This window comes from Micromonospora sp. WMMD956 (genome assembly GCF_029626125.1).
Classification (GTDB): domain Bacteria; phylum Actinomycetota; class Actinomycetes; order Mycobacteriales; family Micromonosporaceae; genus Micromonospora; species Micromonospora carbonacea.
The window spans coordinates 1-57,671 of sequence record NZ_JARUBI010000005.1 but is presented as its reverse complement, the minus strand read 5'-3'; the positions used below and the strand labels follow the sequence as shown (position 1 = coordinate 57,671).

The following is a 57,671-nucleotide window of genomic DNA, read 5'->3' as shown; positions in this document are numbered from 1 at the left end:
GGGCCGGCGCGGCGCCGCGCGGGCGGCGACGTGGCCCACCGAGGCGGACACCGTCGCCCAGCTGGCCGCGCTCTACGCGGAGCTGGCCGGCGACACCAGCGGCCCGGCCGCCCCCGGCGCGGACGCCCCGTCGACGGGACGCCGGTGATGCTGCGCGCGCTGAGACCGGTGCTGCTGCGCCGGCTGCCGCCGCTCCTGCTCACCCTGCTGGTGGTGGTGCTGGGGGTGACCGCGCTCGCCGCCCGGCCCGCCACCGAGACGCCCCGGCGCACCGCCGACTTCGTGGTGCTCGTCGGCGTGGCCGGCCTGCGCTGGGACGACGTCGACGCGCAGACCACCCCGACGCTGTGGCGGATGGCCCAGCAGGGCTCGATCGGCTCCCTGTCGGTGCGGTCCGCCCACCGGCCCACCTGCCCCGTCGACGGCTGGCTGACCCTGGGCGCGGGCAACTTCGCCGCCTGGAACGGCAGCCGGGGCGGCAGTGTGTGCCCGCCGGCCGGGGTGACCGTCGAGCAGCCCGACGGCATCGGCGCGAACCTGCCCGACCAGGAGAGCGTCGTGCAGCACAACCAGCAGCGCCTGCCCTGGGGCGCGGTGCCCGGCGCGCTGGCGGAGTCGGTGCGCTGCTCCGTCGCCGTCGGTCCCGGCGCGGCGGTGGCCGCCGCCCGCCCCTTCGGCCGGGTCGACCGCTACGCCGCCGCGCTGCCCGACGACCCGGCCCCGCTGCTCGGCTCGTGCGTGCTGAGCATCGTCGACCTCGGCACCGTCACCGGCGAGGACCGGGCGGCCCGGGCCGAGCAGGCCCGCCGGGCCGACGCCGACCTGGCCCGGGTCCTCGCCGGCCGGCCCCCGCGTTCCCTGGTGCTGGTCGCCGGGATCTCCGACACCGATCTGCCGGCGCGTCTGCACGTCGCCGTCGCCGACGGGCCGGGCTGGGAACGGGGCTGGCTCACCTCGCCGACCACCGGCCGGGAGGGATACCTGCAACTGGTCGACCTCGCGCCGACCGCGCTCGCCGCGCTCGGGCGGCCGATGCCGGAACGGCTGTTCCTCGGCCGGCCCGCCCTCTCCGTCGGCGGCCGCCCGGCGGACCTGCCCGCCGCGATCGCCGCGCCGGCCGACGCCGACCGGGAGGCCGCCGCCCAGCGGCGGGTCGCCGGCTGGTTCTTCGCCCTGCTCGCCGGCGCGCAGGTGCTGCTGGCCGTGGCGGTGCTGCCGCTGTTGCGTCGCGCCCGCCGCCACGCCGGGCCCGTCGGCCCGGCGCCGGTGCCCCGGCGGGTGGTGGCGACGGTCGAGCTGCTGCTGATCGCCGCCGCCCTCGCGGTGCCGGCGGCCCTGCTCGCCGACGTGGTGCCGTGGTGGCGCGGCGACCACGCCGGCTGGTGGTTCGCGGCGACCACCGTGCTGCTGCTGGCCGGCGCGACCGCCGCCGTCCGGTTCGCCCCCGGGCACGACGCGACGCTCGGGCCGCTGGGCGCGGTCGCCGGCCTGGCCACCCTCGTGGTCGCCGCCGACGTGCTCACCGGCGCCCGGTTGCAGCTCAACGGGGTGACCGGCTATTCGGCGCTGGAGGGCGGCCGGTTCTCCGGCCTGGGCACCGTCGGGCTCGGCGTGTTCGCCGCCGGGTCGCTGCTGTGCGCCGGCTGGCTGGCCCAGCGGGTCCACCGCCGGTGGCGGCCCATGGTCGTCGTCGCCGTCGGCGGGGCCGCCGTGGTGGTGGTCGGCAGCCCCTACCTCGGCGCGGACTCCATCGGCGCGATCGCGCTGACGGCCGGAGTGAGCGTGGCCGCCGCGATCAGCACCGGCGGCTGGCTGACGGTCAGCCGGCTGGTCTGGGCGGGCATGGCGGGCCTGGCGGTCATGATCGGCTTCGCGGTGGTCGACCTGCGCCGGCCGGCGACCGAACGGGGCAGCCTCGGCCGCTTCCTGGCCGCCCTCGGCGACGGCACCGGCGGGCTGACCGTCCACCGGTCCAGCACGGCCAACTTCGAGACCCTGGTCAACAGCCCGCTCACGGTGCTGGCCCTGGCCGGCGCCCTGCTGGTCTGGTTCGCGCTGCTCCAGCCGTGGGGCGGGCTGATGCGCCTGTTCGGCATCTACCCCGCGATGCGGGCCGCGATGGCGGGCACGGGGGTGGCCGCCGGCCTCGGCGGGCTGCTCGGCGGCTCCGCGCTCGACGTGGCCGGCGCGGCCGGCGCGCTGGTGGTGCCGATGGCGGCGCTCGCCGCGCTGCGGGTGCTCGACCACTCCACCGACCGGACCCAGCCGGGCGACGGGGGCCCCGCCAACGGCCGGCTCGGCGTCGCCCCGCCGGGCGGCCCGGACCGCCCCGCCGCCGCGGACGACGACGGGGCCGGGGCAGGCGACGGGGCCGGGGCCGGAGCCGGGACCGCGTCGCCCGCCGAGCCGCCCCCGGCGTCGCCCACCGGGGCGGGCACGGACGGCGGCGGGGACGCGCCGGAGCAGGCGACCGGGCGGGCCGCCCGCGCATCGACGGGGGTCGCGACGGCCTGACCCGGCGCGCCGCCCCGGCCGGGCGACCTCGGGTGCGGCCTGCGGACCCGCCCCGGGGAGGTGTTACCGTGGAATCCCGTGGATCGCGTGATCACTTGTCCCGCAGCCGGCACCCCCGGTTTCTCGGCACTGATCGGCACGACGGTCTGCACGACCGCGACGGACGACACGGGAGCAGGCCTTGGCCCCTTCAGCACGGACGACCAGGCACATTTTCGTCACCGGGGGCGTCGCCTCCTCGTTGGGTAAGGGCCTCACCGCCTCCAGCCTCGGCAACCTCCTCTCGGCCCGCGGGCTGCGCGTGGTGATGCAGAAGCTGGACCCGTACCTCAACGTCGACCCGGGGACGATGAACCCGTTCCAGCACGGCGAGGTCTTCATCACCGAGGACGGCGCCGAGACCGACCTCGACGTCGGGCACTACGAGCGTTTCCTCGACCGGGACCTGTCCGGCAAGGCGAACGTCACCACCGGCCAGATCTACTCGGACGTGATCGCGAAGGAGCGGCGCGGTGAATACCTGGGCGACACCGTCCAGGTGATCCCGCACATCACCAACGAGATCAAGGCCCGCATCCTCGGCATGGCCGACCCGGACGCCGAGGGCCAGATCCCCGACGTGGTGATCACCGAGGTCGGCGGCACCGTCGGCGACATCGAGTCGCTGCCGTTCCTGGAGGCGATCCGTCAGGTCCGTCACGACCTCGGCCGGGACAACTGCTTCTACCTGCACGTCTCCCTGGTGCCCTACCTGGCCCCGTCAGGCGAGCTGAAGACGAAGCCCACCCAGCACTCGGTGGCGCAGCTGCGCAGCATCGGCATCCAGCCCGACGCGCTGGTGCTGCGCTGCGACCGGGAGATCCCGGAGAAGGTCAAGGTCAAGCTGTCGCTCTACTGCGACGTCGACACCGAGGCGGTCGTCGCCGCCCCGGACGCGCCGAGCATCTACGACATTCCGAAGGTGCTGCACCGCGAGGGCCTCGACGCGTACGTGGTGCGCCGGCTCGGCCTGTCCTTCCGCGACGTGGACTGGGCCAGCTGGGACGACCTGCTCGACCGGGTCCACCAGCCCCGGCACACCGTCACCGTGGCGGTGGTCGGCAAGTACGTCGACCTGCCCGACGCCTACCTGTCGGTCAGCGAGGCGATCCGGGCCGCCGGGTTCGGCCACCGGGCCCGGGTGCAGCTGCGCTGGGTGCCCAGCGACGACTGCGTCACCCCGGCCGGCGCGGCGGCGGCCCTGGCCGGCGTGGACGGCATCGTCATCCCCGGCGGCTTCGGCGTGCGCGGCATCGAGGGCAAGATCGGCGCCGCCCGGTACGCCCGGGAGAACGGCGTGCCGCTGCTCGGCCTCTGCCTGGGCCTGCAGTGCATGACCATCGAGGCGGCCCGGCACCTGGCCGGCCTGCACGGGGCCAACTCCCTGGAGTTCGACGAGGAGGCCACGCACCCGGTCATCGCCACCATGGCCGACCAGGAGGACATCGTCGCCGGCCGGGGCGACCTGGGCGGCACCATGCGGCTGGGCGCGTACCCGGCGAAGCTGACCGCGGGGTCGATCGTCGCCGAGGCGTACGGCACCACCGAGGTCAGCGAGCGGCACCGGCACCGCTACGAGGTGAACAACGCCTACCGCGACCAGCTCACCAAGGCGGGGCTGCACATCTCCGGCACGTCGCCGGACGGCCGGCTCGTCGAGTTCGTCGAGCTGGACCGCGACCTGCACCCGTTCTTCGTGGCCACCCAGGCGCACCCCGAGCTGAAGAGCCGCCCGACCCGGCCGCATCCGCTGTTCGCGGCGTTCGTGAAGGCCGCCGTCGCCTACTCCGAGGCCGACCAGCTCCCGGTCGACCTGGATGCCGTCGGCGCGGCGGAGGCGGCGGGCCGGGCCGGCCACAACGGCGGCGCGGCCGCCGGGCGCGAGACGGCGTCGGCGTCGTGAGCGCCGTCGAGCACCGCTACGAGGTGACCGGCCGCCGGGAACGCTACGCCGGGCGGATCTTCTCCGTGGTCACCGACGAGGTCACCATGCCCGGCGGGGGCACCGCCGTCCGCGACTACGTCCGGCACGTCGGCGCGGTCGCCGTCGTGGCCCTCGACGACGCCGGCCAGGTGGTGCTCATCCGGCAGTACCGGCACCCGGTCGGCCGGCACCTGTGGGAGCTGCCCGCCGGGCTGATCGACGTCTCCGGCGAGGACCTGGCCGACACGGCGGCCCGGGAGCTGGCCGAGGAGGCCGACCTCACCGCCGGCGCCATCGACGTGCTGGTCGACCTGCACAGCTCGCCGGGCTTCTCCAACGAGGTCATCCGGGTCTTCCTGGCCCGCGACCTCGCCGAGGTGCCCGCCGGGCAGCGCCACGAGCGCAGCGAGGAGGAGGCCGACCTCCAGGTCGTCCGGGTCGACCTCGACGAGGCGGTGCGGATGGTGCTGGCCGGGGAGATCACCAACGCCTCCGCCGTGGCGGGGCTGCTCGCCGCCGCCCGCGCCCGCGACGCAGGCTGGTCGGCGCTGCGCCGCCCGGACGCGCCGCTGCCGCGCTGAGCCGAGCCGGCGTCCCGGCGGCGGCTCGTGCGCCGGGTCGGGCCGGGCGTTCCGCAGGTCGGCGAGGCCCGCGTCGGCCAGGAGGGGAACGTGACGTGAGAAGGGGCCGTGCGGCGTGCCGCACGGCCCCTTCGAGACGAGGCGGAGATCAGTCGCGCAGCGGGCGACCCTGCCCGTCGACGCCGCCGTTGACCAGGATCAGGATCCCGTCGATGGTGCCCCAGAGGGCACCGAAGCCGCAGGTGACCAGGGTCACGACGAGCTGGAGCACGCCGGTCTTGGTGTCGCCCATGTAGAACCGCCCGACGCCGAAGCCGCCGAGGAGGATGCCGAGTACACCCGCGACGACCTTGCTCTTGTCGGAGACGCCCTGCGGGTACTGCTGGTAAGGAGTGGTCATGGGGCGAAACCATAGTGATCGACTCGCGTCCTGTCCGCAGCGGCACCCCACCGGTGGGACGATGGGAGGCCAACACTGGCGGAACGGCTGATCCGCTCTCCACCGCCGGCCCCATCGATGCCTGACACATCGTCAGCACCCCCGGGCACGGGATGGCACAGTGTCGGCGCCGCGAAACGGGCGGCCCGCCTAGACTGCCGCCGGCGGGACGGTGGACCGCGGCGGCAACGGAGCCCCGCGCACCGGGCGGTCGGGGCGGGACGGCCCCGGAGAGAGGTGTCTGCATCGTGAAGGTCGGAATCCCTCGCGAGGTCAAGAACCACGAATACCGCGTGGCCATCACGCCCGCGGGCGTCAACGAGTTCACCCGCAGCGGCCACCAGGTCTTCGTCGAGTCCGGCGCCGGCGTCGGGTCGAGCATCACCGACGAGGAGTTCGCTGCGGCCGGCGCGAAGATCCTGGCCACCGCCGACGAGGTGTGGGACACCGCCGAGCTGGTGCTCAAGGTCAAGGAGCCGGTCGCCGAGGAACACCACCGGATGCGCGCCGGGCAGGTGCTCTTCACCTACCTGCACCTGGCCGCGTCCCGGGCGTGCACCGACGCGCTGGTCGACCGGGGGGTCACCGGCATCGCGTACGAGACCGTGGAGCTGCCCGACCGGTCGCTGCCGCTGCTCGCCCCGATGTCCGAGGTGGCCGGCCGGCTCGCCCCGCAGGTCGGGGCGTACCACCTGCAACGGCAGGGCGGCGGGCGCGGCATCCTGATGGGCGGCGTCTCCGGCGTCTACGCGGCCAAGACCGTGGTCATCGGCGCGGGCGTGTCCGGCATGAACGCCGCCGCGATCGCGCTCGGCCTACAGGCCGAGGTGCTGCTGCTGGACAAGAACGTGGCCCGGCTGCGCCAGGCCGACGCCATCTACCGCGGCCACCTGCAGACGGTCGCCTCCAACGCGTACGAGATCGAGCGGGCCGTGCTCGACGCGGACCTCGTCATCGGCGCGGTCCTCGTCCCCGGGGCCAAGGCCCCCACGCTGATCTCCAACGAGCTGGTCTCCCGGATGAAGCCGGGCAGCGTGCTCGTCGACATCTCCATCGACCAGGGCGGCTGCTTCGAGGACTCCCGGCCCACCACGCACGCCGAGCCGACCTACCAGGTGCACGACTCCATCTTCTACTGCGTGGCGAACATGCCCGGCGCGGTGCCGCACACCAGCACCTACGCGCTGACCAACGTCACCCTGCCGTACGCCCTGGAACTGGCCAACCACGGCTGGCGCGAGGCGCTGCGCCGCGACCCGGCCCTGGCGCTGGGCCTGAACACCCACGACGGGCAGGTCGTCTACGGGCCGGTCGCCGAGGCGCACGGCATGCCGACCCGGCCGCTGGCCGAGGTGCTGGCCTGACCGGGCAGCGGCATCCCGGGGCACCGGAGGTGGCCGGCGCGGAACCCGCGCCGGCCCTGCGCCGGGCCCTGCGCGGCTACCTCGACCACCTCACCGTCGAGCGTGGCCTGTCCGCGAACACCCTCGCCTCGTACCGCCGGGACCTGGACCGCTACCTCGCCACCCTCGCCGCCGCAGGGATCGCCGACCTCGCCGCCGTCGGGCCCGGCGTCGTCGAGGCCCACCTGGCCCGGCTGCGCGCCGGCGGCGACGGCCACCCGCCCCTGGCGGTCTCCTCCGCCGCGCGGGCCGCGTCGGCCGTGCGCGGGCTGCACCGCTTCGCCGTGCGCGAGGGGCTGACCGGCGTTGACCCGAGCCGCGACGTCCGGCCGCCCGCCCCGCCCCGCCGGCTGCCCCGGGCGCTCCCCGTCGACGCCGTGGTGCGGCTGCTGGAGACCGCCGGCCCGGTGACCGCCACCGGCGACGGCGCGCCGCTGGCGCTGCGCGACCGGGCGCTGCTGGAGTTCCTGTACGGCACCGGCGCGCGGATCTCCGAGGCCGTCGGCGCGGCCGTCGACGACCTCGACGACCTCGACAGCGGCGAGGCGGCGGTGCTGCTGCGCGGCAAGGGCGGCCGGACCCGCCTCGTGCCGGTCGGCGGGTACGCCGTCGAGGCGCTGCGCGCCTGGCTGGTGCGCGGCCGGCCCGCCCTGGTCGCCGCCGGCCGGGGCACCCCGGCGGTGTTCGTCAACGCGCGCGGGGGCGCGCTGACCCGGCAGGGGGCGTGGACGATCCTGCGGCGGGCCGCCGAGCGGGCCGGGCTGCCGGTGGACGGGACGAACGCCGTCTCCCCGCACACCCTGCGCCACTCGTACGCCACCCACCTGCTCGACGGCGGGGCCGACGTGCGGGTGGTGCAGGAGCTGCTCGGCCACGCCTCGGTGACCACCACCCAGGTCTACACGCTGGTCACCGTGGAGCGGCTGCGCGAGGTGTACGCCACCGCCCACCCGCGCGCCCGCGGCTGACCGGGGGACGCGCCGGCCGGACCCGCCCGCCGGGACCGGCCGGTCGGGGCCGACACGCCGTACCGGTGCCGAACGCCCTGCTGACCGGTGGCGTACAGTCGGCATGGCGCGGACCTTGCGGGGCGACAGGACCGGGGTGCGCAGCGGCGCCGCGAGGGACGTCGGACGGCTCCGACGCCAGGTGGTCGTCGGGAGGGGGCAACGAGGACATGGCTGGCAACGGTGACCGTGCCGAGACCTGGACGACGGAGCTCCGCGAGCAGCAGGCCACGCTCGGCGCGGACCTCGGGCCGGCGGACCCGGCGGCCTACACGATGCGCAAGCCGATCCCCGAGCCGATGCCCACCGACCGGCACGGCCCGGCCCGGATCATCGCGATGGCCAACCAGAAGGGCGGCGTCGGCAAGACCACCACCACGATCAACCTGGGCGCGGCGCTCGCGGAATACGGCCGCAAGGTGCTGCTTGTCGACTTCGACCCGCAGGGCGCCCTCTCCGTGGGCCTCGGCGTCAACCCGCACAACCTCGACCTGTCGGTCTACAACCTGCTCATGCAGGACGACGTCACCGCCGAGGACGTCCTGATCAAGACGGACGTGGCGGGGCTGCACCTGCTGCCGGCCAACATCGACCTCTCCGCCGCCGAGATACAGCTCGTCAACGAGGTCGCCCGCGAGATGGCCCTGGCCCGGGTGCTCAGGTCCATCCGCAAGGAATACGACTACATCCTCATCGACTGCCAGCCCTCCCTCGGCCTGCTGGCGATCAACGCGCTGACCGTCGCGCACGGCGTGCTCATCCCCCTGGAGTGCGAGTTCTTCAGCCTGCGGGGCGTGGCCCTGCTGCTGGACACGATCGACAAGGTGCGCGAGCGGCTCAACTTCGACCTGGAGCTGGAGGGCATCCTCGCCACCATGTACGACAGCCGCACCACCCACTGCCGGCAGGTGCTCCAGCGAGTGGTCGAGGCGTTCGGCGACAAGGTCTACCAGACGGTGATCACCAAGACGGTGAAGTTCCCCGAGTCCACCGTGGCCGGTGCACCCATCACCACCCTCGACCCGGCGTCGTCGGGCGCCCGCAACTACCGGCAGCTCGCCCGCGAGGTGATCGCCGCGCAGGCGGAGCGGTAGGCCGGGTGGCCCGTCGTCGGCGCGCCCGCCCCTGGCCGGCGGCCCACCAGCGGTCGGCTGCCGCGCGCCGCCGGCGCGGCTTCGGCTTCGTCCGGGGTGACCTCGTCGTCGTCGGGGTCGGTCTCGTCGTCCGGGGCGGCCTTGTCGTCGCGGTGCCCGGGGCGTGGACTACGGTCGTCCGGTGACCGCGCCGCCCCTGGACCCGCCCGCCGCGCCGCTGCCCGTGGCCGGTTCTGGTGGCGTGGCCGGTGGCGGTGATGCTGGCGTGGCCGGTGGCGGCGGCCCGGCCGGCGACGGCGCGGGCGGGGAGTCCACCGGGTTCACCGTCCGGCTGGACAACTTCACCGGCCCGTTCGACCTGCTGCTCCAGCTCATCAGCAAGCACAAGCTGGACGTCACCGAGGTCGCCCTGCACCGGGTCACCGACGAGTTCATCGCCTACCTGCGGGCCATGGGCGACCAGTGGGACCTGGACGAGACCAGCGAGTTCCTGCTGGTCGCCGCCACCCTGCTGGACCTGAAGGCGGCCCGCCTGCTGCCCACCGCCGAGGTCGAGGACGAGGAGGACCTGGCGCTGCTGGAGGCGCGGGATCTGCTCTTCGCCCGGCTGCTGCAGTACAAGGCGTTCAAGGAGGCCGCCGCGCACATCGCCGAGCTGGAGGCGGTCGGCGGCCGGCGCTACCCCCGCGCCGTCACCCTGGAGGCCCGCTACGCCGAGGCGCTGCCCGACCTGGTGCTCGGCATCGGCCCCGAGCGGCTGCTGAAGCTGGCGGTCAGGGCGATGACGCCGAAGCCGGTGCCCGAGGTGTCCATCGCGCACGTGCACCTGGTCCGGGTCAGCGTCCGGGAGCACGCCGGGATCATCGCCGAGCGGCTGCGCCGGGCCGGCGTCGCCACGTTCTCCCTGCTCTGCGCCGACTGCGAGGCCACCCTGGAGGTGGTGGCCCGGTTCCTGGCGCTGCTGGAGCTGTATCGGGAGGGCCTCGTGTCCTTCGTGCAGGAACAGGCCCTGGAGGAGTTGACCGTCCGCTGGACCGGCCCCGCTGACGGCGGCACCGAGCTGCACGTCGACGAGTACGCCGGCGCCCCGCCCGAGCAGCCGGACGGCATCGGCGGGACCGCGGGTGGTGGCGGTGGCCCGGGCGATGGTGGCGGTGGTATGGACGGCGAGGAGCAGCGCGATGAGTGACGAGGAGCGCCGGGACTCCCTGGCCGACCAGGCCGCCGCCTGGGTCCCGCCCTGGAACCGCCCCCGTCCCCCCGCCCCACCGCCGGCCGACCAAGAAGATCTTGGAAACGAACGGCCCCCGGAGGGGCCGGATTCTTCCAAGATCTCCCTGGCGGGGGAGGCGGCGGAGGCCGCCGACCGGGCCGACGGTGGCCGGGCCGACGGTGGCCGGGCCGACGGTGGCCGGGCCGGGGACGGCGGCGCGTCGGGGGACGACGGCGCACCTGGAGATGGCGGGGCACCCGGAGACGACGGCGAGTCGGGGGACGAGGCGGCGAAGCCCGGCCAGGGGGAGCACGGGAGCGCCGGGGGGAGCGGGACTGCGGGGGAGCGGAAGCAGCGGGCCCCACGGCGGCGGGCCGCCCCCGCGCCGCCGCCGGCCCCCGAGCTCGACGACGCGGAACTGCGCGGGGCCCTGGAGGCCATCCTGCTGGTGGTGGACGAGCCCGTCAGCGAGCTGACCCTGGCCCAGGTCCTCGAACAGTCCCCGGAGCGCATCGGCCCGCTGCTCGACGACATCGCCGCCGGCTACACCGCCGCCGGACACGGCTTCGAGCTGCGCCGGGCCGCCGGCGGCTGGCGGCTCTACACCCGCCAGGAATACGCCACGTACGTCGAGCGGTTCGTGCTGGACGGGCAGTCGGTCCGGCTGACCCAGGCGGCGCTGGAGACCCTCGCCGTGGTCGCCTACCGGCAGCCGGTGACCCGTTCGCGCATCTCGGCCATCCGGGGTGTCAACTGCGACGGGGTGCTCCGTACGCTGGTCTCCCGCGGACTGGTCGAGGAGTGCGGCGCCGAACCGGACAGCGGCGCCTTCCTCTACCGCACCACCACCATGTTCCTGGAGAAGCTGGGGCTGAACTCGGTCGACGAGTTGCCCCCGCTCGCCCCGTTCCTCCCCGACGACGTAGAAGAGCTTGCCGATGCGACGCGATGACCGTGCCCCCAAGACCGACGCGCCCGTCTTCGAGGGGGCCGAACGCCTCCAGAAGGTGCTGGCCGCCGCCGGCGTGGGATCCCGCCGCGCCTGCGAAGACCTGATCTTCCGCCGCCGGGTCACCGTGAACGGGAAGGTGGCCCAGCTCGGCGACCGTGCCGACCCGACCCGCGACGTCATCTTCGTCGACGGCGAGCGCCTCCAGGCCGACACCCGGCTGGTCTACCTGGCCCTGAACAAGCCGCGCGGGGTCGTCTCCACGATGGCGGACGAGAGGGGCCGCACCGCCCTGTCCGACTTCGTCGGTCACCGGGTGGAGCAGCGGGTCTACCACGTCGGGCGGCTCGACGCCGACAGCGAGGGCCTGCTGCTGCTCACCAACGACGGCAACCTCGCCCACCGGCTCACCCACCCGTCGTACGGGGTGCCCAAGACCTACCTGTGCGAGGTGGCCGGGCCGATCCCGCGCAACCTCGGCAAGCGGCTGGCCGCCGGCATCGAGCTGGAGGACGGCCCCGTCACCGTCGACTCCTTCAAGGTGGTGGACACCCTGGGCAAGACCGCCCAGGTGGAGCTGACCCTGCACGAGGGGCGCAAACACATCGTCCGACGCCTGCTCGCCGAGGTCGGGCACCCGGTGGCGCGCCTCGTGCGTACCTCGATCGGGCCGATCCGCCTCGGCGACCTGCGCGCCGGGCGGACCCGGCGGCTCACCAACGCCGAGGTCGCCGCCCTGTTCAAGGCGGTGGGTGACTGACCCCGTAGGACGGGGTACCCCAACGGGTAGGCTTCCGTGACGTCCCGGACGGGACGCACGGTGGCGTGGGTCGCCACCGACGGCGTCGCACGCGGCCCCTCGACGGGCCGCGGGCATGATTGACGACGACGACAAACCGCTCGCGACGGGCCGCCGGGCCCCGCGAGGCACGGGCTGAGGAGGATCACGGTGGAGGAAAACGTACGGGCCGGGCGCTGCGTGGTCGCTGTGGACGGGCCGTCCGGTTCGGGTAAGTCCACCGTCTCCCGGCGGCTCGCCGTGGGCCTCGGCGCCCGCTACCTGGACACCGGGGCGATGTACCGGGCGATCACCTGGGCGGTGCTGCGCTCGGGGGTCGACCTGACCGACGCCGAGTCGGTGGGCAAGGTCGCCGCCGAGGTCGACCTGCGCATCGGCACCGACCCCGAGGGGTACGGCGTGACCGCCGACGGCGTGGGCGTCGACGCCGAGATCCGGGGCACCGAGGTCACCGGCGCGGTCTCCGCCGTGGCCGCCGTACCGTCGGTGCGGGCCCTGCTGGTGGCCCGGCAGCGGGAGATGATCGCGAAGGCCGGCCGGATCGTCGTCGAGGGCCGTGACATCGGCTCGGTCGTCGCCCCCGACGCCGACCTGAAGGTCTACCTGACCGCCTCCGAGGCCGCGCGCGCCCAGCGGCGCAGCGCCGAGGACGCCACCGACGTGGCCGCCACCGCCGCCGACCTGGCCCGCCGCGACCGGCTCGACTCGACCCGCAAGGCCGACCCGTTGCAGCAGGCCGCCGACGCGGTGGTGCTGGACACCACCGAGCTGGGCATCGACGAGGTCGTGGACCGGCTGCGCGCGCTGCTGACCGAGCGGGGCGTGGCGTGACCACGGACGAGGGCTGGGTGGAGCTGCGCGAGCCGGATGCCGACGTCGAGGAGCCGACCGGCCCGGTGCCGGTGGTGGCCGTCGTCGGCCGCCCCAACGTCGGCAAGTCCACCCTGGTCAACCGCATCATCGGCCGGCGGCAGGCCGTCGTCGAGGACATCCCCGGGGTGACCCGGGACCGGGTCCCCTACGACGCGCAGTGGTCCGGCCGGGCCTTCACGGTCGTCGACACGGGCGGCTGGGAGCCGGACGCGAAGGACCGGGCGGCCGCGATCGCCGCGCAGGCCGAGATCGCCGTCGCCACCGCCGACGTGGTGCTGTTCGTGGTCGACGCCATGGTCGGCTCCACCGACGTGGACGAGGCCGCCGTCAAGATGCTGCGGCGCAGCGCCAAGCCGGTCATCCTGGTGGCCAACAAGGCCGACAACGCCACCATCGAGATGGAGTCGACGTCGTTGTGGTCGCTCGGCCTCGGCGAGCCGTTCCCGATCTCGGCGTTGCACGGCCGGGGCTCCGGCGACCTGCTCGACAAGATCCTCCAGGCGCTGCCCGAGGCCCCGGAGATCGTGGAGAACCGCCCGCGCGGCCCGCGCCGGGTCGCGCTCGTCGGCCGGCCCAACGTCGGCAAGTCCAGCCTGCTCAACCGGTTCTCCGGCGAGGAACGGGCGGTCGTCGACTCGGTCGCCGGCACCACCGTCGACCCGGTGGACAGCCTCGTGGAGATCGGCGGGGAGACCTGGCAGCTGGTCGACACCGCCGGGCTGCGCAAGCGGGTCGGCAAGGCCAGCGGCACCGAATACTACGCCAGCCTGCGCACCGCCTCGGCGATCGAGGCCGCCGAGGTGGCCGTGGTGCTGCTCGACTCCAGCGAGCCGATCAGCGAGCAGGACCAGCGGATCCTGTCCATGGTCACCGAGGCGGGCCGGGCCCTGGTCATCGCCTTCAACAAGTGGGACCTGGTCGACGGCGACCGCCGGTACTACCTGGACAAGGAGATCGAGCGCGAGCTGCGCCGCATCCCCTGGGCACTGCGGATCAACCTGTCGGCGAAGACCGGCCGGGCGGTCGACAAGCTCGCCCCGTCGCTGCGCAAGGCCCTGGCGAGCTGGGAGACCCGGGTGCCCACGGCGCAGCTCAACTCCTGGCTGACCGCCCTGGTGCAGGCCACCCCGCACCCGGTGCGCGGCGGCCGGGCGCCGAAGATCCTCTTCGCCACCCAGGCCGGGGTCGCCCCGCCGCGGTTCGTGCTCTTCACCACCGCGCCGCTGGACGCCGGCTACCAGCGGTTCGTCGAGCGCAAGCTCCGCGAGGAGTTCGGCTTCGAGGGCAGCCCGGTGGAGATTTCGGTACGCCCGCGCAAGAAGCTCGGCCCCGGCGGCCGGGGCAAGGCGCACGGCTGACGTCGTCGCCCCGCCCACCCTGGCCGGGGCGGCGGGGCTCGTCGCCTCCTGCCTCTTCGGGCCGTGCGTCTCCTCGGTCCCTGGGCGCTGCGGTGGCCCGCCGACTGGCCCCGGCCGCCGTTGCCCCTGCCCCTGCTTCTGATCCGCTCGCCGCCCGGCCCCGCCCAGCGGGGCCGGGCGCGCGCTGTCTGCCCAGTCTCCAGTCGGCCGGGTGTGTCGTTCTGCGTCCCTCCGGCTGTGTGCCGTCTCCACATCTTCGTCCGGGTTGTGGCGTGAGCCCGGCAGCCCTTGGACCTGGCCCGCCGGCCGATCGCGTCGGCCGGCGGCCCCCTCCGAGCCCTCCACCGCCCTGATCCTGGACGGTTGGCGTCGCTGACGAACAACACTGTCCAGGTTCCGCAGGCCCGGCGACGCGGCAGGCGCGAGGGACCAACGGGCGGTGGTGGCGGAGCGCTGCTGGCAGGCGCATCGGGTGGTGACAGACTCCTGACGAGGCATGTTGCCCGCGGGGCTGGGCCACTCTGGCGGAGCGTGCCCGGGGCTCTCGCGGACCCGGCCGCCCACCACGCCACTGTCCGGCAAGCCGCCCCCTATCCTCCTAGGACGCCCTTGGGGTGCGGGGCCGGCAATCGGGGCGGGGCCAATGCGTGCAGGGGGAAGATCGTGCGTTAAGCTGTACCGGCTGTCGCAGGGAGCAAGTGCCTGACGGTGGCATCGGGACGTGGCGCAGCTTGGTAGCGCACTTGACTGGGGGTCAAGGGGTCGTCGGTTCGAATCCGGCCGTCCCGACACACGAAAAGCCCTGACCAGCGGAAACCCTGGTCAGGGCTTTTGCTTTCGTCTATGGAGTTTTGAACCGCCCCCCGAAAACCCCCCGATTACCCGGGGCGGCAACCAGGTTTGTCATCCATGGTCATCGTCGTGCCCCCTGGGCGTGGGGTGTCCGTTCCGGTCGGCGCCGAGGCGTTCGAGGACGTCGGAGACGTCCGGTGCTTGGACGGGCTTGGCGATGTAGTAGGTGGCGGTGATTTCCTCGCTGGAGTGCCCGAGCTGGGCTGCGGCGTTCTTGGTGTTGGTTTCTTCCTTGATGAGGGTGGCCACGGTCTTGCGGAAGGTGTGCGGGGTGACCCAGGCGAGGTCGGTGTCGGCGCGGGCCTGGCGCCACTGGCGGCGGACGTTGTTGGGTGACAGCCAGGTGCCGCGTCGGGACGCGAAGATCGCGTCGTGGGGGTTGTCGGCGGCGTCGAGCTTGCGGGCCAGGAGCATGCCGACGGCGAAGCGGGGCAGGACGACCATGCGGTAGCCGGCGTCGCTCTTGGTCCAGGGCTGTCGGAAGAAGCCCTGGCCTGTGACGAAGACCAGGGTGCCGCAGATCGTCAGGGTGGGGCGTTCGGTGGCGAGGTCCAGGTCCGCCCAGCGCAGTGCGAGGATCTCACCGATGCGGGCTCCGGTGGCGAGCATGAGGTCGACGATGTCGGCCAGGTCGCCGGTGTGCCGGGGTCCGGGCTTGCCGGGGACCGGTCGCTGCCAGTCGCGGATGGCGGTGCGGACGGCCTGGAGGTGTTCGTCGGAGAGGATGACGACTGCGCGGCGGGGTTTGCGCAGTCGGCCCGTGTCGCGTACGGGGTTGGTGGGGAGTGCGCCGTGGCGCACGGCGAGGGCGAACATCTGGCTCAGGACGACCTTTGCGCCTCTGGCGGCCGAGGGGCGGTCCTTGGCGATGTCGCGCAGGAACCGATCCAGTCGCCCGACGCTGGCCTCGCGGATCCGCAGGTTGCCGAGGGCGGGCAGGATCGCCGCGCGCACGCTGGTCGCGTATCGGTGGATGGTCTGTGGTGCGATCCGTTCCTCGGTGATGATCTCTTCGATCCATAGTTCGGCGAGTCTGCTGACGTGGGTCTCGCGGGTGATCTCGTCGTCGTTGGGGGTGGTGCGGTCACGTAGCTTGACTTTCAGCGCCCGTTCGGCGGCTGGGCCGGTGGTGTCGGTGGCCTCGATGTCGCGGGTCTTGCCGTCGTAGTCGCGGAACCGGGCTCGTGCGCGGAACCGGCGGGGTCCGAGTTTCTCGGTGCGGATCTTGCCCCAGGTTCCGATGGGCAGTTCAGGTCGGGACATGGCCTACCGCTCCGCGTCGGTGTGCTCATCGAGCCAGCGCTCGACCTCGCTGCGCCGGTAACGCAGCGTGTTGCCGACGCGGATCGCGCGGGGGCCCTTACCTCGGCTGTGCCAGGCGTAGAGGGTGTTCTTGGGCTTGCCCAGCCAGGCGGCGAGGTCATCGATGGTCAGCAGAGGGTCGGGCCGCCACTCGGGGGCGTTCGGGCCGTTCATCGCTGGCCCGGCGGATAGGCGGAACCAGGCTGCTGGCCCGGCGTGGCGTGGCCGGCCAGATGCCGGCGGCCGGTGGTGCCTGACGGCCCGGTGCCGGGGCGGGGTTGGGGGTGGGGCGGACATCGATCGGACTTCCTTTCATTGCAGCCTGACTGGGAAAGGGGGCCGGTGCCGCTGACACTGATGTGCATGGTCGCGGCATGTGTCGGCTGTGGGTGTCTATCCATTCGTTGCGGTCCTGAGGTGTCAAGCCTGCCGCTGATGTCCGTGGAGGTCCGCTCCGCCAGCTGTGGAATATCGAGCGGAGTCGCATCAGGCGTGAGTGAGCGTGCTGGGAAGGTTGGCCTCAGTCGACTCTTCAGGTGGAGATTGGGGGTTCGGTGGTTCTGATGCGTTCCCATAGTGGGGTGGCCTTTCGGAAGATTGGCAAAGTAGAGGTTCGGGTTGGTGCCGGTCTCGATGCGTAGCTCTTCGAGCGACGCGGTGTCGGCCAGTGCGCCGTGAGAAGCTGCCGAGACAGCGATGCGGTACGGGATGGAGCGCCGTGCGTTGCTGGCAGCCCTCGGGTCGGAGCGGTGAGCTGCCGCGTGCCGTGGCTCTTGTCCTTGCCGCGTAGGCCAAAACCTGGGTCGGCTCGGTGACTGCTGAATTGGAGGAGTGGACTACTGGTGGTTCCCCTCGCTGCGGGAACGTTTGAGTGTGGACAGGACGGCCGACGTGGTGCGGGCCTCAATGGCCCTGTGCTGAGTGCTGGCCGATCAGCTTTTGGCCATTGGATTCTCCTTCGGGCAGGCGGAGATAGCCCGACGTCCTCGCCATGAGGACTGGCTCGGTTGGCGAGCTGAGAAATGCAGAAAGCCCGCCGACTGCTCGACGGGCTTGGCGATATGGTGACCGGCTCGACGATGAGCCTGTACGTGCGGCTTCGTGCCTGGAGATGCGTCCGGGGCGGCGGGGCGCGTCCCTTCTCAGCTACCGCCTTCTGATCAGCGGCCGGACGAATCGCCTCGAACGAGCGGAAATCCCGCGCCCACCATGGAACTGAGCTGTGGTTTTCGGCTGCTTCCGGCGGTTGTTCAGCCGTCAGAGTGACCGGTGAGGCGGTGTAGCGCTGACCGGACGTTGGGGAAGGCCAGTTGCAGGGTGTTGCTGGTGAGGCGGATGCCCCACCAGGTGAGGGCGATGAGGTAGCCGGCGATGAGGGCGCTGTTGGTGTTGTAGGTGAAGACGAGGGCGTAGCCGATGGCCAGGCCGGGTGCGGTGATGGTGCGGGCCAGTCGGGTGCGGGTGGCGGTGAGGGCGGTGGCGGTGCCGAGGAGGGCTGCTCCGAGGCTGCCCACGAGGCCGGGCATGCCGGTGAGGTCGACGGGGGCGGTGATGGTGAGCGCGGCGCGCATGAGGAAGATGCCGGCGGTTGCGGTGACGGTGTGGGTGATGGCGGGGCGGGTCATGGCGAGCCATGTGGGTAGTGCGTCGGCGGGGATGCGGGGTGAGGTGGCGGCGATGAGGGTGGCGCAGAGCGCGAGGGGGAGGGCGGTGCCGAGAGCCCATTTCAGGTAGGGGGTGTAGTCGAGTCCGACGGCGGTGCCGGTGGCGAGGCCGTAGAGGGCAGCGGTGATGGTGCCGCCGACGGCGGCGGTGAGGTATCCGCGTCGGATGAGGCTGCCTGTGGTGGGTTCGGGCGTGGGTGTGGTGGGTGTTCCGGCGAGCCAGGTGGTGGGTGCCAGGTGTGCCACGGCGAACGCGGTGAGCATGGCGAGCGCGCCGGCGGTGCCGAGTTGCGGTAGTGAGATGCGGGCTTCGACCACCCTGGTGAAGAGGGTGGTGATGTCGGCGGTGAGGACGGCTTGCAGCAGCAGGGCCAGGGAGCATGCGCCGATGAGGAGGGCGCCGGTGAGGTCGCTGATACGCAGCCGGACGCGGGGGAGTTGGGCGGCAGCGGCCCGGGGTCCGGGTTGGTGGGTGGTGGTGAGGGTCAGGGCTCCGTCGGCGAGGGCGTGGGAGTGGTCGACGATGGTGGGGGTGACGCGGGTCGCTGCGGCGAGGCGGTCGGTCAGTGCGGGCACGCCGGGCGCCGGCCTCACGATGACAGCGGTGAGGTGTTCGGTGTCGACGTCGGCCGCGTCGAGGAGGTGGGCGACTGCGTCGGGCACCTGGTCGAGGAAGGGCTGGGTGGCGGTGGTGATGTCGTCGCGGGTGATGACCACCGGCTGGTGGGGTGTGGGGAGCATGACCGGCGCCCGCTCCTGCTGGACGAGTTGGTGCCGGGCGGTGCGGATGGACTCCCGGAGAGCGCCGTGGTCCTGCGCTGTGATCGTGTCGGTGTGGTCGACGACTGATCGGAGCGGGTCGTGGCCGGTGGTCGCGGTGGCGACGACGTGTCGTGCGATGAGATCGTCGAGGTCGTGCGGGCCGTGGAGTTGCTGTGTCGCCAGCTCGCGGTAGCCGTCGCTGACCGTCTGCAGGACGGTGAGGGTGGGTGGATGGTGGTCGGCCTGGCAGACGAGTACGCAGGAGTTCTCGGGTGTGGTGAGGCCGAGTGTCGTGGTGTAGGTGGCCAGGGCAGCGGGTGCGGTGACCAGGGCCGGCGGTGGTAGTCCCGCTCGGGCCGCTGCATCGCTGAGGTGTGTGCGGCGGCGTGGTCCCCAGGCCGGTGGGACGGTCACGGTGAGGTCGGTGATCGGCTGGCCGACCTGGTGGGTGGCGTGGTTGCCGACGTGCCGCAGGACCGCAGCGAGGACATCCACGGGATTGGGCTGTGCCGGATCGGGAGCCTGGGCAGGGCTGGCGAGGTGGTCGGCCGGGTGGTTGACGAACCGATGGTCTGCGGGCAGCGACCGCGCGGCGGCGGCGTCGACACCGACGTAGAGGTCACCGGCGGGGCCCACGGCGACGCCCGGCGGCATGACGAGCCGACCGTCGATGAGGATGGGAACCCGGGTGCCCTGCCGGCTGACCGTGGCGGCGATGGCCGAGGAGCTGAGGTCGATCGACAACCTGGCGTCCCCGTTGACCATGAGAGGCAGTCTCACCCGTGGTGGCGAGGCATTGTCAACCGTGATCCTCTCCCATGATCCCCGGTGCGCGAATGATGAGAATCCTTCCGGCTGGGATGGTCGGAAATGCTGATCCTCGTGTATGGGAAGAGATTGACGATCAGCCGCAGGGAGGGGCAGGTGCCGCAGATGTCCCCGGATCGAGGCGACAGACTGGCCGAATACGGTGCGCGGGCCACCGTCCATCCTCCCCACGACCCGCCCCGACGCCGTAGGTCGCTGTCCCGTTCCCTGACCAGCGCCGCCCGCGCCGTTATCGGTGCCGGATGCTTCCTGGCGGGAGTACCGGCGCTGTTGTGGGTCGTCGGCGGCAACCCGGTGCGACGGCTACCGGCGTGGTCGCAGATCCCGGACTGGTTCGAACGGTCCAGCGGACGGTTCACCCCGGACGTCCTCATCGGCGCGGCCTTCTGGGTGATGTGGCTGCTGTGGGGCGTCTTCGCGCTGCTCCTGCTCGCCGAGATCCTCGCCGGGCTGACCCGGTGGCGCGTTCCCGCGCTCAGACTGCCGGCCCCGCTGCACCGGCTCGTGTTCGGCCTGGCTGGCACCGCCGCGCTCGCCGTCACCTCCGCCGGCCCGCTCGGCCGCGTGGCAAACCCGGACCCGCCGTCCACGCCCGTTGCCGCAGCAGAGCGCGCCGATGTTCCCCGGCAGGCCGCCGCCCGTGGACCCGCCGTCATCCAGGTCGCCGAGCAGCGCTACCTGTACACGGTCGAGCGGCACGACACCCTGTCCAAGGTCGCCAAAGACTGGCTCGGCGACGCCAACCGGTGGCCGCAGATCTGCAGCCTGAACAAGCACCGCCACTTTCCCGGCGTCGGCGGCACACTGCGCGACTGCGACCTCATCTACCCCGGCTGGGAACTGCGCCTACCCGCCGACGCCCGCCCACCACACACCGCCACACCCGCCAGACCGCCCAAGCCGCCACCGGCGACGCCGTCCCGGCCTACGACGCCATCGGCATCGCCGAGCGCCGACCCGGACAGGCCGGACCCCACCGCACCACCACCGACCACCGAGGGACCAGCAGCCGTCCCCAGCGCCACACCCTCGGCCGCAGCGAGTACGTCCGCCTCAACGCCGACCACATCCTCGACGGCTGCCGACCTCACCTCGTCGCCGGTCGCGCCGACCAACCCCGACACCCACAACCCGGCGGTCACAACCGACCAGGACGGAGTGCAGCTGTCAGGGGGCGACTGGCTGCCCTGGTCGCTCGCTGTCGCGATCAGCGCCGCCGCCACACTGGTCTGGCTCCAGCGCCGGCGCCGCTACACCGGTGCACCCGACACCGATCCACCCGCCGAACTCCCGCCGCCCGTGGTGCAGGTACGCCGCGCCGTGGCTGCCCGCCACCCCGGACCCCCGAACCCGGACGCCGACGACAATGAGCGGTCGACGCTCGTACCCGAACTCGCGTCGCTACCGACCGGCGGAATCGGCATCGTCGGCGACGGCGCGCACGCTGCAGCCCGCGCCGCACTCGTCGCGGCCCTGGCCACCGGCACCCCAGACCACCCCCATGCCCGTGGTGAAGTCATCATCGACAGCGCCACCCTGGCCACCCTCCTGGGCCCCGACGCCATCGTTCTCGCACCATGGCCACGGATGCACACCACCGACGACCTCGACGACGCGCTCACCGCGGTCGAGGCCCAGCTCCTGCACCGCAGCCGCATCCTCGACGAGCGCACGCTGGCCGACCTGGACACCCCAGGCCACCAGGCCTCCGACGAGGAACCCCTGCCACCGGTCGTGCTCATCACCACGGCTCCGTCCACGGCCACCTCCACCCGGGCCGCGACCGCGCTCACCCTCGGTGGCAACCTGAACGTCTCCGCCGTGCTGCTCGGCGAATGGACGCCCGGCACCACCATCGACGTCACCTTAGACGGCCACACCACGCTCGCCTCCGGACCGGCGACCGAGCCGATCCAACCGCGCCTGCCCGTACTCGACACCCACACCGCCCTCGGAATCCTCACGACCCTGCGCGAGGCCCACACCGGCGAACCCACGGCATTCCCGTCGTCCGCTGGCCCAGGCCAGACGGTCCCACTACACGCCAGCCGAACCGAGACCACGTCTGCCGACCGTCCCGCACCGATAGCCGCAGCCGCCGAAACCGACACCACCGGCAAGGCGCGGCTGCGGGTCCTCGGACCGCCGCGGATCGACGACATCACCCACCCCGGCCGACCGCTGCGCGCCAAGGCGCTCGAACTCGCCGTGTTCCTGGCCTGCCATCCCGACGGAGTCACCACCCGCGAGATCGGCGAGTACCTCGAACCCGACGCCCGCATCAGCCAATCCGACCAACGCGTCCACACGAACGTCAGCAACCTCCGACACGTCCTCGCCCGCGCCGCCACCCCCGACGCGAAGAATGCGTACGTCGTCAAGAGCGCCGGACGCTACCGGCTCGACCCCACCACCGTCGACGTCGACGTCTGGACCCTGCGCGACCTGATGCGCACCGCCACCATCGCCACCGGCCCGCGCCGCCGCGAACTGCTCACCGCCGCCTGCGACCTCTACACCGCACCCCTGGCGGACAGCCAAGACTACGAATGGCTCCCACCCCACCGGGAAACCGTGCGCCGCTGGGCAACCGAGGCTCATTTCCTACTCGCGGACGACCTCATCGACACGGACCCACAGGCCGCATCCGACCTGCTCGACAAGGCCATCGCACTGGACCGGTACAACGAGGCCCTCTACACCCGCGCCATGCACGCCCGCCACGCACTCGGCGACACCGACGGCATCCGAATCCTCCTCCGCGCCCTGACCACAGCACTGGCCGACCTCGACGCCGAACCCCAGGAAGCCACCACCACCCTCGCCAATCAGCTCCGGAGCAATCCCGCTGACAAGTGAGCACCACCGACACCGCAACCAACCACGCAGAGGGCGCTGGCTAGGACAGGCGACATTGACCAACATCACGCGCCGCTCCGGCTATCTCACCCGCCCCGCAGAAGATTGGCGGTCCTGACTGCGTTGGAGGGCGACCCTACGGTGGTGCGTGACGCAAGAAGGTCGAGATGCCTCCGCGTATCCATTTCTGCTGATGAGCGCGAACCTGGTCAAGTGACCTGCCTGGCCTGGCTGGACCATCGGCGAGATATTGGGACTTCTCGCAGCTGCTGACTGTTCATCCTTCGGGGCTCGGGGGTGGATGACCGAGGAGGACGTATTGGCATTTGGGGCGGCCTATGCCGGCAGCCACCGCCGAGCGGCCAAACACGAGCCGACGACCGATGCCACCGAGAAATCACTGTCAGAGGGTGGTTCGGGAGGCTTTGTCCGATGCGGGTTTGACGGTTCGTTAGCGGCCCTGGTGGTGGGGGTTACGCGGACGCCGTCGGCGGGGCCAGGGTGAACAGTCCGGCCTCGGGTTCGGTGAGGATCTGGCGGGCGACGAGGCGTTTGAGCTTCGCGCGGAGATTCTCGGTGTCCTTCGCGGTGGTGCCGGCGGCGAGGGCCTGGCAGATGTCCTTGGCGCGCATCGGTGCGTTGGCGCCGTGGAACACGGCGAGGATCTGTTGGTAGGCGGGGCTGGCGACGGTCGGGTCAGCAGGTGCCGCCGGATCGAGTGGGCCGCCCAGGCTCAGGAGCGTCTTGCGGGTGATGGCGAGTTCGGCGACCTCGGTCTCGGCCGCGGTGAGCTGCTCGTCGAGGGAAGCGATCTGGGCGCGGAGCCGCTCGACGGCCAGGCCGGCGGCGTTCTCGCGTTCGGTGAGCAGGGCCAGCAGCGTCGGCTGCGTCACCGTTGGTCGCGCCAGGACGTGGTGGCGGTGCCGGTCAACCGGCGGATGAGGTTCGCCGTCGAGGCCCACCAGGTGCGTGACACCGCGGAGGCGGGTCGGCTCTCGTACTCGCGGACCAGACGGCGGTGCAGCATCAACGTGCCGTTGGTCTGCTCCACCACCCACCGGCGCTTCACCGGCACGAACCCGGCCGTCGTGTCGGACCGCAGGACCTGCTCGACATCGATACCTCGGACCGCGCCGTGGATCTGCACGTCGTCTTTGAACCCGGCATCGACCCACGCCTTGGTCACCGTCGGCGTGTGCGCGAGGACGTTGTCCAGCAGCCTCACACCGATCGCATTGTCGGTGACCGACGCCGCGGTGACCACCACCGCGATGATCAACCCCAGCGCGTCCACCGCCAGGCCCCGCTTACGGCCCGGCACCTTCTTCGCCGCGTCCTTGCCGGTCGTCGCCGCCGGGACGTGGTTGGCCGCCCGAATCGACTGAGTGTCCAGCACCACCGCGGTCGGATCCTCCCGACGGCCGGCCTTCTCCCGCGCCTGACACCGCAGCAGATCATGAATCACCTGGTCAGTGCCGTCGTCACGCCACTGGGCGAAGTAGTAATACGTCGCGGACTTCGGCGGCAGATCGTGCGGCAGGTACGCCCACTGACAACCCGTCCGGTTCTGGTAGAAGATCGAATTCACGATCTCCCGCAGCTCGTAGCGACCCTGATGCCCCGACACCGACGGATGCCGGTCCTTCCACGCCTGCAGGAACGGACCCACCACCGCCCACTGCTCATCGGTCAGGTCACTCGGATACGCCGCACGCTCACCCATGATCAGCCCAACGCCGGCCGGACCTACCGGTTACGACCACGGCTCACATTCACATGCCAGCCCAAACCCATATTGGACGAAAGCTACCGAACCACCCTCTCAGTGCACCACGGCGCTACCTTACTCTGGTGCCGGTATCGCCCAGCCTACGTCGGGGCGTTCGAGGATGAGGAGTACGGAAGCGTAAACTTGCTCCGCCTTAGTGAGGAACACTCGGAAATGGTCGATATCTGCAGAACCTTCCTCAGGAGCGTACAGCAACGCGAATAGGAGCAGTCGCATCACGTGCAGCAAATACGTGGTGGACGTGTGGTAGTTTGCCCGATCCGCAGCCTCCGGCTGACCAGACCAGCCCGCCATCGCCTCCCACATGGCATGATCGACGGTCACCGCCGTTATCGCGCGCTCGATCCGACGGCATGGTCGCTCTAAAATATCCAGTGCGTTCTCAGGATCGGATTCGGCCGATGCTAGCAACTCATCGATCTCGGAGAGGGCATGCCAGGCGTGGCGGACCAGGTATGCGAGCCGATCGAGAGGCGTAGACCCGTCCAGGTCGCTGCTGACTCGCTCCGGAGGCTGGCGCGGCTTAACGGCCTGCCTCGCCAACCACGACACGAACGCTTCGATCCTTAGCTGCTCCAGGCGCCCATCCGAGAGCCCAGCCCTGTATGCCTTCTGGGCTGCCCTCCTCCCGGTTCCCTCGCTACGACCGATCATTTCCCACGTCAGGCCACGCGCCCGCGCCTCGGCAACAAGATCCTGTCGAACGGCACGCATAACTTCTTCCAGATCGCGCGCCGCGCGGATGTAGCGTAGTACCGGATCAACATCGGACGGATCAAGGCCGGGCGGATTCACCCCGTCGCCGTACGTCCTGACCAGTTGGCCGATAGCGCGCCGTGCTTCGAACACGGCGATATCAGGGGAAAACGGCCACGCGTCTGAAGTGCACGGGGTGCCCCTCCAGGCAGGGCTCTGCCATTCGTCCAGGATATCCACGCACGCCACCATAGGGGGTCCACACCCCGACCGTCGGCTTTTCTTGTCCACTCGTGGTGGACAAGTTGCAGTAGGCCCGCAACCCCGGAAGGTGCTCCCATAGGCGACATGGCATGCAGCCCTCTAAGCCTCGCAGTGGCCGCACTGGTCACCACGACCGTGCTCACCGGAGTGATGACCCCCGTGGCCCGGGAGGTCCGCAACTGTCTCCTCCTGTGGCTCGCGCTGCGCGGCGCCGCGCCCGACGAGCGTCCTTGCATCATTAAGGCCCTCCCCACGCTCGAACCGCCGCCTCTGCCAGCCGCATCCAGGTCACGCGTCGCCAAGCCCTCGAACACCAGGCAGCGGGGGCGGTCGGTCGTATGATCCGGCGCACGCTCATGCCGCGAGCCGCGCATAAGGCGCCCCGTCACCACGGGTATTCACTCGGTGAAGGTACTCGACTGCCTTGCAACGGGGTTGCTTAGTCGGCCTATTGGTATGGAGGATCCGGCAGTCGAGCGCTGACGCCGGACCGTACCGGCTGCGGCCAGTCAGGTAGGGCGACATCCTCACCTGCGAGCAGGCGTGCTGTCGATGACGCGATGTCCTGTGCCGCTTGCAGAAAGCCCTCCGCCCACATCAAAGTAACTGAACGGCCGCCGTCGCTGCGGCGCACGTATAGCGTCATAGACAAGTTCGCTGCGTCGCTCGGATCGGCACCATGGGCAAGAAGGTGCCGAAGCCGGCGGGCATCGAGCAGGTAGTCCCGAAGGCTGGGGCCGGCGAGGTAAGTCCAGCGCCACCGCTTGTCACTGCCATGTTGGCCGGGAGCCACTCGCACCCGCGCTTTCCACGTTTTCGTCAGGTTGGGCACCGCAAGTCGCCGCTCGAAGGTCGATCTCAGTTTGTCTGTGGTCGGCGTCAATCCTTGGCTTGGTCCGCCATGTAATTCGATCAACCGGTTGAAGAAGCGCTCGAATGGCCCATAGGTAAGGAGAAATGCTCCGTAACGGATGCTCTGGTAGCGGCGGCTGCGACTTCGCGTGGGGTCGTCTCGGTGAACAGAGATCAAGTCAGCTGGAACCACTAGCCGGTCAGCCAACTCATCCAGCGCATACTGCACCCTGTCTGGATGGATAGAAGGCATTAGTCGGAACTCCTATAGGTCGGCAGAGCATCGGCGTATTGCAGAAGCATAAGCAACCGCTTCTGGTTGGCGGCTTCGGAGCCGTCTGGGCGCGCTGATCTGCCGCTGACAACGCGATCTGACTGCCGCTGCTGGCGAGGTATGCGATGAGGTATGACCGCTTTTGTAAAAGACTATCCCTATGTGGCTTCGGTTGCAGGATGAGACGGCGCTTCCAGCGCGTTCGTCGATTTGACGTGACCGCTTCCAGTGGCCAACGGCTCGCTGAGCCGGCGGATGGCGGCGATCTTGTCGAGCCACTTGCTGAGCTTGGTGATCTTCACGGTGTCGCCGGTCTTTGGGGCGTGGATGATGAGTTCTTCGCCGAGGTACATGCCGACGTGGCGTGGGTTGGTTCTGCTGCCTTGGCTGCCGGGGATGAAGATCAGGTCACCAGGAAGTAGAAGCGTCGGGTTGCCTACGGGCTTCCCAGCGTGGGCCTGGTCGGTCGTGGTGCGGGGGATCGGGACATCGGCTGCCTGGTAGGCACCCTGTATCAGGGAAGAGCAGTCACACTGCTTGGTGGGGTCTCCGGAGTGCGGGTCGGTGCAGGACCCACCGAAGTGGTACGGGGTGCCGAGCTGGTCGATGGCCCAGAGGATTGCGGTGGCGACGGTGGGTGGGGTGTCGGTAGAGAGCGCGAGCCCGTCCGGGAGGGTGGCGACCGCGTCAGCGGGGCAGGCGAGAGTGCTGGTCAGCTGATCGACTAGGACCGTCGCGTCGTCGGTCCACTTGCGTACGCGTCGGGGTAGGCCGAGATTTGGACCGCCTGGGCGGCCTGGGTGAGTGGCATCGACTCCCAGCCGGGGACGGTCAGGAGCTTGTCGAAGAACTTTTCCGCTTGGTAGCTGGGCTCGGAGAGTTGCGGGACGTCGCCCCAGCCCTGGCTCGGGCGTTGCTGGAACACTCCGATGGAGTCGTGGTCGTTACGGTTGCCGAGGTGGGGCAGGTTGCGCAGGCCTGACTCTTGCATGGCAGTGGCGACGGCGACGATCCAACCCCAACGGGGCAGGCCTTTGGCGAGGCCGACATCGATGATGGTCGCGGCGATCTCCAATTGTTCGGTGTCCCAGCTGCCGCTGCCGGCTGGGTGCCCGCTGGGGCGTGCGGCGGGTGCGGTGGCGACGCCACAGCCGCCGGAGCCGCCGCCGAGGACGGACGACAGCAGAAGCATGGGCAGTCCGAGGCAGACAACGATGACGACGGTGACGACGCCGATGAGGATCCTGGTCATGGCAGTGGCCCTTCGGTGGAGACGCAAGAAAGCCGGTCTGTGCGGCCGGCGAGGCAACAGAGGACGCGAGCTGCAGGCGGTGGACGAGTGGTAGCAGCCCGTACGTTCGTCGCCAAGAAGGTCGGCGACTTCGTTCAGTGGGGGCGGTACACCGCTGTCTCTTCGGGCCGTAGAACGCAGAAAGGACGGTGGGCCGCCCCTTCGGGCGGCCCACGGTGAGTGGCGGTGGGTTCAGGGGAGAGGTGCGGCGAGCACCTGGGCGACGTGGCGGAGCAGCTGCTCGATGAGCCGGCCGGCGTTGTGGAGGTCGGAGCGGGTGTCGATTTCTGCGGCGTTGCTCCAGTCCCAGGTGCCGTGGGTCATGGCGGGGACGTGCCAGAGGTCGCCGGCGAGGTCGAGGAAGAGCGTGCAGCCCCAGCGGTCGGCAAGCAGGGTGAGGGGTTGCGTGGCGCAGGTGATGGTGCAGGCGCAGTCGGGCTCGTCGTAGGTGGTGCGCGGCAGGTGGTGGTGGAGCAGGCAGCGACAGTCGCAGCTTCTCTGCCACGGTGGCGTGTACGTCATGGGGGCCCTCCGAGGGGTGCGTAGGCGTACGCCTCGGACGCCGCCGGCGGTGCACGGCGTCCGAGGCGTACGCGATGGGTGGGTGGATGTCGGGCCGTCGCTCAGGCCGGCGGCGGACGGCGGAGGTTCGGCCGGAGCCCGGGCGGACGGCTCGGTCGTCGGGGGCGTCCGCGTGTCGGTCGCCCGGTCAGGTGTCGCCGCCGTTGCTGGTGAGGCGGGTGTAGATGGCGACGCAGCGCAGGATCAGTTCGTGTGACGGCAGGGTCAGCAGCCGCTGGCGCTTGTCGTCGCGGAGGTGGTCCCAGACGAAGACGGTGACGTGGGCCGACCAGAGATCTACGAGGACTCCGTCGATCTTGGCGTGCTGCCGGTCGGCGACGATGCGTCGCAGGGTGTCGATGAGGGTGGGGTCGCCCGGTGGGTGGTTGGCGTCGTCGGGTCGGGTGGCCTCGGGCAGCAGGGTGTAGCAGTCCTCGCAGGTGTGGTCGATGCGTGGTGGGTGCTCGGTTTCCCACCTGCGGACGTCGGCGGCGGGCAGTCCGCACACCGTCTGCCGGGTGTCTCGGGGGTGGCGGATGTGGCCGCTCATCGGTTGTCCGCCCCGGCTTCGGTGCGCCTCGTCGTGCGCGGTGTCATGGGTGTCCCTTCGGAAATGGGGCCGGGGCGGCGGCACGGGTGGCCCGCCGTCCCGGCTGGGTGGGTGGGGAGTGGTCAGATCTTGAGCAGGTCGAAGGCGGTGACCTTGAGGTCGCCGACGTTGCCGGTGAGGACCCGGTTGGCGCGGGCGATGGCGTTCTTGGCGGGCTGGTAGTGGTCGAGGTACTCGGTGATGGCCTGGTAGCCGGCCCACCGGCTGCCGGTGATGGCCGCCTGGGTGTCGGACTCGCGGATGAGGTACTTGAGGGTGCCGAGGCGCTGCTTGGCGTTGTTGCGGGTTTGCTCGGACGCGTTGTCCTTGACCGGCCACACCTGGCCGACGATTTGTTCGAACTCGCGCATGGTCAGCTCGGTGTGGAGCATCCGCTCGGCGGCCTTCTCGAAGGTCTCCATGTACTTCCACATCAGGCCCAGTGCCTCGCGGGCCTGGCTGATCTGGGAGTTGACGTTGGAGGTGTGTCGGAACGTGTAGTGCCCGACGGAGTTGGCGAAGGCGGCGCGTTGGGTGTTGGCGCAGACCACGCGGATGGGGCTGGCGTCGACGCGCAGCGCGGCGGTGCCGTCGTGGGAGGTGGTGCCGATGAGGTAGAGGTCGAGGCGGTCCACGCCGGCGATCTCCATCGCGTCGGGCAGTTTCATGGTGACGAACACGCTCTTGCCTCGGCGGAGGCTGCCGGCGGTTTCGAAGTGGGCGCCGCCTACCTGGTCGACGAGGCGGTCGAGCATCTCGGCGCATTGCTCGTTCTGGACCACGGTGTAGTCGGTGCCGACGATGCCCAGGTACTCGGTGTCGCCGGTGACGGGGTTGCGGCGTACGGTCATCCGCTTGTCGTCGGCGGGGATCTGCACTTCGACGCCGTCGACGATGTCGATGCCGACGGTGCGGATGGTGCGGACGCCCCAGTCGCCGAGGCGGGCGGCGGCCATGATTTCTTCGGCGCGCATGGTGTCCTGGGTGACGGTGCCGAGCTGGTGCCAGGCCGACAGGCGGGCGCTGGCGAAGGCGGTGGTTCCGTCGGCGAGGGTTTCGAGTTCGTGTGGCACGGGGTTCTCCTTTCGATGTGCTGCGGGGGCCGGGCGCGCGGCTCGGCCCCCGCAGCGGGTCAGGGATGTGGTGTGCGGGTCAGGACGGGTCGGCCGGGCCGTCGGGGCCGTCGCCGGTCGGCGCGGGGTGGGCGAAGGTCAGCGGGGCGTCGGAGACCAGGAGGATCCGGCCGGCCGCGGCGGCTTTGGTGCAGTTGTTGCGTACGGCCCCGGAGCTGACCGTGCGGTGAAGCTGGCCGCTGATCGCGGTGGCGATGTCCTGCGGGGTCATCGCGTGGCCGGGGTGGGCGGCCAGGACGTCGAGGGTGAGCTTCTCCAGCTCGCCCCGGCCGAAGGGCTGGCTGCCGTCGGTGTTGACGGTCCCGTCGCCACGCCGGCCGGCACTGCGGGCGACGCCCGCCGTACGCGGGGGCGTGCGGGTGGGCAGGTCGACGACGTGGGTTTCCCCGTCCGGGGCGACGATGTGCAGCGTGCCGTCCGGCCGGATCAGCGACTGCACCGTCGCCGTGGCGTCCGGTGCGGTGGCCAGGCCACGGATGACCTGGTGGCACAGCGGGCAGCGGGGCGGCTCCGGGTTCGGGTCGACCTCGCTGGCCTTGGTCGGGCCCGGGATCCACCGCTGCGGCAGGCCGGGCAGCCGGCGGGCGGCGTCGGCCTGCTCCATCGCCGTCAGCAGCCGGGTCGCGGTGGCGTGTCCGATGCCGCTCTCGGCCACGATCACGTCGAGGGTCGCGCCGTCGTCGCCGTGGTCGGCCAGGACGCCCTTGATGGCCATGACCTTGCGGTCCCCCGGACGTGCCGGCTGCACGACGGCCGCCGCTGGTGCCTCCTCGTCCTCCCCGTCGCCGCCGGAACCTCCGTCGCCAGCGTCGGGCTGGCCGTCAAGGTCGGTCGGCTCGTCCGCGGCGGCACCGTCACCCTGGTTGGCCGGGTCGGTGTCCGGCTCCGTGCCGTCGGCGTCGCCGCCCTCGTCCTGGCCGGTCCCGCCGTCCTGGCCGATGTCGCCGTCCCCACCGTTGTCGACCGGCCCGTCGGGCGTCCCGGACGGCTCGCTGTCCGGCTCGCCGGTTTCGGCGTCCGGGCTGGGGTCGGCGTGCTCGGGGGCGTCCGTGCCGGCGGGGTGCTCGTCACCCTGGTCGGCATCCTGCGGGTCGGTGTCGGTGGCCTCGGCCGGGGTTGCCAGGGCCCACCGCGTGGGCGTGCCCTCGGCCGAATCGGCGTCGGTGTCCACCGCGACGATCAGTCCGGCCTCGGCCAGCGCCTTGATCGCCCGGTCGGTGGTCGAGCGGGCCTTGCCGGAGGTGTCGGCGAGTTCCTGGACGTTGCCCTGGCCGCGACTGGTCAGCGCGTCGAGGACGGCCTGCGTGGCAGGTGTCAGGGACTGGTGTTCCATCAGGGTTTCCCTCCTCAGGGAACATGGGTTTGCCGGGCACCGGGTGGTGCCGGGCGGTGGTGCGCCGGGTCGCGGCAGCAGCGGGCGCGGCAGGCGTGGAAACGCGCTGCCGTGCTGTGTGCTGTGCTGGGAGTGCGGCCCGGTGGACGTTGGCGGCGTGATGCCGCGCGGGGATCAGCGGCCGGCGGTGGCTGCGTCCGTGGTGGCCTGGAGGATGTAGAGGCGGTCCTCGGTCGGGTCGCGGTAGATGCCGGCGTCGGCGTGGGACAGCCGTAGTGGGTTGGTGCTGCCGGGCGGGCGGAGCCTGGCGTCGACCGTGCCGACCTTGATGTGGGCGCGGTGGCCGGCGAGGTGCTGTCTGCGGCAGGCGTCGGTGTGCGGCAGGACGACCAGGACGGTGTCGCCGGGGTTGACGTAGCGCCGTTGCACCATCCGGCCCGGGTGTGCCTGCGCGTAGGCGGCGCGTGCGGTGTCGCCGATGAGGGTGTCGACCCGGTCGCGGGCGTGGTGGTACTCGCGGGCCAGGTCGGTGATCGTCTCCAGCGTGCCGGTGACGGCGCTGACGGGCCCGGTGAGGTCGTCGGCGTTGATGAGCAGGGTCCGTAGCTGGTCCACCGTGAGCAGCAGCTCGGTGCGCAGGTGCCGCAGTGTGCTGGCGGCCTCGGGCAGGTGCGCGGCGGTGGGGAGGGGGTCGGCGGCGTGCTGGTCGAGGGTGCGGTCGGTGGTCGCGGCGATCCAGCGGCCGATCAGGTCGAGGTGTGGCATGAGGGTCCCCCGGTTCAGCTGGTGAGGTGGGCGAGTTCGGCGGGGGTGAGCTGGTCGGGGGTGCGGCTGCGCCAGGTGTCGGAGTGGCGCAGGTGCCACCAGCGCAGCAGCGACCGGCAGGCCGAGGCGAGGTCGTCGCAGACCGGCAGCGGGTACGTCATGCCGGCCGGCGTCGGGTGGTGCGGTGCGGCGGTGTAAGCGGTGGGTTTCCAGCCGGGCTCGGTTTCGGTGACCTCGCCGACGATGCGGTCGGGGTAGGGGATGTCGAAGGCGGTGGCGGCCTCGGCGTCGGGTATCACCAGCCAGGTGTGCGGTTCGCGTCGGCGCATGGTGGCCACGCCGCGCGTCGGGTCGCCGGCGTACAGGAGCAGGTGTCGCTCGTCGCTGTCGCCGGGCACGGGCCGGTGGTGGCGCCAGGCGCGGTAGACGGTGAGGAGCATGGCTCCGAGGGCGAGGTGCCGTTCGCGGGCGGTGAGGGCGTCGGTGAGCGCCTGGTGGTAGCCGGCGGCGTGCAGGTCGGCGCGGGCGGCCAGCCCCCGGCGGGTCGTGTCGGCGAGCACGCCCAGCCGGGCGAGGGCTCGGTCGAGAACGGTGGTGCTGTCGGTGAACTCGCGGGCGGTGGTGTGCAGGATCCGGGCGAGGTCGCCGAGCGGTTCGCGGGTGGCGGTGTCGTGGCGCCACAGGCGCTCGGGCAGGACGTCGTTGGTGTCGGCGGCGATGCGCCGCAGCGCGGGATCGGTCAGGAACACCGGGCTCTCCTCTGCTGGTGGGCGGGTTGCGGGCATGCCGAGGACCGGTCGCCGCGGGGGCGGCGACCGGTCCTCGGTGTGTTCGGGTGGTTAGGTGTCAGGCGATGGCGACGGCGCACACCCGCGCGTCCGGCCGCAGGTTGCGCAGGTAGCCGCATGCCTCGTTGAGGAAGCGGAACCGGTCGGCGACGGAGTCGCTGGCGGGGGAGAGGACCCGACCGTCGGTGGTGATGAGGGCGTCGCCGACGAGGGCGATGCGCCAGTGCAGGCCGACGTAGGTGGCTTCGCCGGCCTGGTAGACGGACAGCTCGTAGGGGTCGAAGGCGCTGGCGAGCATCGCCAGCACGCGGGGCTGCTGTTCGAAGCGGCGGCGGGCCTCGTTCAGGGTGATCTTCGTCGGGTCGGCGAGGTGCTGGGCGAGGAAGTCCTCCCAGGGCCGGGCGGGCTTGGTGGTGGCGGCGATGTGGGTGTTCCAGGCCCGCCAGCGCAGGCCGGCGTGGTGGGTGGCCTTCGCGGCGGTGCCGGTCAGGTCGAGGCGGCTCTTGCGGCCGCCGGCGGCCAGGGTGACCGCGCCGAAGCGGCGGGCGGCGTCGAGCAGGTAGTAGCCGAAGAACCGGGTCAGCCAGCCGATGAGCCGGCGGTGGCGGACGTGGTAGCGGCGGGCCGGGGTGCCGTGGGCGTGCAGGCGGGCGTGGACCTTCTCGGCGGCGGCGAACCAGTCGGCGTCGTCGCCGGCGGCGAAGCAGACGGTGACGACCTGAGCGGGCCAGGACGTGGGTGCGGGCATGGCGGGGTGCTCCCTTCGCGGCAGGACAGGGCTGGGCATGGCGGGGTGTGTCAGGTGGTGCCACCGGGGCGCGGCGTCTGGCCGGGGAACTGCCGGTGGAGGCGCGGGGCGTGGATCACAAGCCGACCGAAGGGGTGGGCTGTGGGGTGATCCCGCTGGCGCGGGCAGATCCGGAGGGGGGACAGACGGGCGGCGGTGCGAGCAGAGAGAAGAAGCTGCACCGTAGCGCCGTGACCTGACAGCGCCAGCGCGGTCAGGATCCGTGGCCATGCCTGTGACCTGCGCTGACAGGATCCGTCGCCGGCCTGCCAGGGGCTGTCAGGGAACGAGGACGCCGTCGTCGTCGAAGTTCGGGTTGTCCGCGACCGGCTGGCCGTGGTCGCTGGGCAGCTCGGCGAGGGTGACTCGGGCGGTGGCGCCGGCGGGGAGCCAGACCGCCTCGGCCGGGTCGGTGGTGTGGGTGGCGGTCGCGCACGGCACGTCGCCGGTCAGGAGCCGGTGGAGGTGCTCTTCGCGGTGTGCGCTGCCGAGCCAGAACAGCACCGGGTAGCGGGGGCCGCCACGGCGGGTCAGGTGCGCGTACCGGTCGAGTTTGGCCACGACCCGGCCCAGCGGTTCGGTGCCGGTGTCGGCCTCCAGGAAGAAACCGACCGTGGTGCCGGCGACGCTCCACAGGCCGTGGCCGTCGGCGGTGATGGTCCGGAACTGCCTGGCGGTCAGCGTCTCGGACCACCACCGCTGCAGCCGCGCCTCGGGGTGCCGGCGGGTGTGGGCGGTGAGCCGGACGAAGAACTCGTTGGCGGTGAGCAGGTGGGGCAGGTGCGGGTTGGCCGACAGCCGGTGCACCCGTTGGCGGGTCGCCCGCAGGGTGGGCTCGGGCCGCTGGTGGGCGGCGGCCTGGAACCGGTGCCCGTGGTGGCCGAGGGTCCAGTGCCACGGGTGGCTGCCGCCTCCGGCGCGGGCGAACCGGAACCGGTCCAGCAGACCCAGGCCGGCGAGTTCACCGAGTCGGATCTGGCAGGTGCGGCGCGCCTGGAACAGCATGCGGTGGATCTGGTCGGTGGTGAGGACCTGGTGGTCGTCGAGGAGTTGGAGCAGTAGCCGGTCCCGGTCGGTGATGTGCGGGTAGAGGGCGAGCAGGCCAGGGGAACGCGATGGCGGCATGGAGGGTCACCCCGTGGAGAGAGAGTCCCGTAGGGAGTCTGGATGAGTCGATCTTGCTGGCGGGCCTGTTGCGGGCCGGGTTGCGGCAGGTGGGGCACCTGACAGGACGGTGGCGGGGGCTCGTCTGGGGCCGCGTGTCGCGGACACCCCCAAACGAGCCCCCGATGCCGTATCCGGCCGAGCCCCCGCACGAGCAGCCCGCCGGTCAGCGGTCGCGGGAGTTCATCCGCCGTTTCATCGCGGTGCGGGCCAGCTGCTGCATCGGCGGTTCCCCGTCGGTGCGGCGGTGGGCGGCGGCGCATTCCTGCCGGATCGCGGTCGCCTCGCCCACCACCGGCACCGGCGGGTTGGTGGTGAAGGTGAACGCCGGCAGTTCCCGGTTGCCGACCAGCAGCCGGGCGGCGGCGGTGTAGACGTCGAGGTGGGCGAGGTCGTGCTCGTCCAGCTCGGGTCTGGTGTGCCGGGACAGCTCCCGCGCGTCGGCGGGGTCGACGGTGAAGAACAGCTTCGACCGGGCGTTGGCCGACACCGCCGCCGCCACGTCCCGGGGCAGCTGGGCGAGGTCCTGGTGCGCCAGGACGAGCCCGAGGCGGAACCCGCGCGCCTCGGCCAGCATGTCGCCGACGCTGCCGGGCAGCGTCAGGAAGTTCTGGCACTCGTCGACGTACAGGCTGGCGTCCCGGCGCTGGTCCTCGGCGATGCTGGCCCGGGCGATGGCGGCCTGCCACACCCGGGCCACGATCAGCGAGCCGAGGATCCGGCTGGTCTCCTCACCGAGGATCCCCTTGGGCAGCCGGCACAGCAGGACCCCGCCGTCGAGCACCGCGCCCATGTCGAACGAGCTGTGCGCGTTGCCGATCACGCTCTTGACGAAGTCGCGCAGCAGGAAGGCCCGTAGCCGGGCGAGGACGGGGGCGATGACCTGGCCCCGGAACTGGTCGTTGATGCCGTCGTACCAGAGCCAGAACCCGCCGAGGCCGTCCGGGTCGTCGAGGCCGTGGGTGAACCGGCCCCGGAACTCCCGGTCCTGCAACAGCGACGGCACCAGGCTCAGCGTCGGTTTCGCGTGCCGCATCAACGTCAGGCACGCCACCCGCATGGTGTCGTCCATGCGTGGTCCCCACTGGCCGGCGAAGATCTTCGCGAAGATGCCCACCAGGTTGTCGACCGCCAGGTGCGGATCGCCCTGGTCGTCGAGGGGGTTGAAGCAGCCCGGGTTCTCCTGGTCCGGGTCAATGATGACGATCTTTTTCGCGTACGGGGCGGGGAGCCGGTCGAGGATGTCGGTGATCAGGTCCCCGCGCGGGTCGATGACCACCGTGCCGCGGCCGGCTCGGATGTCACCGAGGATCATGTTCAGCAGCAGCGTGGACTTGCCGACGCCGGTCTTGCCGACGACGTGCACGTGCTGCCGGGCGTCGGTCACCCTCAGCCCGACGCTGTGGTGGCCGATCTGCGAGCGCCCCAGCACCTTCACGCTTCGCCCGCCGGAGGGCACCTGCACGGGTGCCGGCACGGCCTTTGCCCGTGCCCGGTCCAGGCCCGGCACCGCGAGGTCCTGGGGCAGGGCTGCCAGTGCCGCGAGTTCCGGCACGGTGGCCAGGAACCCGCGCCGCAACCGCCGGCCGGCGATCGTCGCCACCGGCCGCGGCATCTTCATGCGCCGCAGCCGGTTCGGCCCGGTGTACGCCGCAGCGGCCGAGGCGATCGTGTGCCCGAGGCCGACGAGACGCTTCCGGATCTGCGTGGCTCGTTCCTTGTCCGGTGAGGTCCGGTCCGCGTCGGTGGCCACGGCGAACCGGACGGCGATCTCGAAGTGTGGCACCCGCACCGCCTTGTCGACCATGGTGCGGGCGTCGGCGGTGGTCACCGGGTTCCGCTCGACCGCCCGGGCCGTCGCAGGCGGGGTGCGTGGCCGCGACGGTCCGGGCAGGAACGCGTCGAGCAGCCACAACAGGGGCTCGACGGCCAGCCGTGTCCCGGCCGACACCGTCCGGGCGGTGACGTCGGGCCTGCCGTGCGGATGGGTGGGCGTGGTCGCCGCCGCTTGTCTGGTTGCGCGGACGCGGCGGGCCGACGCCGGACGGGCGAGGACCTGAACGCACGCGTGCTCGCGGTGGCGTACCTCGGCCCCGGCGGCCAGCAGCGCCCGCAGCGGATCGGTGTCGTGTTCGGTGCGCAGCGGCAACCCGTCGGGGTGCTGCGGCCAGTGCGCCCCGCCCACCTCGTCGCCCACCTGGGCCGGGATCGGGGCGGCGGCGTCGCTGGCGACCGCCGTCGCGGCGGGCCAGGCCGCCCGGACGGCGGCTTCGACCGCGCCGGGCGGCACCGTGCCGGGCACCCACACCCGGATGGTCAGCGCCCGGCCGGTCCACGTGTACTCCCACCCGACGTGCGGGTAGCCGAACACGCGCCGCCGCCACACCGACGGTGTCAGCACACCGACGAGGGTGGTCCAGAACGCGGCGGCGGCCTCGGCGGTGACCTCCGGCGGCGCGGCGATGGTCAACCACCGGGCGCCGGCGGCGAATCGCCGGTGCCGCCAGGCGAGCATTCGGTCGTGGCCGAAAACGGCCGCGACGATCACGGCGGCGGCGAGAACACCGAGCCACGGCCGGGTGGTGACCCACTGCCATATCTCGGCAGGCCAGGTCGGCGGTGCGGCCGTCATTCGACCTCCCCGATCCCGGTGACGGCGATTGTGTGCTCCGCGGCCGATCCGACGCTGCGGAAGAGGATCCGGCTGCGCCCGGCGACGAGCAGGCCCTCGCCCCGGGGCGCGGACAGCAGCAGCCGGGCCTCGCCGGTGGTCAGGTTGAACGCCTCGGCGACGGCGTCGATGGACTGCGTGCTCTGCCGCATCAGCACCTGGGTGGCGGCGTTGGACACCACGGCGAGCCCGAGGTCGGTCGACAGCACGTCCGCCGCGTCCTGGGTGACGACGCACAGCCCGGCGGACCGCTTCCGGGCGGCCTTCGCCATCCGGAACAGGAACCGGCTGCCCTCGCCGTCGCGCATCAACAGCCAGGCCTCGTCGACCACGACGAGCCGCCGCCGACGGTGCGCGCCCGGGGCGGGTGTGTCGATGCCGGACCAGATCGCGTCGAGGGCCAGCAGCGTGCCCACGGTGCGCAGCTCGTCGGGCAGGTGCCGCAGCGACCACACCACGAGGTGGCCCTCGGGGCGGACCGACGTCGGCCCGTCGAACAGGCCGGCGAAGTTCCCCACGGTCCACGGGGCGAGCCGGGCGGCGAGCTGTCCGGCGGCCGGGTCGCCGTCGGCGGCGAGCACGTCGGCGAGGTCCCGCAGCCGCGGCGCGGGCCTGGTCCACGTGGCGGGGTCGCCGTTGATGCCGGCCCGGGCGTAGGTGGCGGTGATGGCCCGGTCGAGGGCGGCGCGTTCGGCCGGCGGCGGGGCCGCCCCGAGCAGCACCGAGACCAGGGTGTGCAGGTACAGGCCGCGCCGGGTCAGGGTGTCGGGTCGGTGATCGGTGGGCAGATCCAATGGGTTGACGCGGACGTCGGGTTGGCCGAGCTGCACGATGGTGCCGCCGACGTGCTCGGCCAGGGGCGCGTACTCGTCCTCGGGGTCGATCACCGCCACGGTCGTGCCCTGGTACAGGTTGCGCAGCACTTCGAGCTTGACGAAGTAGCTCTTGCCCGCGCCCGAGCGGGCCAGGACGACCGAGTTGTGGTTGTCCTGCGCCCACCGGTTCCAGATCAGCACGCCGTTGCTGGTCGTGTTGACCCCGTAGAGGACCCCGTCGGGCACGGCGACGGTGCCCGGCGCCGGGGCGGCGAGGTCGGTCGAGGCGAGCGGGAACGCCGCCGCCAGGGCGGTGGTGTCGAGGATGCGGCGCATCCGCAGCGCGTCCACGCCGACGGGGAGGGTGGACACCCAGCCCTGCTGGTGCCGGAACGTCGCCGGTTGCAGGTCCAGCAGCACGCTGGCGGCGGCCGACCTCACCCCCGCGACGGTTTCGTCCAGCTCGTCGAGGGTGCGGGCGTGGACGGTGACGTAGATGCCGACCTCGAACAGCTTCGCTGCCCCTCGGGCGACGCGTTCGGCGAGGTCCGCGGCGTCGGCAGCCGCCGCCTCCACCATCGGGTCACCCAGCCGGCCCTGGTCGGCGTCGAGCCGCCGGGACGATTCGAAGCGGGCCCGCTGCCGTTTGAGCATCGGTGCGGCCAGCTGCGGCGCGACGGGGTCGAGGTGCACCGCGACGTCGACCCGGCCGGGGTAGGACAGTAGCGGGTCCAACCACGCCGGCCCGACCTCGGCCGGGTAGCCGCACACCACGTACGTGGCGGCGTACCCGTCGCCGACCTGCACGTGCCGGGGCGCGACCGACAGGGCCGCCGGGGAGGGCATGCCGTCCCCGGCAGCGGCGCTTCTCATTCTGCTGGATTTTCTCAGGATCACGGTGTGCTCCGTAGGGTGATCGGGGTGCCGGGCACCGCGCGGGGGCCGGACAACGGCGGGGAGAACGGATCGGCCGCCTGCGCGAGGGCGGCGGCGACGGCCGGCCCGTCCAACGCGACCGCTTCGACCCCCACGCCGGACAGGGCACGCACGGCGGTATCGGCCGCGTACGCGCCGGTGACGACGGCGAGGACCTGCCGGCGCAGCGGATCGCGACGGCTGTCGAGGTCGAGCAGGAAGTCGGCGTAGTCGCCGGCGGCGGCCTGCAGCGCCGGATGTGGCAGGCGCGGCGCGTGGTCCACGGTCGCCTGTGCGTAGGCGGTCAGGTCGTGCCGCTGCGTGGCCACGACGAGCTGCGCCGGCCCGGTCAGCGAGTTGAGGAACCGGCCGAACCCGTCGAGCAACGCGGCCTGCTCGCCGCCGGTGCGCAGGTGGATGTTCGTGGTGCCGCAGGCGATCAGGACCTTGTCGCCGCCCTCGCTGGTCAGGACACCGGCCGGGGTGACGCTGGTGACCGCAGGGTGCAGCGGAGCCGGGACACGCGGCTCGTCGGCCACGACCGCGACCGCGCTGGCCCGCGTCGCGCCCGGAGCGAAGGTGCGCGGGCTGCGCGACAGCAGGAACCCGTGGCGCAGCCACACATCCAGGGGCAGGCCGTCGCGGCGGCCGAGCGCCACCACGACAGCGCCGGCGAACACGGCGACCCCGGCGACGATCCACGCCACCGGCGGCAGCAGATGCCCGAACCTGCGGTAGACACCGAACGCGACCAGGCCGACACCGCCGACGATGCCGAGCTGCCGGAACGTCAGCCCGAACGCGATGCGGTCCGGCTCGTTGACGTCTGCCGGGACGACCGCCCGGGGCGTCGTGTCATCCGTGCTGCTCATCTCGGCCTCCGTACCGGTAGGTGCCGGCCCAGGCCGCGGGTCATCCCCTGGAGAGCGACCGTGCGCACGACGAACCCGACGACGTTGGGGCCCCGGCCGCCCTGCTGCCCGACGAACCGGCGCATCAGAGTCGGGATCTTCACCGTGGTCCAGAGCACGACGACCACGAGCACGAGGTTGAGCGTGTCCGACCCGGGCAGCCCGAGCAGGATCGGCAGGTTCGACTCCGGGTCGATCAGCAGGTCGATGCCCGCCGAGAACACCACCGCCTGCAGGGTGGGGGTGGCCAGGCAGCCCAGGAGGCTGCGCCACCACAGCTCTGCGGCACCCTGCGTCCACGGAGTGGCATAGCAGGCCAGGGCCACCGGCCCGATCCCGGCCAGGACGACCAACACCCCGACGCGCGCGATCCAACCGCCGACGAGCATGAACATCAGCACGACGATGAGCAGCCCGATGACGGCGGTGAGGAGCGCGGTGCCCTGGTCGGTCATCGCCGAGGCGATACGGGCCTGGATGAAGGTCACCGCCACGGTGGTCGGCGCGGCCTCGCCGGCCATCGACACGGTCAGGGCGTTCGCGACGTCGATGAGCGCGCCGGTCAGCGGCACAGCGAACGCGGACAGGACGAACCCGACGACGAGCCGGGGCGCCAGTTGTTTGACGCTGTAGCGGGTCTCCACCGAGTCGCCGACCATCGTGGCGGCACCCGCGGCGACGATCGCGAGGACGAAGCAGGCGTTGACGACCAGCGACCCCTGCTCGGCGATCGACTGCACCTGCGGCAGGACCGTGACGTCCGGCGACACGAAGATGGACGAGGTCAGAAAGGCCAGCAGGCCGCCGAGAAGAGCAACGACCGTCTCGGCGAGCCAGCTGACCAGACCGTCCATCAGCACGTTGACCATCACAGGTGGCCGCCTCAGCCGCCGAGGATGCCCTGCAGCACCTGCAGGACCACCGGGGACAGCACGGCCAGGGCGTAGCCGATCAGAGCCGACTTGAAGTTGCCCTTGGCCTGCTCGACCTGGGCCGGGTCACCCCCGGCCGCCATGTACCGCAGACCACCGATGACCAGGAACATCGTCGCGACGAGCGCGATGATGCCCATGATCCAGTCGGTGATGTTGGAGATGACCTGGCTGATGCTGTTCGCCGCCAACGGCTGGGCTTCGGCGGCGAGGTCGGACAGGACAGCGAGAGTGGTGTGCATCGCGACCCTCCACAAGACTGCGCGGGCCGCCACGGTGGGGACCGGGCGAGGGGGGAGTGGTCCGGTGGGGGCGCTCCTCCCTTACCAGCGGTGAAGGGATAGCGGTGTCAGTACGCCGCGCCAGCCGTGCCGGACCACGGACCCCGCCGGAAGGAACGGTCCCCACCGGGCGGGCATGCCGTGGATGACATGCACCGCTCAGATCTCGACTGTCAGGCCGATCGAACCCCCGTTCTTCCTGTCAGCCTCTGACAGGACCGGTCATCGGTGCATGCGGTAGGAGGGCCGCCCACGTGCCCCTTACTGGCCTGCCCGCTCCGCGACAATGCTCGCTTTTGTTGGTAACCAGACTGAAGTCCCCGTTTGGGTATCCGCAGCCGTCTGGACGGGCTGAACTGCCAGTCTGGGTGACCCGACCGCCGAGATCGCCGTACTCGAGCGATTCGCCCGACAGAGACACGCCCCCGAGGCCACCCTGGCCCGGCTCCTCGAACGCCTCAGACAACGCCGGGCAACGGCCCACGGGTAACTACCACCACCGTCCATGACCCGTGATAACCCCGAGTGGTGACAAAGGACTTAGGGCCCCGACGTGACGACACGGTGCGCGAGTGCGGCTTTCAGCGGGTGAAGGCAGGATAGTCAGGAATCGGCGGGCGGTGACGCGCTCTCTACTGCCTGTCCCTGATAGATACCGCACACAGGATCTCGATGGGTGTCCGCCAATCAGCCGTTCGGCTAGTGACCTGCCGGCGGCCAGATGGATATATTGAAGGACTCGCCTCGAGGTGCGAGATCACCCGGACGTTGATCCGGGGACCGACCGATTCGTACCGGTGTGCATCTCGGGCATTCTCTCATGCTCCTCATGCCTGGCCTGCGCGCCCTCCGCTCGCTCCCAGGGGGACAGTGCATGCACCGACCTGAACCGGCTGGCGTTCGCAATGCGGCTGGGCCGATCGTCGCGGGTGACCTGCTCGACGGCCGCAAGATAACCGGATTTGCGTACGCGGTGCAGCCAACGCCGCCCACCGCGGCCAACGATCGGCTGCTCTTCGATGGCGACGACGCCCTGACCGAGGCGCCGGCTGCCGTTCTGCCGCAGACCGCGGCGGGCGCCGAACGTATCGGCATACCTGCGCTGGACAAGCTCAACGGTCACCAGCGAACGGCAGCATCACCCGGGCTGGCCGTGCAGGTAGAGGACATGCTGCGCCGGCCCGGAGCCCAGTGGCGGTCCGTCGCCCTGCCGCTCTTCGATGCGCTGTATGCGGCCGGTCACGAGGTCTGGATCGCCGGAGGCGCCGTCCGTGACCTGGTGACCGGCGAGCGCGAGGTAAACGACCTGGACCTGTCCGGTACGGCGCCGCCCGGCCGGTTCTGCGATGTGATCCTTCCCGTGCTGCGGGTCGAGAACCTGGCGGAGAGCGAGATTCTGGTGTGCAAAGACACGCTGGTGTGCTCGACGTCGCCGTTCGAGACGGCGGTGCTTGACGGCGCATACATCGAGTACCGTAGCCTCGCGCTGATTGGCCACCAGCTTCCCGGCACCAGCAGCGACTTCGCCGAGGACGCCGCCAAGCGTGACCTGAGCTTCAATACTCTGCACTACGACCGGCGCGGCGCCGAGGTGCTGGATCCTACCGGCCGTGGCCTGGCCGACCTGACCGCCGCGGCCCGGCGCTTCTTTCCCTGCCGCACAGCACGCGATGACCGGTCCACCGCCGCCGTCGTCCTCCGCGCGGTCAAGCAGGCCGCGCGATGGTCACGCGCGGGTGTCGCCGTTGACCTCACTGAGCTGAGCGCCTGGATCGCGGAGCTGGCTCCCGAGCCGTGGCGGGACGCCAGCGACGACACCTGGCGGGGTATCCGGGACGACCACGCCTACTATCTTGCGCCCGAGGCGACCCCCGCAGAGCAGCGGGCGCTCGCCGCTCGGCTGGGTGCCCGGGCGCAGGTTCTCGTGGCCCGCCTGCTTGAGGAGGCATCGTGACCAGCGTCCACCGCCCGATGAGCACCTGGGTCGCCCGGCTTGGCACTGCCGGGAGCGTCGGCCCGGTCAACGACGGCCACCGACGAGCGGACGCCCGCACCCTGCCGTGGTTCGAAACTACCTGGAGCCGGGTCCGGGCCGGGGAGCCGGCCGCGCTTGCGCTCATCGAGGAGGGCACTGGCACGGTCGTGGTCGAGCTGGACAACTACAGCGTCCCGATCCCGGTCAGCGAGGCCGGGCTGACTGTCGTCGTGCAGGCCGAGCGGGAGTGGCCCGCGATAACCGAAAGCTCCGACTGGTCGGCGCTGGCTTTCGAGCCGATCCAGCTGCGCTACCTGCTCTTGCGCCGGCTGAACGCGGAGGCCGGCGCACCGCCGCCGTGGCTGTTCCACATCCTAGACTGGCACCGCGTCGATGAGCTGGCCGCGCAGATCACCCGCCGTCTCACCGGTGGGGGCGACGAGCCGCTGATCGTGCTTCGACACCACTACAGCCCCGCCGTCCCGGGCCTCACCTCCGCGCTGGAACAGATCGACGCCGGCTACCGGGAAGGGAACGCGGAAGCCCGCTATCGGGGGTTGGCGGCCTTGCTGACGGCCGTCCGGGCCGGGGATGTCGACAGGCTTCCGCGCAGCACCCGGGCCGCCCTGCTGTCCATGCTGGCTGCAGTCGCCGCAGGCTCGCGGATGCTCGGCGTCGCCGTGCGCGAGACCGCGCGACAGCTCGCTGGCGACCCGTTCCGGACCTACCTCACCAGCGAACTGCTCGAACCGCTCTTCGAGGCGGCTGCGGCTGGCGAGGACCGCGAGCAGGAGACTACGCCGGTCGGCGAGCCTGGCTTTGCGCTGTCGGTCACTCGGTCCGTTCGCAGGCGGCTGCTCATCACCGCCAGGGTCGCCCCGGGCGGCGACGATCTGCCCTCCTTCCTGCACGTGAGGGTCATCGTCCCAGGCGCTCCCGGCGAGGACCGGCAGCTGTGGATCTCACTGCGGCCCGAAGGCGACGCGCTCACCGGTACGGTCGACATCCCGCTACCACCTGCCGCGTTCGAGGTGACCGTGGCTGACGTCCCGGTCACCGCGGCTGCGCTGCGCTTTACCGCCCCCGATGAACTGCTCGACTCGATCCGGGCTGCCGATTTCGCGTCCGCCGACGTGTGGCTCGACACCGGCGACGCGCTCCCCGATGGCCACCCGGTCAGGGAGGCCGCCCGCCGCTTCGAGGAGGAGCAGTGACCGGCACCACGACCCCCGCCGCGCAGCGGCTTCGCACCGCGTCTCTCGCCGAATTGGTGACGATTTCGCTGCCAGAGGCCGACCGTGGGTTACTGATCAGTGAAAAGCAGCCGCTGATTCGGGCTTTTCGAGAAGCGATCCGGGCGTGTGACGTTCCAACGCTGGAAGCTGTCTACGAAGGAAATGAGGCGCTGCACAGGAACATTCCGTCGTCGGCGAACGCACGCGTGGCAAGGGAATCGGCGTTCACCTCGGGCCTGCGGGCGCTGGCGGGGCTCGGGCTCGCGATCACGGTGGACGGCCTCGACCGGGCCCGGGCCTGCCTGCGCCGTGCCGAAAAGTGGCTGGACGCCTCGCGGCTCTGTCTGCCCGCCGCCGTCGCCGCAGCCGGCCCGGCGGAGGCCGCCGCAGTCGCCCGGCTGCTCCGGCGCAGCGGCTTGCGCCCCGCCGAGCGAGCGGCGCAACTGCTGGAACCGGAGACGTTGAGGGACCCGGTCCGGCTCACCGCCTGGATCTGGCTGCTCGACCTCGCGGACCGGCTGCCGGCCCGAAAGCCGGGACCGCACTGCGGGGTGCTCTTCGACCGTGGAGCAGACGGTGGGGTGGCGAAGCTGTCGTTCTCAACACTGCCCGCGCTGCCGCCACTCCTGGCACCGGACCCGGCGACGCTGCTGCTGTGCAGCGTCGACCGGTCGTTCCAGCAGATGCTCACGGACGTCTGGATGATCACCGCGCTGCACCCGGCCACCGTGCTGTGGTCCGTCGACCAACCTAGGGAGCAGACCGTCCGCATCACCGGACCGTCGCTCGGCGTCGCCTTCGCCGTGCTGCACCGCGACCTGCGGCGCTGGGCTCTGCTGCGGCACATCGCCGACCGGGATCGCACGATGATCGTCGGCGCGATCGACAGCACCGGCCAGGTGCTGTCGGTCCGCGGTTACCCCAGCAAGCTCGGCAAGATCAACGCTCGCGACCGGATCATCCTTCCGAGAAGCGACCACGTGGAGGTCAAGGAGATCACCGCCGCCGCCAATGTTCGCCCGGTGCTGCATCCGGTGAGGACAGTCAGCGGAGCCTCCTTCCTCAGCCGTCTGCCCGGATGGCGGCGAGTCGCGAGCACACTTATCACCGTCGCATTGCTGGCGGCCGCGACCGGCGGAGCGGCGGCTGTCTATCAATCCGTCGCGCGAGGGCGGACCGTCGCCGATCTGGGTCGCAGCGAGATCAGCAACGCGGCCAAGGCGCTGCAAGACCGGGCCACCCAGGTACGCGCGGCCGACCCGGTCGGGGCACTGCGGCTCAGCACCGCCGCCGTTGCCCTCGACGACACACCCGCAGTTCGTGCCAACCTCATCGACCTGCTCACCTCGACCCGCTACCGGGGCACGTTGCTTCCCGACGAGAACGCCGCCTACGTCAGCGGCCTCCAGCTCAACACGGACGGCACGGTCATGCTCGCGTCCGCCGAAAATGGCGCGCAGATCTGGACGAGCGAGGGTGCCCGCGCCTGGACCCCGCACACCATCCCCTCGGGCGGCGTGCTGAGTCCGGACGGCACGCTAGTCGCCGCTCCAGAAGGCGACGGGCATCGCCTGATCGACGTCACGGACCCAGCGAAACCGCGGCCGGCCGCGATGGTGCCCGCCGCCAGCCCGGTCACGTTCAGCCCGGACAGCCGGTCGTTGATCGCCGGTACGTACCCGCCGACCGTGTGGTCGTTGACGGACCCGGAGCAACCGGAACGCATCGGTCCGGCCGGGAATCCCGAGGACGGGGACCGTAGCGCAGGGGCGATCGCCATGTGTGGCACCACCACCGTCGCGGTCGGGCATCTCGGCGCGACCCGGCTCTATCGCCTGCGGGATAGCGCGGCGGCCGAGTTGCTCGCCGAGACCGACGGCAACCCAAACCGCGAGATCGGTGTGCTGGTCTGCACGGATGAGCTGCTGGTCGCCGCTGACCTTGGCCAAATCGGGGTCGGTGACCTGGACAGCTCGGTGACGGTCTGGGAGATCGACGAACCGGTCAAGCCGGTCCGCTACGCGACGCTCGGTGCACAGCAGGGAATCGCGACTGGGCTCGCGCTGCACGACCGTACGCTCGCTGTCACCGGCGACAGCGGCACCCGGATCGGTTTCCTCCCGTACAGCGAGGCCGGTGAGGGAAGGTTCGAAGACGTGGCCATGGTGGCGGGCATCGGCAGTGTCGCCTTCGGGTCCGGCGACGATATGTTGTTCACCGGCCGCCTCGACCGTGGTCCCGGCATCAGTTTGTGGGACATCACCGACGTGTCCGATGCAGACCTGATCTCGAACAACGACGCGGCCTTCGCGTGGTCGACCTCGCTCGCCGGTGATCTCCTCGCCGCCTCCGGCTCCGCCCCGAGCAGAATCGGCGAGGAGCAGGGCCCGGAGGTGACTCTGCTGCGCGCGACGGCAGACGGCCGTCTGGCGAGGCTCTCGTCGCTGAAGCTGCCGCCCGGCGGCACGGACTCCTACTACCCCGAGGTGGCACTCAGCCCGGATCGCCAACTGCTGGCGGCGTCGCTGCCCGGCGGTGCCCGGCTCTGGCACCTCGACGAGCACGGTCGGCCCACCCGGGCCGGCGACGTCGCGAACAGCGCGCCATTCACTGCGCTGAGCTTCACCCACGATCCGCGGGTGTTGATCGGCATCGACCAGCGTGGCAACGCCTCGGTATGGGACCTCACGGATCCGGCGCGACCACGTGCCGCAGGCACCCTGACCGGACCCGGAAACGGCACGGAAGCGGCATGGTCGTCGCTCTCCGCGGCCGTGGGCGCTCCGGTCATGGCGACCGCGAGTACCGACGGCAGCCGGGTGGTGCTGTGGCGGACCGACGATCCGCTCGCCCCAGTGCCGGCGAGCACGATCGTGCTGCCGCCGCTGCCCACGTCGACCGCGCTCACCCCTCGCGAATTTGAGCCGCTGATCGAGCTCGCCCCCAACGGGCGTCGCTTGATCACAACCGAGGGCACCTCCTCCCGGCTGAAACTCTGGGAACTCCACGATCTGACTAAGCCGGCTGGCATGAGTCTCCCCGAGCAGGTCGCCGGGCACGACGTGGCCTTCGGCCCGACTGGCAACCTGCTCGGCACGTTGGGTGGTGAGATGGCGACGGCTCACCTCTGGGACCTCACAGATGCGCGGCATCCGGTGCAACTGCGCCGTGTCATCAGCGGCCCGCAGGGACATTCGCAGGTGTCGAACGTGCAGTTCGGAGAAGCGATGTTCTACGTGGGCGAGACCATGCGTGGACTGCCGGTCGCAGAACAGGCACGGATGAGCGTGAATCCGCGCGCCTACGCCTGCGGCATCGTGGGACACGGGCCGAACCGCTCGGAGTGGGCGGCAGTCCTGCCCGGCCGCGAGTGGCAGGAAGCATGTCCGTGACCTCGCCGATCGCGCAGCGCCAGAACGGGCGGTACGCGCTGAATCTGCTGGCGGCCCAGCGGGCGCTCTACCGGGAGGTCCGAGTGCTCCGGCGGCTGCGTACCTCGATCGTCGTGGCCGGTGCTGCGGCGGGCTGTCTCGTCGCGCTCGTGCTGGCTCCCGACCCGGTCGCGGTCGGTGTGGTGACCGGCATCGGACTGCTGCTGGTCAGCCTGACCACCGGCGGGCGGGAGCGGCGCCGGCAGGGTGCCGCGGTCGCGGTGCAGGAGGAGTTCGACACCTACGTGTACGGGCTGCCGTGGAACCCCCTGTTGGCCGACCGGCCGAGCACCGAGCTAATCGCGGCGTACGCGGGGCGGCATCGGTCGCGGCACGGAGACGCGGGCCTCACCGACTGGTACTCGGTGCCCGACGGCGTCGACCGGTGGACCGCGGTACTGCTCTGCCAACGCACGAACGTTTCCTGGGACGCGCCGCTGCACCGGCGGTGGACCGTATTGCTGGGCATCGGCCTCGCCGTGCCGACCGCCGCCGTACTCACAGTGGCGGTCTTGGGCCTACTGAGCCCGGCCGAGCTGACAGCGGCGGTGCTTGCCCCACTGCTCGCGCCGGTGCACGCGCTCATTGAGTCCCTGCGCGGCAACGCCGAGCATGCCCGACGCGGCGCTCGGCTCGACGCCGAGATCGCCCGGCTGCTGCGGGACGGCGCGGGTCCGCACGACTACCGGCAAATCCAGAACCAGATCTTCGCGCTACGCGAGGCCGGGCCCCTCGTGCCCGACCTGCTCTACCGGCTGCGGCGGCCGTCGCTGCACCGGATCGTCCAAGGCCAGAACGACCACCTGACCACCCGAGCCGAAGGAAACCTGTCATGATCGTTCCTGTCCTCATCGGGCTCCTCGCCGCCACGGCGTCGCCTGCCCTGTCCGCACCGGTGGCGGTCGAGTTCTTCCGCACACTCACCGCCTCCACGGTCAGCGGCGACCCCGGAGCGCCCGCGGTCGCAATCTCCGTGCGGCAGGCAACCGCCTGCGACCTAACCACTGCCCTGGGGGAGCCAGTGCCGGGTGCCCGGCTGACCGTCGACGGCAAGGTCGTCTACGACGGAGAGGCCCCGCCGCCCGGGGCCGAGACGGAGCCAGACGAGGACGCGAGTGTCGTGTTGCGGGCCGACGTCGAAGCGCTGCTGGCGCTCGCGCCGTCGGATGCCCCGACCGGAGAGGTGACATTGTCCTGCAGGGACCGCGCCGGTTCCTGGGTTGATGTCGTGAACGAGCCGTGGCGCCATGGCGGCTTCGATGACCTGCCACTTGCCATGCCGGAAGCTGTGGCCGAGCAGGGACAGCCGCTGACGGTATATGACATCTGGGGCATATATCAGGCCGCCGATCCGGTCGTCTACCAGATGAAGATCGACGCGCAGCCCGCGACCATAACGACGGGCGAGAACGCCGGGGCCATGCAGGTGTCGCTGCCTGGGGAGCTACGACCCGGCCTACACGATGTGACGGTGCAGATGGGAGAAAAGGTGATGACCGTGCCGTTCATCCAGAAGGGGAATATCGTCGAGGCGCAGCCCTCCTCCTCGCCGAGCCTGCTTAAGTGGATTTACGCCGGCACCGGGCTCGCCGCAATCGTCGTGCTCATGATCGTGGTGCTCCTGCGTCAGCGCCGCCGAGGCCAATAGAGGCCGTACCGTGCCGGTGCCGACCCGATGATCCGGTGCCGCGCAGGAGACGGTGGCAGAGTGGGGGCGGGCGCTCAGCCGGTGATGAAGTGGATGAGGTGGTAGCGGTCCCACCAGTCGTCGCTGTGGTGCAGGTGGATGGTGCCGTTGGTGCGGGTCAGGAGGAGGCGGTTGCCGTCCTGGATGAGGGCGGCGTCCCCCTGCCGTCCGGCCAGGACCCTGGACACCGTGGCGATCATGTTGGGGATGGCTTTGTCGGCTAGATCGTCCGCGTGGGGGGAAAAGGTGACGTTGACGTACGCGTCGGGTTCCCATTCCCAGCGGGTGTCGTCGCTCTCGGCTTCGTAGTAGCCGTGGGTGCCGGCGCGGACGGTGATGGCGTAGCCGCGTTGGTCGTAGAGGCGGGCGGTGAACAGCCGCGGGTTCGCTGTCGGTCGCGGTATCTCGTCGGGGTGTGCGGCGGTGAGCGCGGCGATCTCGTCGACGGGTGGATTGCCGGCGAGGATCAGCCGGAACTCAACGCCCATGTCCGCCCGCCTCTACTCAGTTTCGCCGGATGATCTGTTGGATCGTACCGTCGGGTTGCACCACGGCCAGTTCCTTCAGCCCGTCGATGGGCCAGTCGTCGAACTGTCGTCGTAGCGCGCTGAGGTCACCTTCCCAGTCCTGGAGGTTCACCACGACCCGCTGGGTCTGCTCGTCGTCGATCTTCTCCCGGACCTGACTCCAGACGTTGCGCACGGAGGTGCGGGCGGCGGGGGAGTAGCAGTCGAAGACGTGGCCTTCGACGAGGTAGTCGGGGTCCTTGTCCGGGTTGCCGTGGTCGCCGGTGCGTTCGCGGGCGTCGCCGGTCTCGGCTGGGGTGGGGTTCTGGTGCACCCGGTAGCCCTTGGCGGCCAGACTGTCGGCGCATTCGTTCTCCAGTTCCAGGGCTCGTCGGGTGCTGTCGTCCACCTTGGGCCCGATTCTGGTACGCGGACCGGTCGGCGTGCCGCCGGGGACGCCGGTGGGTTGCCGGCTCCACGGCGGAAACACCTCACCCCCAACCCGGGCGTGACCGGGCTCGGCGGGAAAGGGATCGGCGCTGGCGGCGGGGGTGGGGCTGGCCGGTGGGTGCCGGTCAGCCCCGCTCAGTTTCCCGAGGCCCCGAGCTGCCGGGCCTGGCCGGTGGCGGCTTCGATGGCTTGCGCGGCGGTGCCGGCGCGGTGTACGAGTAGCACGAGGACCTGTTTGACGCCGTCGAGGGCCTGCAGGAGCGGGCCCGGTTGTCCGCCCTGCAGGACTGCGCTGACAAGGTTTCGGGTGTCGTCGAGGTGGCTGATCGTCGCGGTGGCGGACTCGCGGGCGGCGGTGATGCGTTGCTGCACCGGGGCGAGCGCGGCGATGGTCTCCTGCGTGGCGGCTTGCCGGGGAACCGCTGCGGCGGCCGCGGTCGCCTCCCCGACCGCAGCGGCAACACTGCCCAGCCCGCCCTGGACGGTGGAGACCGTCGCCCGTACCCGGGCGATGCCGGCAGCGACCCCGGCGAAGCCTGCGGCGGCGGCCCGTAGGGCGATTTCCTGGGCCTGCCGGTCGACCGCCGCCGTGAGACCCTGGGCCCGGTCGACGCCCGCCGTCAGCGCCCGCAACTCCCCGATGATCTGTTCCATGCTCGACACGCGTCAGCCACCCCGACCGAGAACGGACTCCGAACCCCGCAACGCAACCTACCCGGACGACCCGGCCCAGGGGCACCCGAACCGCCTGGAAACGTCGAGGACGCCGGACGTGTGATGCCGTCAGGCCGCCGTAGCGGCGGGTCGCTGGGCGGGCGGGCGCATCGCGCCGGAGAGGTCGCCTCGGGTGACGGCGGCGGCCACGACACGTTCGGCTCGCCTTCTGCGCATCCGCAGGACCGAGGCGGTCACGCCCTGCTCGGCGGCCAGTTGCTCGATCAGCGCGTCGCCGAACCGGGTTGCGCTGATCAGCTCGGCGGCCTCGGCGGTGATCAGGCCGGCGGCGGCTGCCCGGCCGAGCAGCAGGTCCGGGTGCCCGTAGGGCATGCGCGGTGACCGCGAGCCGGTGGGCAGGTCCAGCGGGAGTTCCTGTCCGTCGTCGGCCTTGACGACGGCCGCGCCTGCGCGCCACGCGGCCCAGCACAGCCGTAGCCACAGCCGGGGTGGGGCGGGGTCCGCCGTGCGTAGGGCGTGGAGGAACCCGGCCAGCACCTCGGAGTCCACGTCGTCGGCGTGCCGGGCGTGGCCGCGGCTGATCTTCGCCGCGAGGTGCGTCAGCGCGGGCAGGGCGACGCCGATCGCGCCGACGACCCAGGCCGGCCCCCAACCGCGGGTGTGGTGGGCGAGTTGCCGCCACACCGCGTCGGTGGTGTCACTGTCGTAGCGGTTGAACATGAGCAGGGTGCGTAGCTCGTCCAGCGGCATCGTCGTGTCCGGCAGGCCCGGAACCGGGCGGGCGTCGAACACCAGCGGCGCGGGTTCGCAGGTCAGCAGAGTGAACGCCTGCTCGGCGGTGCTCAGGGCCGTGACGGCCGTTCTGGTGCGGGTGGTCGTTGCCATCGTGAGTTCCCCTCGGCGGTAGCGCTTCGCCCGACTGCGAAGGCTTCGAGACCCCCGATTGGGACAGCTCCACCTGACACCAGAAGGAGTTGTCAGACCGGGACAGGCCGTGTCCGTCCCGGTCAGGTTCGCGGCGGTGCCGACCGTTCGCGTGCCCGTCCACCGGGCGGCGGTGCGTGTGACCTGACCGGTTCGGTCAGGTCGGGGGTGGGTTCGATCGACCTGACAGCCACGCACTGGGGATCGTCAGTACGTCCCGCCGGTCCGGGGGCCACCGCGCCTATGACCGACAGAAACCCGCACCAGGCACCGGTCCCCGTGGGGGACGTGGTGCCCGGCGACGCGCCCGTGCCGATCACCGTCTGGCCGGTCCCGGCCCCACCACAGGGCGAGACTATGTCCAACGCGATGGGCGTACGGCTGGTCCACAACCTCACCCACCCATCCGACCTGGTCATCGACCTGGCCGTGGGCCCGCAGTTGGCCCGCGCGGTCATCGCCGCCCATCGCCGCAGCCACCTGCAGTCGACCCGACTGCTCGGCTGGGGTCGGGAAGCGGCGACGCTGATCGTCACCGGCTGGCCCCCCGACGGCGGCGTCTCGGCGGTGGAGTTCTTCCTGCGCTGCCACGCGAGCCTCCTACCGGGCGGCTGCGTGGCCGTGCTGCTGCCGCACGGGGACCTGATCCTGCCGGTCGACGTGGTCATCGCCGCGAAGCGGGCCGGGCTGGCGTACCTGCAGCACGTCGTGGCGGCCGATCGGCCGCCACGACGTGGTCAGCGGGCGCAGCTGGACATCCACACCGATGTGCTGATCCTGACCCGCAGCGTGCCGCAGCCCGGAGGCGTCGATGGATGAGCCCATGCCGGTGACGTCGGTGTGGCTGACCTGCCAGCAACCGGCCCGGGACCAGCGGCGGGGCCGCTACGTGCCGGAGACCTCCAGCCATCCGGGAAAGATGCTGCCCCACCTGGCCGCGCACGCGATCAGCTCGTACACCGCGCCGGGGGATCTGGTGTTCGACCCGATGTGCGGCTCCGGGACCACTCTGGTCGAGGCGATGCACCTCGGCCGGCAGGGGATCGGGATCGACATCGAACCCCGGTTCACCGGGCTGGCCGCCTCCAACGTCGCCCTGGCCGCGTCGCAGGGCGCGACCGGGTCGGCGCAGGTGTTCACCGGCGACGCCACGGGTCTGCTCGACCTGGTGCCGGCGTCGGTGGTCGGCCGGGTGGGGCTGGTGCTCACCTCACCGCCGTACGGGCGAGGAACGCACGGCCTCGTGCGCGCGACGAGCGCCGGGGTCCGCAAGCGGTACCACGTGTACGGGGACCGGGAACGCGGCAACCTCGCCTACGGCGGATGGTTCCGCCTGTTCGACGGGTTCGCCGCGATCCTGGCCGCCAGCCACCGGCTGCTACGTCCCGGCGGGACCGTGGTGATCACCTGCCGCCCCGTACGCCGCCGGCGCGACGATCTCATCGACCTGCCCGGGCAACTGCTCGCGGTCGCCCGGTCGGTGGGGCTCGTGCCGGTGCAGCGGTGCGCGGCGATGCTCGCGGCCGTCCGCGACGGACAGATCGTGCACCGGGCGAACATGTTCGGGCTCCTGGCCGTCCGCCGTGCCAGGGACGAGGGCATCCCCGTGCACCTGATCGCCCACGAGGACGTGCTGGTCCTACGTCGCTGCTGAACGCCCGCAGGTTCAGCCCATCGGCTCAGATGAGGGACCGGAATCCTGGGCGTCCGTGAGAGTCAGCGGGCAGGAGCGGTCTCCGCGCGGGTCACCGCCAACGCCCGAGCGATTATCGGACACGAGGTTCACGGTCAGGCCGGTGTCCCCGGTGCCTGGACGATGACTGCGGCCTCGGGAACGCGGTCGTCGGCGATCAGAGCGGACAGCTCATCGAGTAGTCGTTCGAGATCGTCGCGGTTCTCAAGGTCGTAGTGCTTGTTGACCATCCTGTCGTCGGCGAGGCGGACTGTCGTCAGCTCCGCCTCGCCGGTGGCCCAGATGATGATCGCGGCGAGCCACGTCGTGGACTCGAACTCGCTGACCACGACCGCCTTGCCGTGGTTCGGCTGGATCGGGTGCGTGTGCCACCGCATCCCCAGCCTCGCCCACGTCTCTGCTCGGGCCTTGACGGTGACCGGCAGCGCCTCCAGGGGAAACGTCATGCCCGTGACTGTCGCACGGCCCCCCCACCGGCTGAATCGGCACCGGCCGCGGCGGTGCGTTCAGTCGAACCAGTTGAACAGCAGGTTTCCGAGCCGGTCCGGCCGGTGGTAGGCGGCATCGCGGCGTTCGTCCTCGGTGAGGAATCGCAGATCACTGTCGCCGAGTGGCTGGATCAGCTCTGCGGCCGTGGCGACCCGCAACCCCGCCTCGGAGAACAGGTTGCCGGCCGGCACGTTGACGAACGTCAGCGTCACCGCGTGGTGATCCTGCGGCTCGGCCGCAGCGACCAACAATGCCGCAGCGTTGAACAGCAGGCCCACCGCTACTCCATCGCGGAGCCTCACACCCACCCGGTAGCAGTTCCGGCCGGCGGCGGGCTCCTCGACCGGGGTGGTGACGGTCCCGCCGGAAGCACGCATGCTGGCGTGCACCGCAGCGAGCCACACGGCACGAGCAACCGGATCGTGGTGTGGCCTGGTCGCCCCTGCCTGCGCCACGTCCACGATCTCCACGGCTGAATTGTCCGTAGCCGGTGGCCCGGACGTCGAGTCCCGCACGGGAACAATCTGACAGATCGCGGCTTTCGGCGGGCTGACAGCCTCTGCCAGCCGTGCCGACCTGACAGCAGGGCCCGTGGGACTCTGGCCGAGGCTAACCTGAAGGCTCTCCTTCTTCTCGTGCCCCCTGATCTGGCCTCTTCTCGCGACGGCATCGCGCCCACCGGCTCCGGTCGGCCGCCGTCGCCCGCGTCTGATCCGGCCCCACACGGTCCACGACCCTCTGCCCATGCCACAAGGGCAAGGGCGATGTTCCCGTTCCGCCCGGCGGTCACCACCCAGTGGCCGCCTTCGTGCTGTCCGATGGAGGACGACATGCTCGTGCCCCGCTGGTACCTGACTACCCCCGACTGGTTCGCCGAGCTGCCCGACGCGATCCCCAGCGGCGACGACGGCAAGACCGTGACCAACCAGCACGTACGACTGCACCACGACGGGCCTCCCGCTGGCCCGGCGGAGAGCGACGCCGCGATGCGCGTGGCCCTGCTGGCCGTCGAGCAGCTCAGCGAGGCCATGACCCACGCCGCCGACTGCCACGACCTGACTGAACTGGCCCGGCTGCTGTGCGGCCTCAACCTCGTCCAGGCACATCTGACCCAGACGATCCAGCGCATCGCCGAGAACGTCCACGGCGGTGCCTTCAGCGGACTCGCCGCCGTGCCGGACACCGTCGTGCAGGCCCTCACCGACAGCCTCAGCACCGCTGGCACAAACGGCGAGATCCTCGCCGGTCACCTCAAGGACGCCCACCTGATCCTGCGCTCCGTCGCCGTCGCGTAGCCCCAGCCTTCACCGGCAGGCGTGATCCGGCACCGGACACGCAGCCGTCTCGACCCGCATCATCCGGCCGATGCCCGGCCGACCGCGCACACCCGCGCAACATCCGGGCACGGCCAGCAGGCGTGCCCGGATTCCATCCACCAACAGATGGAGGAATCCCGTGCCACACCACCTCTCGACACTCTCCGGCCCCCGCCGCCGGATCCAGCCGCACCACCTCAACGACAGCCCCACCGACACTCTTGCCGCGAACCTCGGCCGCCGTGCCGAGGCCATCCGCTGCTGGGAACTTCCCGCGCTGCGACGGATGCGCAACGCCCTCACCGGCCCGGTACCCGCCCCGGTGGTGCTCGCATGACCGCCCCCGAGATTCCCGCGGTGCCGGTACGCCTGGCCCGGCGGCCCGTCGTCGGAGGGCTGGTCGTCCCATGGATCACCGCCCGCACCCCCGACGGCCGGTACCGGTTCGGCACCGTCGACCACCATCGTCACGTCTGCGCACTGCAGGAACGGCTCTGCCAGACCTGCGGCGACGAACTCGACCCCGGGCGGATCGTCTTCGCGGTGCGCGACAGCGACCTGCGGCTGCTCGTCAGCCCCGAGCCGGGCATGCACCCCGTCTGCGCCGCCTACTCCGCCAGCGGCTGCCCCATGTTGGCCGGCCGGATGAGCCACTACCGCACGACACCACTGGCCGCGCAGCTGACCGAGGCTGGCGCGTCCTTCCACGGCGATCCCACCGGAATCCGCCCGGCGGCACCCGCCGAACGCTGGCACCTGCTCTGGACCACCGGCTACCGGGCCTTTACGAATCCGCTCACCGGCCAACCGGCCGCAATGGTGCTGCCGGAGCAGATTCTGCGCGTCCGCCCGATCGGCCCACCTCCGCCGCTGCGCCCCGCCGATCGCACCCCGGACAGCGAGCCCGGCCCCGCGTCCACCCCTGGCCCCGAACGGAGTCCGTCATGACCCTGCATGTCATCGCCGTCTACCACAACACCGAAAGCCGATTCCTCCCGTACGAGCCGGGCCACGCCCTCACCCAGGTCATCTCCTACTGGCGGCGTCTGCCCGCCTTCGCCAAAGCGGAGCGGACCGCCAGCTGGATCTACGGCCTGTTCAACGTCGACCTCGACCAGCTGCAGACCTGCCGCGAGACGCTGAGTGGAGAGGCCGACTTCCTCATCGCCTGTACCTACCGGCTGCTGCGCCTGCGTTCGATGTCCACCGGAGACGTCATCGCCATCACCGCCAACGAACGCACCACCTGGCTGGCCTGCGAGTTCGGCGGATGGAGGCGCATCGACCCGCCGAACAACATCACCGGGGAACCGTTCACCGCCGGCACCATCCACCAGCACCTGCGGCGAGACCGCCGTGCGTGAGCACCCCTGCCGCCACCACCCGCGGGGCCGGCACACCGATGCCTGCCTGACCGGCTCGTGCGGCTACTGCGGCACCAGCCTCCAACTCATTGCCTCCGGCGAATGCCGCTCCTGCCTGCTGATCGTCTGCGAGGCATGCGATGCCGGCTACCACCCCGACCTCGGCCCCATCTGCCGCTCCTGCGCCCAACCCGACGCCAGCCGCAAGACCCGCCCGGCCACCTGACCGTGCCCTGGGACCACCCCGTACGGCCACCCTCATCGCCCGCCGGCCCCGCCGAGCGGGCACGTCACCCTTCCCGGAGGTTCCGCATGACACCCAAACCATTTCCCGTCATCGCCGTCACCGGTAGCCGGCTGCTGCGCGCCGAGCTGCGCACCGTCGAACAGCAGGCCGGATACGAGTTCGAGTACGCCGACTCCGTTCCCCAGAGCCGCCGCTACGCCAGCCGCCGCCCGCTGATCGTCATCGGCTCCGACCTGGTCACCCGGTTCCGCAACCGGCTCGCCTGCCGCGGCATCGTCGTCGTGGCCTCGGTGAACCCGCCCGACGCGAGGGTCTGGGTGCACGCCGAGCGCGTCGGCGCAACTTACGTCATCGTCCTGCCCGCCGCCTCCTCCTGGCTGGTCCACCACCTCCTGCGCGACCTGCCGT

The 57,671-nt window shown here is 71.5% G+C and carries 55 protein-coding genes, 1 tRNA gene and 1 pseudogene (1 of these 57 running past the window's edge); 28 read left to right on the top strand and 29 right to left on the bottom strand.

What is annotated here, in order from left to right:
* The 4 genes from O7628_RS00535 to O7628_RS00520 all read left to right on the top strand — a co-directional run.
* On the top strand, window positions 1-148 hold the final stretch of the coding sequence (locus O7628_RS00535) for a glycosyltransferase family 4 protein (RefSeq protein WP_278127564.1). 1,019 nt of this gene lie to the left of the window's left edge; the window shows 148 of its 1,167 coding nt (coding positions 1,020-1,167); its start codon lies beyond the left edge, outside the window; its stop codon occupies window positions 146-148.
* A 23-nt stretch (window positions 149-171) separates the two neighbouring features.
* Window positions 172-2,514, top strand: coding sequence for a hypothetical protein (locus O7628_RS00530; RefSeq protein WP_278136165.1), 2,343 nt, complete (start codon window positions 172-174; stop codon window positions 2,512-2,514).
* Window positions 2,515-2,695: 181 nt separating this feature from the next.
* Window positions 2,696-4,456: a CTP synthase gene (locus tag O7628_RS00525; protein ID WP_278127563.1), complete on the top strand. Its 1,761-nt coding sequence runs from the start codon at window positions 2,696-2,698 to the stop codon at window positions 4,454-4,456.
* Window positions 4,453-5,058, top strand: coding sequence for an NUDIX hydrolase (locus O7628_RS00520; RefSeq protein ID WP_278127562.1), 606 nt, complete (start codon window positions 4,453-4,455; stop codon window positions 5,056-5,058). The genes O7628_RS00525 and O7628_RS00520 overlap by 4 nt, the downstream gene beginning before the upstream one ends.
* Window positions 5,059-5,206: 148 nt before the next feature.
* Here the strand turns inward: O7628_RS00520 and O7628_RS00515 are convergent, their stop codons facing one another.
* A complete protein-coding gene (locus O7628_RS00515; RefSeq protein ID WP_308102585.1) occupies window positions 5,207-5,509 on the bottom strand; it encodes a TM2 domain-containing protein in 303 nt (100 codons plus the stop codon).
* A 236-nt stretch (window positions 5,510-5,745) separates the two neighbouring features.
* On the opposite strand from O7628_RS00515, the gene ald reads away from it, so the two are divergent.
* From ald to O7628_RS00465, 10 genes are all read left to right on the top strand, one after another.
* The gene (gene ald, locus O7628_RS00510) at window positions 5,746-6,861 is read left to right on the top strand and encodes an alanine dehydrogenase (RefSeq protein WP_278127561.1); all 1,116 of its coding nucleotides are present in this window, start codon (window positions 5,746-5,748) and stop codon (window positions 6,859-6,861) included.
* A 29-nt stretch (window positions 6,862-6,890) separates the two neighbouring features.
* A complete protein-coding gene (locus tag O7628_RS00505; protein ID WP_278127560.1) occupies window positions 6,891-7,868 on the top strand; it encodes a tyrosine recombinase in 978 nt (325 codons plus the stop codon).
* Between the two features lie 209 nt (window positions 7,869-8,077).
* On the top strand, window positions 8,078-9,001 hold the full coding sequence (locus O7628_RS00500; RefSeq protein ID WP_043968099.1) for an AAA family ATPase: 924 nt from the start codon (window positions 8,078-8,080) through the stop codon (window positions 8,999-9,001).
* 5 nt (window positions 9,002-9,006) lie between these two features.
* Window positions 9,007-9,186 (top strand): hypothetical protein, encoded by a 180-nt coding sequence (locus tag O7628_RS00495; protein WP_278127559.1) that lies wholly within the window; start codon window positions 9,007-9,009, stop codon window positions 9,184-9,186.
* Window positions 9,165-10,190 carry a segregation/condensation protein A gene (locus O7628_RS00490; protein WP_278127558.1) on the top strand — a complete coding sequence of 342 codons (1,026 nt, stop codon included), beginning with the start codon at window positions 9,165-9,167 and terminating at the stop codon, window positions 10,188-10,190. Before O7628_RS00495 ends, O7628_RS00490 begins: the two co-directional genes overlap by 22 nt.
* Window positions 10,183-11,166 (top strand): SMC-Scp complex subunit ScpB, encoded by a 984-nt coding sequence (gene scpB, locus O7628_RS00485; RefSeq protein WP_278127557.1) that lies wholly within the window; start codon window positions 10,183-10,185, stop codon window positions 11,164-11,166. Before O7628_RS00490 ends, scpB begins: the two co-directional genes overlap by 8 nt.
* Entirely contained in the window at window positions 11,153-11,923 is a 771-nt protein-coding gene (locus O7628_RS00480; protein WP_178064803.1) for a pseudouridine synthase, read from the top strand. The genes scpB and O7628_RS00480 overlap by 14 nt, the downstream gene beginning before the upstream one ends.
* A gap of 189 nt (window positions 11,924-12,112) precedes the next feature.
* Window positions 12,113-12,793 (top strand): (d)CMP kinase, encoded by a 681-nt coding sequence (gene cmk, locus O7628_RS00475; protein WP_178064804.1) that lies wholly within the window; start codon window positions 12,113-12,115, stop codon window positions 12,791-12,793.
* Complete coding sequence (gene der, locus O7628_RS00470) at window positions 12,790-14,193, top strand: ribosome biogenesis GTPase Der (protein WP_278127556.1); 1,404 nt, start codon at window positions 12,790-12,792, stop codon at window positions 14,191-14,193. The genes cmk and der overlap by 4 nt, the downstream gene beginning before the upstream one ends.
* Window positions 14,194-14,908: 715 nt before the next feature.
* Window positions 14,909-14,982: transfer RNA gene (locus O7628_RS00465), tRNA-Pro, on the top strand.
* 114 nt (window positions 14,983-15,096) lie between these two features.
* Here O7628_RS00465 and O7628_RS00460 read toward each other — a convergent pair.
* The 3 genes from O7628_RS00460 to O7628_RS00450 all read right to left on the bottom strand — a co-directional run bounded on the left by O7628_RS00460 (window position 15,097) and on the right by O7628_RS00450 (window position 19,538).
* Window positions 15,097-16,308, bottom strand: coding sequence for a site-specific integrase (locus tag O7628_RS00460; RefSeq protein WP_278127555.1), 1,212 nt, complete (start codon window positions 16,306-16,308; stop codon window positions 15,097-15,099).
* Between the two features lie 3 nt (window positions 16,309-16,311).
* Window positions 16,312-16,521, bottom strand: a complete 210-nt coding sequence (locus O7628_RS00455) for a helix-turn-helix domain-containing protein (protein ID WP_074479352.1) — start codon at window positions 16,519-16,521, stop codon at window positions 16,312-16,314.
* 1,076 nt (window positions 16,522-17,597) lie between these two features.
* Complete coding sequence (locus tag O7628_RS00450; RefSeq protein WP_278127554.1) at window positions 17,598-19,538, bottom strand: Hsp70 family protein; 1,941 nt, start codon at window positions 19,536-19,538, stop codon at window positions 17,598-17,600.
* Window positions 19,539-19,643: 105 nt separating this feature from the next.
* Between O7628_RS00450 and O7628_RS00445 the strand changes: the two genes are divergently transcribed.
* Complete coding sequence (locus tag O7628_RS00445) at window positions 19,644-22,460, top strand: BTAD domain-containing putative transcriptional regulator (RefSeq protein WP_278127553.1); 2,817 nt, start codon at window positions 19,644-19,646, stop codon at window positions 22,458-22,460.
* A gap of 473 nt (window positions 22,461-22,933) precedes the next feature.
* Here O7628_RS00445 and O7628_RS00440 read toward each other — a convergent pair whose 3' ends face one another.
* From O7628_RS00440 to O7628_RS00350, 19 genes are all read right to left on the bottom strand, one after another.
* A complete protein-coding gene (locus tag O7628_RS00440) occupies window positions 22,934-23,353 on the bottom strand; it encodes a hypothetical protein (protein WP_278127552.1) in 420 nt (139 codons plus the stop codon).
* Window positions 23,350-24,183, bottom strand: a complete 834-nt coding sequence (locus O7628_RS00435) for an IS5 family transposase (RefSeq protein ID WP_278127551.1) — start codon at window positions 24,181-24,183, stop codon at window positions 23,350-23,352. Before O7628_RS00435 ends, O7628_RS00440 begins: the two co-directional genes overlap by 4 nt.
* Before the next feature lie 120 nt (window positions 24,184-24,303).
* Entirely contained in the window at window positions 24,304-25,185 is an 882-nt protein-coding gene (locus O7628_RS00430) for a hypothetical protein (protein ID WP_278127550.1), read from the bottom strand.
* A gap of 472 nt (window positions 25,186-25,657) precedes the next feature.
* On the bottom strand, window positions 25,658-26,290 hold the full coding sequence (locus O7628_RS00425; RefSeq protein ID WP_278127549.1) for a hypothetical protein: 633 nt from the start codon (window positions 26,288-26,290) through the stop codon (window positions 25,658-25,660).
* 203 nt (window positions 26,291-26,493) lie between these two features.
* The gene (locus O7628_RS00420) at window positions 26,494-26,943 is read right to left on the bottom strand and encodes a C40 family peptidase (protein WP_278136164.1); all 450 of its coding nucleotides are present in this window, start codon (window positions 26,941-26,943) and stop codon (window positions 26,494-26,496) included.
* Window positions 26,944-27,059: 116 nt separating this feature from the next.
* Window positions 27,060-27,587, bottom strand: coding sequence for a hypothetical protein (locus tag O7628_RS00415; RefSeq protein ID WP_278127548.1), 528 nt, complete (start codon window positions 27,585-27,587; stop codon window positions 27,060-27,062).
* 231 nt (window positions 27,588-27,818) lie between these two features.
* The gene (locus O7628_RS00410; RefSeq protein ID WP_278127547.1) at window positions 27,819-28,148 is read right to left on the bottom strand and encodes a hypothetical protein; all 330 of its coding nucleotides are present in this window, start codon (window positions 28,146-28,148) and stop codon (window positions 27,819-27,821) included.
* Between the two features lie 187 nt (window positions 28,149-28,335).
* Window positions 28,336-28,737, bottom strand: coding sequence for a hypothetical protein (locus tag O7628_RS00405; protein ID WP_278127546.1), 402 nt, complete (start codon window positions 28,735-28,737; stop codon window positions 28,336-28,338).
* A gap of 122 nt (window positions 28,738-28,859) precedes the next feature.
* A complete protein-coding gene (locus O7628_RS00400; RefSeq protein ID WP_278127545.1) occupies window positions 28,860-29,849 on the bottom strand; it encodes a DUF932 domain-containing protein in 990 nt (329 codons plus the stop codon).
* A gap of 79 nt (window positions 29,850-29,928) precedes the next feature.
* Window positions 29,929-31,242, bottom strand: coding sequence for a helix-turn-helix domain-containing protein (locus O7628_RS00395; RefSeq protein WP_278127544.1), 1,314 nt, complete (start codon window positions 31,240-31,242; stop codon window positions 29,929-29,931).
* Between the two features lie 174 nt (window positions 31,243-31,416).
* Complete coding sequence (locus O7628_RS00390; RefSeq protein WP_278127543.1) at window positions 31,417-32,007, bottom strand: hypothetical protein; 591 nt, start codon at window positions 32,005-32,007, stop codon at window positions 31,417-31,419.
* A gap of 14 nt (window positions 32,008-32,021) precedes the next feature.
* Window positions 32,022-32,756, bottom strand: a complete 735-nt coding sequence (locus O7628_RS00385; RefSeq protein ID WP_278127542.1) for a hypothetical protein — start codon at window positions 32,754-32,756, stop codon at window positions 32,022-32,024.
* 97 nt (window positions 32,757-32,853) lie between these two features.
* A complete protein-coding gene (locus O7628_RS00380; RefSeq protein WP_278127541.1) occupies window positions 32,854-33,543 on the bottom strand; it encodes a hypothetical protein in 690 nt (229 codons plus the stop codon).
* A gap of 318 nt (window positions 33,544-33,861) precedes the next feature.
* Window positions 33,862-34,707 carry a replication-relaxation family protein gene (locus O7628_RS00375; RefSeq protein WP_278127540.1) on the bottom strand — a complete coding sequence of 282 codons (846 nt, stop codon included), beginning with the start codon at window positions 34,705-34,707 and terminating at the stop codon, window positions 33,862-33,864.
* Between the two features lie 205 nt (window positions 34,708-34,912).
* Entirely contained in the window at window positions 34,913-37,378 is a 2,466-nt protein-coding gene (locus tag O7628_RS00370; RefSeq protein ID WP_278127539.1) for a DUF87 domain-containing protein, read from the bottom strand.
* A complete protein-coding gene (locus O7628_RS00365) occupies window positions 37,375-39,105 on the bottom strand; it encodes a DUF87 domain-containing protein (protein WP_278127538.1) in 1,731 nt (576 codons plus the stop codon). The genes O7628_RS00370 and O7628_RS00365 overlap by 4 nt, the downstream gene beginning before the upstream one ends.
* A 20-nt stretch (window positions 39,106-39,125) precedes the next feature.
* Window positions 39,126-40,019, bottom strand: a complete 894-nt coding sequence (locus O7628_RS00360; RefSeq protein WP_278127537.1) for a PrgI family protein — start codon at window positions 40,017-40,019, stop codon at window positions 39,126-39,128.
* A complete protein-coding gene (locus O7628_RS00355) occupies window positions 40,016-40,927 on the bottom strand; it encodes a conjugal transfer protein TrbL family protein (protein ID WP_278127536.1) in 912 nt (303 codons plus the stop codon). The genes O7628_RS00360 and O7628_RS00355 overlap by 4 nt, the downstream gene beginning before the upstream one ends.
* 14 nt (window positions 40,928-40,941) lie before the next feature.
* Entirely contained in the window at window positions 40,942-41,232 is a 291-nt protein-coding gene (locus tag O7628_RS00350) for a pilin (RefSeq protein WP_278127535.1), read from the bottom strand.
* 913 nt (window positions 41,233-42,145) lie between these two features.
* Between O7628_RS00350 and O7628_RS00345 the strand changes: the two genes are divergently transcribed.
* The 5 genes from O7628_RS00345 to O7628_RS00325 are packed head-to-tail and all read left to right on the top strand — an operon-like array spanning window position 42,146 to window position 49,560.
* Complete coding sequence (locus O7628_RS00345) at window positions 42,146-43,225, top strand: hypothetical protein (RefSeq protein WP_278127534.1); 1,080 nt, start codon at window positions 42,146-42,148, stop codon at window positions 43,223-43,225.
* The gene (locus O7628_RS00340; protein WP_278127533.1) at window positions 43,222-44,460 is read left to right on the top strand and encodes a hypothetical protein; all 1,239 of its coding nucleotides are present in this window, start codon (window positions 43,222-43,224) and stop codon (window positions 44,458-44,460) included. Before O7628_RS00345 ends, O7628_RS00340 begins: the two co-directional genes overlap by 4 nt.
* The gene (locus O7628_RS00335) at window positions 44,457-47,873 is read left to right on the top strand and encodes a WD40 repeat domain-containing protein (protein ID WP_278127532.1); all 3,417 of its coding nucleotides are present in this window, start codon (window positions 44,457-44,459) and stop codon (window positions 47,871-47,873) included. The genes O7628_RS00340 and O7628_RS00335 overlap by 4 nt, the downstream gene beginning before the upstream one ends.
* Entirely contained in the window at window positions 47,870-48,748 is an 879-nt protein-coding gene (locus tag O7628_RS00330; RefSeq protein WP_278127530.1) for an S-4TM family putative pore-forming effector, read from the top strand. Before O7628_RS00335 ends, O7628_RS00330 begins: the two co-directional genes overlap by 4 nt.
* Window positions 48,745-49,560 carry a hypothetical protein gene (locus O7628_RS00325; RefSeq protein ID WP_278127529.1) on the top strand — a complete coding sequence of 272 codons (816 nt, stop codon included), beginning with the start codon at window positions 48,745-48,747 and terminating at the stop codon, window positions 49,558-49,560. Before O7628_RS00330 ends, O7628_RS00325 begins: the two co-directional genes overlap by 4 nt.
* A gap of 74 nt (window positions 49,561-49,634) precedes the next feature.
* Here the strand turns inward: O7628_RS00325 and O7628_RS00320 are convergent, their stop codons facing one another.
* From O7628_RS00320 to O7628_RS00305, 4 genes are all read right to left on the bottom strand, one after another.
* Window positions 49,635-50,087, bottom strand: coding sequence for a SitI3 family protein (locus O7628_RS00320; protein ID WP_278127528.1), 453 nt, complete (start codon window positions 50,085-50,087; stop codon window positions 49,635-49,637).
* Window positions 50,088-50,103: 16 nt separating this feature from the next.
* Window positions 50,104-50,514: a hypothetical protein gene (locus tag O7628_RS00315; RefSeq protein ID WP_278127527.1), complete on the bottom strand. Its 411-nt coding sequence runs from the start codon at window positions 50,512-50,514 to the stop codon at window positions 50,104-50,106.
* Between the two features lie 176 nt (window positions 50,515-50,690).
* Window positions 50,691-51,218, bottom strand: a complete 528-nt coding sequence (locus O7628_RS00310; RefSeq protein WP_278127526.1) for a DUF6244 family protein — start codon at window positions 51,216-51,218, stop codon at window positions 50,691-50,693.
* A gap of 120 nt (window positions 51,219-51,338) precedes the next feature.
* Window positions 51,339-52,115, bottom strand: coding sequence for a hypothetical protein (locus O7628_RS00305; protein WP_278127525.1), 777 nt, complete (start codon window positions 52,113-52,115; stop codon window positions 51,339-51,341).
* A gap of 282 nt (window positions 52,116-52,397) precedes the next feature.
* Between O7628_RS00305 and O7628_RS00300 the strand changes: the two genes are divergently transcribed.
* Window positions 52,398-52,973, top strand: a complete 576-nt coding sequence (locus tag O7628_RS00300) for a hypothetical protein (protein WP_278127524.1) — start codon at window positions 52,398-52,400, stop codon at window positions 52,971-52,973.
* On the top strand, window positions 52,966-53,808 hold the full coding sequence (locus tag O7628_RS00295) for a DNA methyltransferase (RefSeq protein WP_278127523.1): 843 nt from the start codon (window positions 52,966-52,968) through the stop codon (window positions 53,806-53,808). The genes O7628_RS00300 and O7628_RS00295 overlap by 8 nt, the downstream gene beginning before the upstream one ends.
* Before the next feature lie 134 nt (window positions 53,809-53,942).
* Here O7628_RS00295 and O7628_RS00290 read toward each other — a convergent pair whose 3' ends face one another.
* Both O7628_RS00290 and O7628_RS00285 read right to left on the bottom strand, forming a co-directional pair.
* Window positions 53,943-54,293, bottom strand: coding sequence for a hypothetical protein (locus O7628_RS00290; protein ID WP_091284988.1), 351 nt, complete (start codon window positions 54,291-54,293; stop codon window positions 53,943-53,945).
* Window positions 54,294-54,353: 60 nt separating this feature from the next.
* Window positions 54,354-54,806: a hypothetical protein gene (locus O7628_RS00285; RefSeq protein WP_278127522.1), complete on the bottom strand. Its 453-nt coding sequence runs from the start codon at window positions 54,804-54,806 to the stop codon at window positions 54,354-54,356.
* Window positions 54,807-55,154: 348 nt separating this feature from the next.
* Here O7628_RS00285 and O7628_RS00280 point away from each other — a divergent pair, with 348 nt between their 5' ends.
* The 6 genes and pseudogenes from O7628_RS00280 to O7628_RS00255 form a co-directional block, all read left to right on the top strand.
* Entirely contained in the window at window positions 55,155-55,631 is a 477-nt protein-coding gene (locus tag O7628_RS00280; protein ID WP_278127521.1) for a hypothetical protein, read from the top strand.
* A gap of 160 nt (window positions 55,632-55,791) precedes the next feature.
* Window positions 55,792-55,989, top strand: a complete 198-nt coding sequence (locus tag O7628_RS00275) for a hypothetical protein (protein WP_091284998.1) — start codon at window positions 55,792-55,794, stop codon at window positions 55,987-55,989.
* Window positions 55,986-56,600, top strand: a complete 615-nt coding sequence (locus O7628_RS00270; RefSeq protein ID WP_091285002.1) for a hypothetical protein — start codon at window positions 55,986-55,988, stop codon at window positions 56,598-56,600. Before O7628_RS00275 ends, O7628_RS00270 begins: the two co-directional genes overlap by 4 nt.
* Window positions 56,597-57,016 (top strand): hypothetical protein, encoded by a 420-nt coding sequence (locus O7628_RS00265; protein WP_074472906.1) that lies wholly within the window; start codon window positions 56,597-56,599, stop codon window positions 57,014-57,016. The genes O7628_RS00270 and O7628_RS00265 overlap by 4 nt, the downstream gene beginning before the upstream one ends.
* The gene (locus O7628_RS00260) at window positions 57,009-57,242 is read left to right on the top strand and encodes a hypothetical protein (protein ID WP_278127520.1); all 234 of its coding nucleotides are present in this window, start codon (window positions 57,009-57,011) and stop codon (window positions 57,240-57,242) included. Before O7628_RS00265 ends, O7628_RS00260 begins: the two co-directional genes overlap by 8 nt.
* Window positions 57,243-57,328: 86 nt before the next feature.
* Window positions 57,329-57,671, top strand: a pseudogene (locus O7628_RS00255) (hypothetical protein); the annotation flags it as partial.

Coding starts and splice junctions, on each gene's coding strand:
- O7628_RS00500 (WP_043968099.1), top strand. CDS start 8,078: ATGGCTGGCAACGGTGACCGTGCCGAGACCTGGACGACGGAGCTCCGC.
- scpB (WP_278127557.1), top strand. CDS start 10,183: ATGAGTGACGAGGAGCGCCGGGACTCCCTGGCCGACCAGGCCGCCGCC.
- O7628_RS00480 (WP_178064803.1), top strand. CDS start 11,153: ATGCGACGCGATGACCGTGCCCCCAAGACCGACGCGCCCGTCTTCGAG.
- O7628_RS00460 (WP_278127555.1), bottom strand. CDS start 16,308: ATGTCCCGACCTGAACTGCCCATCGGAACCTGGGGCAAGATCCGCACC.
- O7628_RS00455 (WP_074479352.1), bottom strand. CDS start 16,521: ATGAACGGCCCGAACGCCCCCGAGTGGCGGCCCGACCCTCTGCTGACC.
- O7628_RS00450 (WP_278127554.1), bottom strand. CDS start 19,538: ATGGTCAACGGGGACGCCAGGTTGTCGATCGACCTCAGCTCCTCGGCC.
- O7628_RS00445 (WP_278127553.1), top strand. CDS start 19,644: ATGCTGATCCTCGTGTATGGGAAGAGATTGACGATCAGCCGCAGGGAG.
- O7628_RS00435 (WP_278127551.1), bottom strand. CDS start 24,183: ATGGGTGAGCGTGCGGCGTATCCGAGTGACCTGACCGATGAGCAGTGG.
- O7628_RS00415 (WP_278127548.1), bottom strand. CDS start 27,587: ATGACCAGGATCCTCATCGGCGTCGTCACCGTCGTCATCGTTGTCTGC.
- O7628_RS00410 (WP_278127547.1), bottom strand. CDS start 28,148: ATGACGTACACGCCACCGTGGCAGAGAAGCTGCGACTGTCGCTGCCTG.
- O7628_RS00405 (WP_278127546.1), bottom strand. CDS start 28,737: ATGAGCGGCCACATCCGCCACCCCCGAGACACCCGGCAGACGGTGTGC.
- O7628_RS00395 (WP_278127544.1), bottom strand. CDS start 31,242: ATGGAACACCAGTCCCTGACACCTGCCACGCAGGCCGTCCTCGACGCG.
- O7628_RS00390 (WP_278127543.1), bottom strand. CDS start 32,007: ATGCCACACCTCGACCTGATCGGCCGCTGGATCGCCGCGACCACCGAC.
- O7628_RS00380 (WP_278127541.1), bottom strand. CDS start 33,543: ATGCCCGCACCCACGTCCTGGCCCGCTCAGGTCGTCACCGTCTGCTTC.
- O7628_RS00375 (WP_278127540.1), bottom strand. CDS start 34,707: ATGCCGCCATCGCGTTCCCCTGGCCTGCTCGCCCTCTACCCGCACATC.
- O7628_RS00370 (WP_278127539.1), bottom strand. CDS start 37,378: ATGACGGCCGCACCGCCGACCTGGCCTGCCGAGATATGGCAGTGGGTC.
- O7628_RS00365 (WP_278127538.1), bottom strand. CDS start 39,105: ATGAGAAGCGCCGCTGCCGGGGACGGCATGCCCTCCCCGGCGGCCCTG.
- O7628_RS00360 (WP_278127537.1), bottom strand. CDS start 40,019: ATGAGCAGCACGGATGACACGACGCCCCGGGCGGTCGTCCCGGCAGAC.
- O7628_RS00355 (WP_278127536.1), bottom strand. CDS start 40,927: ATGGTCAACGTGCTGATGGACGGTCTGGTCAGCTGGCTCGCCGAGACG.
- O7628_RS00350 (WP_278127535.1), bottom strand. CDS start 41,232: ATGCACACCACTCTCGCTGTCCTGTCCGACCTCGCCGCCGAAGCCCAG.
- O7628_RS00345 (WP_278127534.1), top strand. CDS start 42,146: ATGCACCGACCTGAACCGGCTGGCGTTCGCAATGCGGCTGGGCCGATC.
- O7628_RS00325 (WP_278127529.1), top strand. CDS start 48,745: ATGATCGTTCCTGTCCTCATCGGGCTCCTCGCCGCCACGGCGTCGCCT.
- O7628_RS00320 (WP_278127528.1), bottom strand. CDS start 50,087: ATGGGCGTTGAGTTCCGGCTGATCCTCGCCGGCAATCCACCCGTCGAC.
- O7628_RS00305 (WP_278127525.1), bottom strand. CDS start 52,115: ATGGCAACGACCACCCGCACCAGAACGGCCGTCACGGCCCTGAGCACC.
- O7628_RS00300 (WP_278127524.1), top strand. CDS start 52,398: ATGACCGACAGAAACCCGCACCAGGCACCGGTCCCCGTGGGGGACGTG.
- O7628_RS00295 (WP_278127523.1), top strand. CDS start 52,966: ATGGATGAGCCCATGCCGGTGACGTCGGTGTGGCTGACCTGCCAGCAA.
- O7628_RS00290 (WP_091284988.1), bottom strand. CDS start 54,293: ATGACGTTTCCCCTGGAGGCGCTGCCGGTCACCGTCAAGGCCCGAGCA.
- O7628_RS00280 (WP_278127521.1), top strand. CDS start 55,155: ATGGAGGACGACATGCTCGTGCCCCGCTGGTACCTGACTACCCCCGAC.
- O7628_RS00270 (WP_091285002.1), top strand. CDS start 55,986: ATGACCGCCCCCGAGATTCCCGCGGTGCCGGTACGCCTGGCCCGGCGG.
- O7628_RS00265 (WP_074472906.1), top strand. CDS start 56,597: ATGACCCTGCATGTCATCGCCGTCTACCACAACACCGAAAGCCGATTC.